Raw genomic sequence first — 57,671 nt, 5'->3', positions numbered from 1 at the left:
CCTAGGAGGGGTAACAGGAGGAAGCCTACTAGCGCAGAATGGCTTTATTACTGGCTTCATTGCTTTTATTGTCGCAATTCTGGCTTCCATCGCTGCCATCATGGAACCGGCTAAACACGCAGAATCAAGCAAGACTGCCTATAAAATGCTGAAGATTTTATCCAGTAAGCTTGATGCATTACGTGACGTTCACCTGATTCAAATTACTGATGATGATAAAGAAGAGTTATTCAGAATCACCGACCAATTTCTTAATATTCGGGAAGCCCGTGATAAAATGCTGGAAGATGCTCCTGTTCCCAGCCCTGACGATCTTGAAAAAGGTCGTGAACGTTATAAATTATTCGAAGCTGATATTTCTGATATTCCAATTCCACTATTTCCTGAAAGTGCCGAGAGCCAGCAATTAACAACAAAGCCAAATAAAGAAGATGTAAAACAAGAAAATAAAAGCATTGATGACAAAAAACAAAAGACAGGCAATTAAACAAAGCCTCAACAGAGGCTTTGTTTTTATATTTAGGAAACACGAGAACAAAATCAAATAAAATATATTTTTATAAAAGTCACTTTATTCTAATTATCCTGTCCTTCCATTAATGAACTTTATCGACTGGTATCAGTAGCAAATTTAAGGTACTTTTACCGATAATATTCCTGATTTTAAATTCATTACAATAAGGCAAGGTGACATGGCAGTATTAGATATACTTACCATTCCAAACCCAAAGCTTAAGGTTCAAACTACTGAAGTTAAAGACATTAGTACAGTGCAATCACTAATTGAAGATATGCTTGATACTATGTATCACACTGACAATGGTATCGGCTTGGCGGCTCCACAAGTTGGTCGCTCTGAAGCCATTATCGTTATTGATATCTCTCCAGAAAGAAATGATCCGCTAATTTTGGTTAATCCGAAAATCATCAGTGGCGAAAATCCGGTTTTAGGTCAGGAAGGCTGCCTGTCTGTGCCCGGCTATTACGCAGACGTCGAACGCTTTGAAAAAGTAAAAGTGTCGGCTTGGGATCGTGAAGGCAACAGCATCGAGATTGAGCGCGACGATTTTCTGGCTATTGCGATGCAACACGAAATCGACCACCTTAAAGGTAAGCTGTTTATTGACTACCTGTCACCATTAAAAAAACAGATGGCACTTAAGAAAGTAAAGAAGCACGTTAAATCAGCAGTATAAATAATTAGAATACTCCCCTGAGAGTCAGTCAGAGATAAAAAAAGCGACCGACAGCAGTTAGCTGAAGGTCGCTTTGTACCAGAGAAATCGATGCCCCTGACAATCCGAAATGTTTGTCACGAACAGCTTCCGTATTGTCTCAAAGCTACGGGTACATCCATCCCTCAAAGAGGTAAAGCATACGAAGGTAACTAGGATCAGCCTTCACTGCTTCAAATTGTTAGTTCAGCTCATCACCTCGACCAGGAAATTTTGGTGTCCCCCGAAACTCACACCGAGGATCACTGCGCCTAGCACATTATTGATGTCGTTCATCAATAACAATAGCGCTTATCTGAACCTTTGCCTGTCTTTTCACCAATAATTAAATTTTCCGAAATTGATGAACCCAGCATGCTCTTAAGAGCCTTCCAGCTCTTTGTCATAACTTTTCGGATAAAAACAGGAAATGATGCCAGATAAACTCCTCCCCTTACATCATGAGGCTTTGAGCTTTTTTTGAGGGGGATTTTTGAGCAAAGCAGCAGTTTTTTAAGATAAGAGAAAGGCGGCCAGAAGGCCGCCCTTAGAATTTTGATCTCACTATAAATAAAGCAATTAGCTTCCCAACGCATCTTCCAGCTTGGCTTTCCAGATAGCCATCGCCAGTGCAGGCGTACGCAAGATCTGCGGCGTCGGGATCCAACCCTGTTTAATTTTGGCGAACACATCAAAGCGCTCAGCATTACCAGACATCGCCTCTGCCACCACCTTACCGGCAATATTCGTCAAGCCGACACCATGACCGGTATAACCATGCGCGGTATAGATATCATTACCCAAATGGTCAATCTGCGGCATGTAGGAACGGGTAACAGCGAACAGACCACCCCAGTGATATTCCATCTTCACATCAGACAGCTGAGGGAACACCTTGATCATACGCTGGCGCAAACGCTCCATTGAATCGCTGTATTCACCGTTGAAAGGATGGTTTACACCACCAAACAGGATCCGACCATCCGGTGTCGGACGGTAATAATCCAGGCAGTTATTCAGATCCGACATCGCCATCATATTGCTGATTGGCTGACGGTCACCCAATTGCTCGGTCACTGCAATATAAGAAGCAACCGGCAGCACTACACTCTGTGCTTTGCGATCCAGTCCATCCAAATAAGCATTACAAGCAAGAAGTACCTGCTTAGCCTTCACGCAGCCTTTTGCTGTATTAATAACATGAGGCTGACCCTTTTGAATTTTTACCGCCGCACTATTTTCATACAATGAAGCCCCCAGCTCCATCGCCGCTTTAGCCAGACCCAGGGTGTAATTAAGCGGGTGCATGTGGGCACTATTAGAATCGTATAAGCCACCCAAGTAACGTTCTGTATGGGCAACCTCATTGATCTTATCTTTGTCCCACCAGCTTGCACTTGGGTAGTTATAACGGGTCTGCTTAAGCTCAAGCCATGACTTTAGCTCTTTTTCCTGGCTATTTTTCAACGCCAGCTCGATGTAACCTTCCTGGAAGCCACAATCGATATTAAATTTCTGAATGCGATCACGAGCAATATCGACAGCTTCACATGACAGGTCCCAAAGCTGCTTGCCCCATTGCGGACCGTAAGTTTCATCGACTTCACGCAAACCAAGGCAATAACCAACCAGGCATTGGCCACCATTTCGGCCGGAACCCGCCCAGGCCAGGCGGTTTGACTCCAGTACGACCACTGAATAACCTTTCTGGCGCAGTTCAATGGCTGCACTCAAACCTGTCATACCCCCGCCGATAATACACACATCAGCTTCAACCTCTTGATCTAATTGAGGCTGTTCAGCTAATGGGTTAATGGTCGCCTGATAATAACTATCGATATATTGACTGTCTTTGGACATTCCGATTGCTCACAAAAAATACATGGACAAAAAAACGCGCGCATGGTGTCACGGGTTCATATATTAGACAAGTAATTTATTAACGTGACAGATATCAAATTTATGAGTTCTCGACTTTGACAGACGTATAGCCCCCCCTATGATTCGCCTTCAATTCTGACTTTACCAGTCGATAGGACGACGCAGTAATGAATAAAATTCTTAAAGGGGTGAGCACACTAACATTCGCACTATCAGCATTTAATGTTTCGGCAGCAAATGATGTGCTTAACGTTTACAACTGGGCTGAATATATGCCTACTGACGTTCTGAAAGCTTTCGAGAAGCAATATGACGTCACCGTTAATTACTCTACATTTGAAAACAACGAAGGCATGTATACCAAGCTAAAACTGCTTGATAACAAGGGCTACGACGTTGTTTTTGCCTCTACCTATTTTATCGAGAAGATGGCCCGCGAAGGGATGCTGGCTAAAATCGATAAAAAGAAAATTCCTAACTTAGCTGACGTTTATTCAGGACTACTGGGACAGGAATTCGACCCTAAAAATGATTACTCTCTTCCTTACGTCTGGGGTGTAACCGGCATTTCCTATAACGCCGATATGGTTAAGCACGGCAAGGTAACCGGCTGGAAAGATTTGTGGAACAAAGACTTTGCCCTTCAGGTAATGCTTCTTGATGATGTTCGCGATGTTTTCGGTATGGCACTAAAAGCACAAGGCCACAGCATCAACACCACAGATGAGTCAGAAATCAAGCAGGCTTATGAATACCTGCTGAAGCTACGTCCAAACATTGTGGTCTATAACTCAGATGCACCACATGTCCCTTATGTAACGGGTGAAGCAAGCGTTGGTATGCAGTGGAACGGTAATGCCTACCTTGCCAAACAAGAAATGAACGAGCTGGAATTTGTCTACCCGACCGAAGGTTCAATCCTGTGGATGGATAACTTTATCATTCCTGCCGGTAGCGAAAACAAAGTGCTGGCACACAAGTTTATCGACTTTATTTACCGTCCTGAAAACCAGGCAAAGATTGTCGAAGAATTCGGCTTCCCTGCACCTAACAAGAAGGCAAAGAACTTCTTGCCAAAAGAGGTACAGGAAAACCCTATGATCTTCCCGAAAGACGAAGATATCAACAAGGGTGAATTCACCAACGATGTGGGCGGCGCTGTACGTATCTACCAGAAATACTGGCAGCTACTGAAGAGCTAAAAGCCACAAAAAACAAAAGAAAGCCCCGATAAATAAAGTTTCCGGGGCTTTTTTAATCAGTCATTCAGAACTTATTTATCATGAGCCAATAAAGATCATACCGCTGTTTTACGATCTTTGGGTGTCAGCATCGCTTCCATCTGCTGGGTCTGTTTGCCTATCAGGCGTTCAGCCAGCGCATTGACTTCATCCAATTTCAGAGTCGATATGATTTGCTCAGGATGAAGCACCGCTTGTGGATCGGCATCAAACAGCAGATAACTGCTCAGCATCCGAGCTTGTTCATGGGCATCCGTAAGCCCTGACTTAAGATCTGCCGCCAACTGAGATTTAGCAATATTTAATTCAGCCTCTGTAAAACCTTTTCTTGCCTTCTCAATAACTTGATTAGTGCTTTTTCTAACAGCTTCCAGCTTATCCGGCGAGGCATTAATATTGAATTCCACAATCGCCTGTCCGCTGCCATCAAACCAGGTCAGGTTAACATAAGGGTCATAACTCAAACCTTCAGCATTACGAAGCACATCAAAGTATCTTTTATTCAGTAAACGATAGACGAGATCGACGGTAAACCTGTCCCGAGTCGTCTTCGGCTCACCCTCTGACATCAGGCTAAACAGGTAATTAACTGTGTTATCGACCGCTTCTGGAACTTCAATTGACGCAACGGAGACTTTAGGGCTGGTTTTGTAATCAGTAACAGGCGTTGCCGGCTCCAGTGAAATACCACCAATGTAACGCTTGATCAAACCGGCAAATTCTTCTGATGAAATGTCTGCACTCACCACTAGCTTAAAATTGCGGTTTTTCTTCATCAATAAATCGACAACCGCCTGAACCTGAACTGGCTCAACCTGCTTATAATCCGCTCCTGTCATCACCTGATACGGGCTTTCCGATGGAAATAATGTACCAACAAGGCGTCTGACAAAGATCCCTTGTGGAGATGCCAGCCAGTTATCCTGTTTAATAGCCAGCTCTTTACGAACAGAGACAAACTGTGATTCGTCCAGCCTTACAGACGTCATCGCCTGATACAATACGGATAAAGCAAATGGCAATTCATCTCTGGATGTATCACTGTAAACACCATGTGAGGTCGGCCATACCACAGGCTCTAGATACGTATTATGACGTTGCAGCAACTTATCAAAATCTGTGGCACTGATGCCTGCTAATCCACTACGTGCAAATACAGCATCAACCATGTCACCAGCATGACGAAGCTCTGGCGGTAATGCAGCCAAACCTCCTGAAGACATCATATAAAGAAATACATTATCTCCGGCTTCCGGCATCTGTCTTAACCAAACTTCAATACCATTCTCCAGCATCCAACGATGCAAGGTCGGCTCAATAGCGGTATAGGAGGCAATCTCACCGCCTTTCTCCGGCGATGGAAACTCATCTGAAGCTGATGCCCCAGAGACTAACATCTTTCCGGAAGCCGCAAGCTGCTCGCTGAACAATGAATATGACTGTTTAGCAGGTTCAGAATTTCCTTCCCTCGTATACACAAATACCGACTTAGCTTCAGACACTAGGTAGTCTTTGATTGCCTTGTCCAGTTGCTTCTTACTAAGCCTTTTCACAAATTGCTGCATCTGATAACGAGCAGCCTCTTTGTCCAACAATGTATAATCATCAATCAGTGAATAAAGACGATCTTCGGCGTAATCAACAGCATTCTTATTTAACCAATTGGTATCCAGATTATTAATATCATTTTGCCAGGTTTGTCTGATCGTGGTCAGCTCAACGTTACTGACCCCATGATCACGTAGAGAAGCCAGCTCTTCAGCAACAAACTTCTGCGCGGGTAAACGATCTGATTCGGTAAACTCAGCAACGATGTAACCAAAATAACGATTAATAACCAGCGATCGATCAACGAAAATATTAAGTAACGGAGCCTGAGTTTCCATCCGACGATCATTCAGGCGTCCCGCAATCGCCTGCATCACGGTTTGCTCCATCAGCATCGTCTGATAGTTTGATTCTGTCGTTACCTGACGATCACTGAGCTCTGTCAACAATGCCAACGCAGGCTGCTGACCCGCAGAACCTGATACAAACAGCGGCTCAGTTTTCAGTGGCGCAATACCTTTTTTGTCAGTACTTGATGCTGCCAGCTCAGACTTACCTGCATTGTTTGTTTTTGAACCAAAATACTTAATTATCATAGGTTCAAGCTGTTTACGATTGATATCACCGCTAACAATAAGCTCTGTTTTTTCAGGCAAGTAATTCGCCCGATAAAACGTCATCAGACTTTCACGATCGAGCTTTTTAATATTTTCCTTCGTACCAAGCACCTCACGCCCTTCGTACTCACTACCTTGCAGAAGAGCTTCGAAAACTTTCAGATCTGCTGATTTGTCATCCAGCTGCGCAAATCGAAACTCACCTAGCACAGCCCCTTTCTCATTTTCAATCAGAGCCGGATCTAACGTTAACTTCCCGGTAGCGATATCACTCAGCCAGGTAATTGCACTTTCAATCTTTTTATTATTTGGAAGGTCGATTTGATAATGAGTTGTTTCATGACTGGTGTAAGCATTTAAATCATTACCGAACGAAACGCCAGCTTCCGCAAACATCTCTTCAACCCGCTCAGCACCAAAACTCTCCCCACCAAGTAGAGCCATGTGCTCTAGAAAGTGCGCATAACCAGCCTGAGCAGCAGTTTCATTCACCGCTCCAGTATGAACCAAAAGACGAAAGGAGACTTTTTCCCCATCAACAGAACGCAGATGATATTGCATTCCATTTTCCAGGAGCCCCTGAATCCATTGGTCATCCGCTTGTAACTGTTGCGGCTCTGATGCTCGCTCACAGGCAACGAGCATTACTGTGGCAAGTATAACGCCCCAAAATCTAACTAACCTTTTTATTTCCATATTAAAAACCTGCAAGCACAACACGTTAAGACAATGAAATTATTGGTAATTTAATCAACAACAATATTCATCGCACAAATAATCCAGATAGTTTTATCAGTTTTGAACGGTGTTTTAAAGCAATTAAAAAACTTTTCTTTAGTACGAGTGAGTTTGCAGGTAAGAGTATCTAAATCAGAGATTTCCCGACCTAAATAGAAAACGCTATAAGTCAGGATGGCTAAAGAAAAGGAGTCGCGAATGGAAGCGGAAGTTCCATACAAAAAAGGCTTAGTCTCTCGACTAAGCCTTCATGTAGTGGCGGAGCGGACGGGACTCGAACCCGCGACCCCCGGCGTGACAGGCCGGTATTCTAACCAACTGAACTACCGCTCCAATTCTGTGTGAAGCCCGATGTTAAACATCCAACTTCTAGAATGTGGCGGAGAGATAGGGATTTGAACCCTAGATACGCTACAAACGTATGCCGGTTTTCAAGACCGGTGCTTTCAACCACTCAGCCATCTCTCCGTAAGTGCTGCGAATAATACGCAGCACTTCGGTCATTGTAAATAGGCAATACATCCAACCGACCAATAAACAAGCACTTTCACTGATTTTTTTATAGTTTTACACGTTTGAGGTAAAAATAAGGCCTAATGGCTCATTAATACTACTCATAAGACTGCCTATTTTAAGTGAAGTATAAAGACAAACAGGCTGACCATTACTGGCCAGCCTGAGTGCTTCCCTAGGTATTGTGAGCAATTAACGATTAATCATTTGCTCACGCTCAGGACCTACCGAGATCATTTTGACCGGTACACCCATGAGTTCTTCAATACGCTGTACGTACTTCTGCGCTGCAACTGGCAGGCTTTCAAAAGTACGGCAGCTAGTAATGTCTTCTTCCCAACCTTCCATCTGCTCGTAAACAGGAGCCAGTTCCGCAGTCTGTGGCCAGATTGGGTTTTCGCTGTGATCACCATCGTAAGCAACACAGATTTTCAGATCCTTCATACCGCTCAGGCAATCCAGTTTAGTCAGCGCCACTTCTGTAGCAGCCTGCAATTCCACGCCATTACGAGTCGCAATCGCATCGAAATAACCCATATCACGAGGACGACCAGTTACCGCACCGTACTCGTTCGCGGCTTCACGGAAATTATCCTGCTCTTCCATCGCCGTAATCAAAGTGCCGGTGCCGACTGATGAGCTAAATGACTTAGCAACTGCTATCACACGTTCTGGGTGCAATGCCGGCAAACCACTACCGATACCTGCGTAGGCTGCTGTTACGTTGGATGAAGTCGTCCATGGATACTCACCATAAACCAGGTCACGGCCAGCACCTAACTGAGCTTCGAATAGTAGGTTTTCATTTTTGGCTTGAAGTGCTTTTAGTGGCTCACTAACGTTACAGATAGCATCGCGCCATGGTTCAGACACTTCCAGCAGCCACTGGGTCATCTCTTCGGCAGTCTGAGTAAACTCAAATGATGGGTACAGAGCCTTAAGCTGCGGCAGTTTCCAGTCCAACATGAACTGAATACGCTCACGCAGTACTTCTGGTTGCTTCAGCCAACCAACCAGAATGCCTTTTTTCATTACGCGGTCGCCATAAGCGGGCGCTATGCCCTGACGTGTCGAACCGTAAGCACCATCACCTAAGCGCTCTTCTTCAAGGGTGTCTTCAATAGCGTGGAGTGGAAGACAAAGTGTCGCGCGGTCTGAAATTCGCAGTTTAACGTTAACGCCAGCCGCTTTTACTTCAGCGATTTCTTCAGATAATGGGGCCGGGCTGATCACCATACCAGGGCCTAGCACCGCAATACAGTCTGGATTAAATACGCCGCTCGGAAGCTGGTGCAACTTAAATGTACCGAAGTCGTTAACTACAGTATGACCCGCATTGTTACCGCCCTGAAAACGGATACTTGCCGATGCGCTATCTGCTAAATAGTCAACAATACGGCCCTTACCTTCATCACCCCAGTTAGCACCAACAACAACGATAGACGACATGATTTAATCTCCTTAAAAGCAATGCCCATATCCTATGCTCAGCTTTGGAATAAGAAAAATTAATAATCGTTATAGCCCTGATAAGAATCTCATATGGGATTATTTTGCCAAAAGCGTAGAATGACGCGAGAACACATTCATCTCGCGACCTGAAATCTGCATTCATAAACAGGAATTCCATGCTCGATATCCACTGGCTCAATACCTTCGTGACCCTTGCCCGACTTGAACATTTTGGTAAAACGGCCAATGAGCTTCATATGACCCAACCTAATGTTAGCCTTCATATCAAGCAGCTAGAGCAGACAACTCGGGTCAAGCTCATCGAACGCAATCCTTTCAGGTTAACTCAGGCTGGTGAACGCTTACTCCAAAGTGCGCAGAATACCTTGATGGAGCTACAGATCTGCCAAGCTGATCTCAATGCCATCAACGACCTGTGCCAAGGAACCCTGACTATAGCAGCCAGCGATATCATCTCCCGGTTACTACTAATAGGCCCATTCCAGTTGTTTAAGCAGGAATTTCCGGGCATTGACCTCTCCCTGCTAAACACCACCTCTTCGCAGGCGGCCGAGCTAGTCAAAAGTGCCAAGGCGGACTTAGGCTTCGTAATGGCGCAGAAGGAAAGTCAGCCTCTACATTTTACTGAGCTTCAGCAAGTCAAATGGTGTGCCCTCGGTGACGGGCTCAAGGAGTGGCAACAAGGAAAATTTGGCGACAACAACGAAGAACCGACGCTGATCCTACTCGGTCACGATACCCGAACACGGGATCTGATCGATTCAGCCTTACCCAAGCTGAATCTACCGAAATATCGAGTAATGGAAGTCGGCAGTGTCGATGCCCAGATAGACTGGGCGGAAGCGGGGTTCGGGGTAGCCATTGTTCCAGAGTTCTCACTACACCCAAAACTTAACCTGCAAACAGCGATTTCGCCCTTGCCAGAATTTCCAACCACCAGCCTAGGTTATATCGTCCGGCAAAATCAGGTCTTATCAAGAGCGATCAAACAGCTACTTCATTGGGTTGATGAAGAAATTATTAGTTCACAACGGGTGAAATGAGTGACAGCGTTAGCAAGCTATCTAACACCTGTTCTCGCAAGCTTTAGACGCTTTACTAACATTGCGTTTAATCAGCCTCTAACCAATGTGATCGTGTAACGGCCAAAGGGGCTACCTAAGTTTAAACTAACTAAATTTATAGTGTGAAAACGCAAAATTCGAGCACTATAAGCAAAATAATGTTAACAAAATAATGGACGCTGCAATTTATATATCGTAATGTTCCCGTAATAAAAATATATAAATCAATAGCTAAGGAATGCTCCATGAGACTGGATGTGCCAGAAAATTACCAACCGCGACTGGGACTGCGCGATACGGAAGTTGCAATCAAAAAGCTTAAAGACTATTTCGAAGACGCCTTAGCTTACGAGCTGTATCTGACGCGGGTTTCTGCCCCTCTGTTCGTCAAACCAGAAACCGGGCTGAATGACAACCTTAGCGGCACCGAGCGTCCGGTGGATTTCGATTTGTTGGACGACAATGGCGCTCGAGTAGAAATCGTTCACTCGTTGGCAAAATGGAAGCGTATGGCGCTGGAACGCTATGGTTTCCAAAAAGACGAAGGCCTATACACGGATATGAATGCTATTCGCCGAGACGAAGAACTCGACAATATTCACTCTATCTATGTCGATCAGTGGGATTGGGAAAAAGTACTCGATAAATCGATGCGTCATGACGCCTACTTGCATACAACCGTAGAAAAAATCTATAACGCATTCCTTAAAACTGAAAACTACATCTATCAGGAATATCCAGTATTAGAAAAACGGCTTCCATCAAAGCTGACATTTGTTACCTCACAAGAATTACTGGAAAAATACCCGTATTTGACGCCAAAAGAGCGGGAAAATGCCATCTGCAAAGAACATGGCGCAGTATTTATTCAAAATATCGGCCATACACTATCGAACGGTGAAAGGCATGATGGTCGGGCTCCGGATTATGATGACTGGAATCTGAACGGTGACCTGTTGTTCTGGAACCCGGTATTGGATAGCGCGCTGGAACTTTCCTCTATGGGGATTCGTGTCTGTGAAGAGAGTCTGGCTGAGCAGTTGGCCATTGCCGGCTGTGAAGATCGCGCATCACTGCCGTTCCACAGCATGGTCTTAGACAAATCACTGCCTTATACCATCGGCGGAGGGATTGGTCAGTCACGCATTTGTATGTTCTTCTTGCAGAAAGTACACATTGGAGAAGTCCAATCTTCTATCTGGCCAGATGAAATGATTGCCGAGTGTGAAGCCAACAAGATCGTCTTGTTATAACAACGCTCACGTTAATAATGCTGCTATGGTCTGGCTAACACCGCTTAATTCGGTAGCCAGACCAGACAGAGGCTCGTAGTAGAGATATTAAAATTTCATCTAGCCTTTTACACACACTAGTTGGTGTAAAGAGTGTACAATTTCAACCAGATCATTTTGCGCGTCTAACACACTCATTATCGGCTTATACGCTTTGGGGTGCTCGTCGACCACCTCTGCGTCTTTGCGGCATTCCACACCTGCCGTATCCCGAATTTGATCTTCTACGGTGAATGTTTTCCTCGCTTGGGTGCGAGACATCACCCGGCCGGCACCATGACTGCAACTATTAAAGCTCTCGGGATTACCAAGCCCACGCACAATAAAAGAACTTGCCCCCATTGAACCGGGGATAATTCCCAATTCGCCTTTCCTTGCACTAATGGCTCCTTTGCGCGTGATCCATACTTGCTTGTTATAATGCAGCTCCTGCTGCACATAGTTATGGTGACAGTTCACCGCCTCCTCAGTCACTTCTATCGGTATCGGCAAAACAGAGCGAATTGCATCAACCACCCTTTGTGCCATGATACGTCGGTTAACTAAGGCGTACTCCTGCGCCCACTGAACAGCAGCCACATAATCATCAAAGTGCTGTGATCCCTCTTTTAGGTAGGCTAGATCCTTGTCTGGCAAATTACTAAGCTGCCTGCCCATATCTTTTCGGGCCAGATTAATAAAATATGTACCGATTTTATTACCTACACCACGAGAGCCACTGTGAAGCATGATCCACACTTGATTATTTTCATCAAGGCACAGCTCAATAAAATGGTTTCCCGTTCCTAGCGTTCCAAGGTGGTTAACATTGTTAGAATCAGCGATCGCTGGGTGCTTCGCAACAATCGCTTTAAATCCGGGCTCCAGCTTTTTCCACTCGGCCGCCACCATAGGGGGAATACTATGCCAAGCACCCTGGTCACGCCGAGCATTACCATGATGGGTTCTACCAACCGGAACAGCCTTTTCAATGGCAGTTCTGATTTCTTTTAAGTTTTCTGGTAACTGGGCTGCTGTTAAATTCAGCCGAGAAGCGATAAGGCCACAACCTAAATCGACACCTACTGCGGCTGGAATTATGGCTTTGACGGTAGGAATAACACTCCCGATGGTAGCACCTTTACCCATGTGTACGTCGGGCATTACTGCAATCCATTTATATATAATGGGAAGAGTTGCGACGTTGAGAACCTGTTGACGGGCTTGCTCTTCGAAGAAAACGCCTTTAACCCATGCTTTGATCGGTGCACCTTTGTCGCAGATCAGTTCAAAATTACTGTTGTGGCTCATTGTACTTTCCGGCTTTCAGCCTGCTATTAGAACTTACTTCTCCCTATTAAGCATACACCGCAACACTTTTCCCGTGGAAAGATATCAGAAAGGATTTGGTCAATTCATACCGGGTAATTATGTCAATCAAATTCAACACATACAAAAAAGCCCCAGTCTTTCGACTGAGGCTTCGTTGTAGTGGCGGAGCGGACGGGACTCGAACCCGCGACCCCCGGCGTGACAGGCCGGTATTCTAACCAACTGAACTACCGCTCCAATTCTGTACGAAGCCCAGCTATTAGCCAACTTCTAGAATGTGGCGGAGAGATAGGGATTTGAACCCTAGATACGCTACAAACGTATGCCGGTTTTCAAGACCGGTGCTTTCAACCACTCAGCCATCTCTCCGTAAGTGCGGCGAATAATACACAGCACTTTAATTACTGTAAAGACCTTAACCATCCAACTGCTCAACATTCAAACAAAGTCATCACTCTTTTTGATGCTTTGAATAAAAATAAAGCAAAATCAACGTCATTTAACTATTTGATCTATCATCTTTCGGCATCAGAACGGCTTCAAAACGCTCACTATGGTTGAGCATTTCCAATAATGTTTTATCAACAATGCTCTTTTCCAATTGTTCATTCAGCTTTTCCTGTGCATAAATCTCAGTCGGAACACCATAACGGGAATAGCTTTGGCTAATAACATCCAGCCAGCCCAAATTAGATTTAATCAAGCGCTGATAGCGGTCTTTACGCTGGTATCTAATATTATCTAGTCCTTGTTCAGAAATACCATCACGCTTAACCTGCGCCAGCACCTTGTCCGTTAACTGGATTAGCTCATCAACCCTTTCAGGCGCACACGTAAAGCTGATCCGGCCTACCGCATGCTCATCATCCGGTTCCTGCCAGAACCAGCTACTCACACCGTACACACCTGATGCCTCTTCACGCAGAACCTGACGCAACTCTTGCTGCACAAGATCGCCAGCCACATCTAACTGATAGTTCTTCTCCAGGCTCCAAGGCGTCTTCCAGCTCAGGTAAATCTCAACTTCCGAGCTTGGCTCTTGGTTTTTGTTCACGACCAAACGTTCTTTCGGTGACACAACGTCAAACTTACGCATTTCACGGTTCTGCGTTTTAACGGGTAATGATGCTAAATAACGTTTTACTTTCGGCAGCAACAGGCTCTCTTTGATATCACCAACAATGTAATAGGTGTAATCAGTCTTCGATAAAACATATTGCTGATAGGCAGCAATTAAGCTTTGACGGTTAACCGATTCAACATCCTGCTTCGTCAGGCTATAAACCGTTGGTTGTTCCGGATAACGCAGTGCAGATACCTTACGGGCAAACACATCTTCAGCATCACGGGATGCTTCCGATAAGCGCCGCACCATATCACGCTTGTATTCCGCGACGATTGCATCCGTAACAACCACTTCCTCATGTTTCAGGCGGAACAGCTTAAACAAAGTATCAATATCGCTACTGCGGCTCCAGCCAGAAAAACCTTGCTGGTGATCATCCAAAATAGTTGTGAACGCGATTGGTCGGCCATCCATGATGGTACGAAGCTCTTTACGGCTTAGCGAGCCCATACCAAACTCATCCACAACTTCAGCAGCGATTTTTACTTTGGAATAATCTTCCGCCGGCACCGACATTAAACCGCCATCAGTGTACATTTTGAAATGCACTTCATTTGGGGTGCTATCGCTATAGTTGTAGATCAGCTTCGAACCGTTGCTCAAACGGTATTCCTTAATCCCCAACGCAGGCCACTCTTTCTCCAGCGTTAGATCGCCGGCTTTGCTTGGCGCTGCAGGCAATTCGGCCGTCACTTTTTCCAACTGGTACTGCGGCTGAGGCTCGGTCATTGCGGTTTGCCATAGCTGTTCAGCTTGCTCAACGCTCAAACCTTGCTTAACCTCTCCATTAGGGTGAGTCAGCATCAACATACGAGCTTTCGGACTAAGCAATTTTGCAAAGGCGGCATTAACCTGTTCCAGCGTAACCTCTTTCAACAGCGCTTTATTTATCTTGAGCTGTACCTCATCACTCAAAATCAACTGGCCCGTAGCAGCACTGTCAACCATATCGCTGACCAGATCGATACTGTACGGCGACTCCATGGCCTTTTCACGACGGGCAAACAATGCATCAATTCGCTCGATTTCACCCTCAAATTCTGACGCTAAAAAGCCATGTTGTTTAATTTGTGCCAACATCGCAAACAGTGCTTTCGCTGACCGCTCAAATTCAGGTTCGGCTAGCTGAATGGAAAACAGATCCTGCGATGTTTCACGGCCCAGGCTGGTTGAGAAATAGGTCGCACTATTTATCAGTTCTGACTCTTTCTCCTGCCACTCCTGAAAACGAATATTTAGCAGCTTAGTCGCAATATTTTTAATAAAGCTCTGCTGATACGCCGTGAACGAATTATCTTCTTCGTAAGGAGTAAAGAAACTAAATTCCAGTGAAGAATCAGCACGGCTTGCTTCAGTTACTGACGCAACTCGCCATTTTTGAGGAACCGGCACAGAGTAATCAATCGGCTCCATTGCCTTTTCCGGCTTTTTCAAATACGAGAATTTTTCACTGATCAGCTGTTTGATCTGATTACCATCAACATCACCAGCCACCACCAGCGACATATTATCTGCCCGGTACCAGCGGTAGTAAAAATCTGCGACACGATCGACCGCAACATTATTGATGGTATAAACATCACCAATCGGATCACGCTGCAAATAGCGCGATCCCACCATTTCCACCGCCGACTTTTTATCAGCAAGGCGCAGTTGCGGGCCAAGGCGACTACGCCACTCTTCCATAACTACCCCGCGCTCGGCATCAAGATCTGCCTGCAGGAAAGTTACCCGGCCAGTCCACTCGGCAACAATATCCATTGCCAAACTGATCATCTCTGGTTCATTACTTGGCAGGTTAAGAATATAAACCGTATTTTCAAAGTCGGTAAATGCATTAATATCAACACCGAACTTCATACCCACCTTTTCCAGCTCGTCGATCAGGCTATTTCCCGGATAATTCTCCGTTCCGTTAAATGCCATATGCTCGACAATATGAGCCACACCACTTTGGTCGTCATCTTCGTTCATTGAACCAGCATTGACGACCAAGCGGATATAAACACGATCATCTGGCTTTGCATTTGGCGCCAGATAATACTTAAAACCATTATCCAACTCGCCTTTTTCGACCAAATTATGATAAGGCAACTGTGCATATTGGGTACTGACGCTGGCACAAGAAAGCAGCGAAAAACACAGTACAGTACACAACAACTTCTTTAACATACGACTTCCTTCACCAACAGATTCTTCTGTTTACATACCGTCAGATGGTGTTTATGCCAGTTCACAGAGCTTGAACGGTGGCTGATTGAGATTACGCGAGTAGAACCAAGCTGCTCTTCTAAAAGGGCATACATGGCTTGCTCACTGTCTTCATCTATGGCTGAAAGTGCCTCGTCAAGGAATAGCCAGTCCGGTTGATGCACCAAGGCACGAGCAATCATCACCCGTTGCAGCTCACCACCAGACAAGCGATGCTGCCATAGCTCCGTTGCGTCGATATCTGCACTTATCTTTGATAGACCAACCGCATTCAGGGCACCGACAAAAACATCATCACTCCATTGTTCTGCCGACTGTGGGTAGCTCAGCACTTCGCGCATAGAAGCATGAGGTAAATAGCCACGCTGAGGAATAAACATGCAGCTGCTATCTTGCGGCATCACAACCTGCCCTTGCTTAAACGGCCAGATCCCCGCCAAAGTTCGGAATAATGTACTTTTACCGCAACCCGAAGGGCCGCTGATCATTGTATTGACTTCAAATGCGCCCGTTCCGGCATCAAACAAGACTTCAGCCTCAGGGTTAATCACCGACAGATTTTCCCATCGTGGTTCCTGGCCTGGTTGAATCGAAACGCTTGAGTCCGGCAATTGTTCTAACTGAACATGGAAATTAATTAATCGGTCGGTAACCGCTTTCCACTCAGCAACTGATTCATAAGAGTCGACAAACCAACTGAACGCTTCTTGTACACGATAGAAACCTGTGGCTGTCTGCATCATGTCACCCAGTTGAAGCGCACCACTCATTAATCGCGGCGCTGCGACCAAGTACGGGAAAATACGTGCGACCTCGTTATAACCGCTATTAAATGCGTTATAGCGAAGCTTCATCATGGTCAGTTGCTGCCAGTTTTGCCATACACGCTCAAATAAACCACCAGCCCTGTTACGTTCGGCATTTTCGCCATTTTGCAAGGTAATCGATTCAGCATGTTCACGAACGCGCATTAAATGAAAACGGAAGTTAGCCTCGTGCCTTTCCTGTTCAAAATTTAATTTAGTTAACGGCTTAGCGACTTTATGGGTCAACCAGGTTCCGACAATGGAATATAAAATTGCCACCCAAACCATATAACCAGAAATAACCCATTCACTGCCAGCAAATTCAAATTCCAACTGACCGGAAAGGTTCCAAAGAATAACCACAAATGAGAATAAGCTTGTAACAGTACGAAGAAGCCCTAGCCCCATACTTAATGTGCTGTCACAAAACTCTTTTATATCATTTGTTATACGTTGATCCGGGTTATCCGTTGCGCCTTTCATTGCCTGATGGCGGAATAAACGATTATCTTTAAGCCACTGACTTAAATATGCATCGGTTAACCAACGACGCCAGCGAATTCGAAGCGTACGACGCAGATAATCCTCACCCAAGTCAACCAAGGTGAAGATACCCATGATCCAGACAAAATTACCCAACAGCGGCCAGAAATTATGCCACTCTTTGTTTTGCATTAAATTAAAAAAGTCCCGGTTCCAGTCACTGTATAAAACAGCAAGCTGAACCGTACCAAAGTTAAGGGCAATAATGGTTACAAGTAAAATACGCGCCAGCCATTTCTCATGGCTTTTCCAATAAGGCGACGCTAAATTCCAAACCTGCAGTAAAAAATGCCGATTCGAGAGCGTAATAAGATTATTCAGCTGCATAATTTAAGCTTCTAGATAAAAACGACAATAAGCTCTGCACTATATTGTGCAGAGCTTAGGTTTATTGATTAATAAAACGAATTAGAAGTTATAACCCACTTCCAGCCATAGCTGACGGCCAGGAGAGTACAGACCGTAATCACCATTACCACTATTTGCCTGAGTGCCAAAACGACGAGTTTCATTCAATACATTCAGCAAATCGGCTTGGAAATAAATATCCTGACTCAGCCAAGTTGATGGCTGCCAGCGCAGTTGGGTATCCCATTGGGTATGAGCATCAAACTTATAGCTCTTATATCTGCGAGGCGTAAATTCACCGACTTCTTCGTAGCCCTGAACAGGCGCCTTGATATAAACCTTATTACTCCAAGTAAGCTCATGCTCTGGAAGTTTCATATCCAGACCAAGACGAATATTCCACTCTTCTTGACTGCTGTTTATTTGCGCTTCCATCTCTCGCAATGTCATGTCTTTACCATCGAGACTCACAGGCTCATTTGGGTCCTGATTTGCCTTCAGGTCATCGCGATCGGTATTTAACCAGTCAAAGCCTAATGTCGTATTCCACAATGTCGAGCCAATAACCCACGGCTGAATGTTGCTGATTTGCAAAGTGTACACATCAACGTGATAGTCTTCACCATTAATGTATTCATCCAGCTTCTTACCATCCAGTGTATTGGTTCTACGCAGAATCAGGCGATCTTTGTTTTCACGCCAAATATAACGAGCAGCAAGAGTAAAGTTACCAATGTTCTGATCAACACCAAAAGTTAGCTCATCTGCATGCGGTGTTTTAAAGTTTTTAATATCTTCAAACCGACGAGTAGTGTCTTTGCTTAATTCAGTTACGCCTTCAGAAAGCTTCATTGCAGCAAAAGAACGCCCATAATAACGGTTAGCTCCTGCAATAAAGCGTGTATTCGACAATGCTTGCCATGTAGTAGAAAAACGTGGTGCAACATTCAAGTTTTCTAAATAATCATCACGCTCAACACGTACACCAGGACGGAAAGACCAATTACCCACCGCCATGCTGTTATCAATGTACGCAGAATAACTTCGGTAATCTGTAGTTACAGTGCCTTTAAAAGCAATGTCATGATGATCAACACTCTCCCCCCAACCAGGGATTGATAAAGTCATTGTCTGATGTACATCACCAAAGCGTTTAAAATTGTATTTTGTCTCTGTTACTGATAAACCACTCGTCACACGATGTTGCAAACCTAGAGCATTAAACGAATTCGATTTGTAGTCAATTTTTACAGTTGCATTCCGCTGCCTTAATTCACTATCACCATAGCCACCATCACGGTATATTTTATCATCAACATAAGCTTCTATGACCTTCGCACTATTTGAATCACGGCTATCATTAAAATCATCATAAGATGCCGTTGTCGTCAACAAACCGGTCACAATCGGTTGCTGCCAACTTACTGTGGCACCATACGCACGATGTTGATCGACAAAATTATTCTGAACGAAATCGTCATAAAACTGCCCCGATTCATATGCAGAATATCGTAGGCTAAGATCCAACTTCTTATCGGCAACTGGTTGCCAACGGAAGTTAACCATCACATTATCAATCAGGCGAGTTTGTTCCTGCTCATCGATTGTACCTTCCTTATCAACAACACGATTTTGAGTAATGTCTGATTCGCGACGGCTTACTCCCACGACCATACCAAGCTCATCAGTCAAACCTTGTTCGATAACAAGATTTACGAAATCCTTTTTATATTTAGGCTGAAGCTCAGCATCATAAGTACCAGACGCTTTTTCATATTCTTTTCTAACCGTGTCATCAATCTGCATTTCAGCTAAATGATGATTTGTAGTACGGTAATTAACACCAACTCGATCGACACCAGAATAGAACAAACTTTCGGCAACAATAGCACCACCGGTAAAGCCACCTAAACTCGCAGGTACATTACTGTCATAAACAGTAACGCTGCCAATCATCGATGAATCATAAAAATACGCCTGCTCAGAGCTCGAACCAGGTAGAACACCTACACCGTCTGAATTCAGTGTTCCTAGTGGGTCAATATCGTTATTAATATTAATACCATCGACCATATACGCCGTCTGGCTGCTTGGTGCACCATTAATTGAAACACCGGCAGGTTTAATTTCACCATTCTGGAAACCATTTTCGGCATCTTTTTCGAAACGCACATTCACGTTCGACTTTAGTAGATCCGTCATATTGCCGTTTCCGTCCGGCGTATTTCGGATTGTTTCACGGTCAATGATCGCTTTTGATGTCAGGCCATCATCCGCCTGATCAACGACAACAACCTCTTGTATCTCTTTTTCGGGATGTTCGTTACTCTCTACATCAGATGCAGCATAAACAGAACTTGCAGCAAATCCTGTCACAGCCATCCCTGCTGTTAACAAAATGTGTTGAATTTTTATTATTTTCATAACTATATCTGGCTCTTATTTGAATTAGGAGCAATAAGGAGTCTTGAGACGAGGGATGCTACCAGCCACAAATAACAATGTAAATGATAATTGCTATCACTACTGTTTGGATGTATATTCCACAACCTAATTTGTTTCACACCTAATAACCACATGAAAAGAAACCTTTGGCTATCTTTGGCGTTGTTTAGCCTATCTGCACTGACACCTATAACTCGGGCCGATTCCCATCTTGAACCAGTTATAGAAACGCAAAAGAAAGCACTGGATTCAGCGTCACTAACGCACAAAAAAATCGAAACCATCGATGACAACACTGATGTGCTTATTCAGGAATTTCACAATGTTCTGCGCGAAACGGCATTAACATCGAAATACAATCAAAATTTGTCGGATCAAATTGCGGAACAAGAAAAGCAGAAACAACGTCTGATAGAACAGCGAGCATCACTGGCTCGCACTCGCCAACAGCTCATTCCGCAAATGGGCAATATGATTGACGTTCTGGATCAATTCATCACCAACGATGTGCCATTTCTTTGGGATGAACGACAGGCAAGAATTCAAGAAATAAAAAAACTGCAAGGTAACCCTACTCTGGATACCAGCGATAAGTTTCGCCGTATTCTAGAAGCCTACCAAATAGAAACAGAATACGGTTCCACAATTGAAAGCTGGCAAGCACCACTTCCATTTAGTGATTCACCAACCTTAATGACGCAGCTTCGAATTGGCCGATTAGCACTTTATTACCTAACGCCAGATCAGCAACAAGGTGGAATGTGGAATAGCCAATCAAAGAGCTGGATAGTACTTTCCGATGAAGGCATCCGCCAGGTAAGCAATGCAATTAAGCTGGCAGAACAACAAATTTCGCCACAACTTCTTTCACTTCCAGTTTATCGAGCTGACTAATGAAAAAAATTATTCTAATTATGATCAGTGCTGTGATCACCAACACAGGTTACAGTAACGAACTCGATAGCCTGCTAAAAAAAGTCCAGCAAGGCTACCAACAAGAAATAGCCCTTGATAAAGCACAGCTTGAAAAATTTAAGGCTCTTAACACGCAACAAATTGAAGCAACGAATGCGGCAAAAAAGCGACTGACAACGCTGAATATCCAAACAGATCAATTCATTAGTAAAATTGATCATAATCGAAATGAAATTGCAGAGCTTACTCGCAAATTAGCCGAGGAAAGTGCTGACCTTCAGCAGGTGTTTAAACAATTAAACTCAGCGGCAAGCGAGCTTGATCATCACCTTAAAAACTCAATGCTTTCAGCCCAGTTTCCTGATGAACAGAATCGTCTAACACCATTACTGAATACCAAGTACCAACCGAATAGCCAGGATATCCAGCACCTTTGGGCTGGTTATCTTCTTCAGATGGTTGAAAGCGGAAAAATTGCTTCTTTTGATTCTTCAGTCGTGCTACCAAATGGTGCGATTGAGCAACGCCTGATCACCCGATTAGGAACATTCACGGCCTTTGACCAAAACGGATATGTCCGTTACCTGGAAAATAATGGCGCGTTTATGTTGCTACCTAAACAACCGCAAGGTAAACCGCTTGATCTGATTACACAGTTTGAGCAACAAACATCAGGCCCTGCAACGGTAACCATCGATCCATCACGCGGCACCCTGATTGCGATCGCCGGCGATCAACCTGACAACTGGCAGCGTATTCAGCAAGCAGGTGTCGTCGGCTATTTAATTTTGCTGGTTGGGTGTGTTGGTCTCATTATTTCGGCGATCCAGGGAATCAGGCTTTTCCGCCAAAATAAACAAATTCAACATCAGCGAATGAACCTTGATCAGCCAGGTGATAATCCGCTAGGTAGGATCCTGAAAGTTGGCCGTCAAACCAATATCAAAGCAGAGCAACTTAGTCGTTTATTGGACGAAGTCGTTCTTGGGGAGATCCCACTACTCAAAAAAGGTTTACCAACCCTCGCCGTTCTTGCTGGAATTGCTCCTTTATTAGGCTTGTTAGGTACAGTATCCGGGATGATTGAAACATTTCAGGCCATTACTGCATTTGGTAATGGTAGCCCGAAAATCCTGTCATCAGGTATTTCTCAGGCATTGTTGACCACGGCTCTTGGACTTGTTGTCTCCATACCTTTGGTACTGATCCACTGCCTTCTTAACAATAAAAGTAACGCTCTGATCCATATCCTTGAACACCAGGGAGCCGGACTGATCGCGCTGCGCGAAGTGGATGAAAGCCATGATCAATGATGCCTTCGAACAATTTATACGAGGCAGTGTAATCTTTTGGCTCATTATGCTGGTGTCATGCCTGATGTGGTATCTGATCGGTACCGCCTTCTTTAAACAGTGGCAATACCGTAAAGAACTAACAGCATCCTATTCATCATTATGGGCAAAACTACAAAAGAATAAACGTGCTAACGAGAGCAGCCGCGGCTGCCTTGTTAACCTTTTTTCCCAATATATGTATTCACATCAAATGATGATTAATACACTGGCAAAAATACTGCCGCTTCTTGGGCTGCTCGGTACAGTTAACGGCATGATAACAACTTTTCAAAGTATGACTGCCGAGGTTGGCAGTTACCTGTCATTTTCTGTCGGTATAGCCAGTGCCCTGCTCACAACACTGGCTGGCTTAGTGACTTCATTATCAGGTGTATTTTTTCATCATCGACTTAAACAGCGTGCCCAAAAATTTACTCTGACATTTTCCCAGCAATTATCCCGAGTATGACCGATGCGTAATTACCACTCGACTGACAACCAGGATTCCGTTGACATCAATATGACGCCACTTATCGATATGGTGTTCATTCTGCTCATCTTCTTCTTGGTAAGTGCCTCTTTTACCAAGCTCAACAGTATTGAAGTAAACCGTCCTGACAGTAGTATCAGCGACACACAGACAGCTAAAAATATCGTTGTTTCTATAGATCAAGAAGGCACAATTTGGCTGGATAAAAACCCGATAGATATCCGTTTCGTCAAAAGTGAAATCAAAAGCCGAGCACAACAAAGTGAGCAAGTCTCTGTGGTGATCAATGCCGATAGCAATGTGGCGACAGGTAAATTAATAGAAACATTAGATCAGGTTCGCCTGGCAGGAGTCAGCAATGTCGCCGTTGCTACCAACAAAAAAAGTTAGTATCTATATTATGGGCGGCATACTGGCGCTGGTCATTAATGCCATCTTGGTTGTCATTATGAACACCTTAGTCTGGGGCACACCACCAAAAACATCATCACAGGAAATGCAGCTTTCATTCAGGCAATTTCGCACGCCTGAAGAGCAGCTACAGCCGGAAGAACCAACTGAACTGGCGCACACGGCTGAACAACCAGCGGTCAGCCAATTACCCATGCCGGAAATTAACCTGTCGGTTTCCAAAATTAGTCCGGTTCAGGCCATCGCCTTACCAGCAATGACCGCAACCGAATTTAGTCTCGAGCTATCTCTGACAAAGGTTGATCTGACGCTTGTAACCTCTAACAGTACGCTTCGATCCAATATTTCCAGCGGCCTGATTTCAGCGACACCTGTTTTCCAACTGCCTCCGCAATATCCGCCAAGAGCAAAACAGATGGGAATTGAAGGAGAAGTCTTACTTCATTTGTTTATTGAAGAAAATGGCAAGGTGTCAAAAGTTAAAGTTATTTCAGAACAACCTGTTGGCGTATTTGCCCAATCCGCAACCCGAGCGGCTTACCGCTGGCGTTTTCAGCCACCAGCTGCAGGCCAGTCACCTTGGCAACAATTAAAAATCAGTTATGTACTTAACAAATAAATTCTGCGCGCTCTTTTTCATGCTGGCCGCATTTAGCGTTAATGCCATCGAAGTCTCACCAGAGATCTATCAATCTTACCAACGCATCCAAAAGGCCATGGAACGTTCACCGGAAGAAGCTTCTGCAGCAGTTGAGCAGTTTTATACATTTTCCAAGACTCAGCCGGAGACGGTAAAACTGTTGGCGGCCAATTTGTACCTGCAAAACTGCATGGTCTTAACAAACTATTCATGCGCACTTCAACGAATCCAGGAAATGGTGGAGTATAAACTAACGCCGGAGCAAGCCCTTAACTTCAACTTACTTGGTGCCCAATTAAGCTATCAACAGCAGTTATACCCTCTTACCACCTCATTTTTATCCCGGTGGTTCCCAGTGGCAAACAGTCAGTTGAATAAGATCAAACAAACTAATCCAGCACAGTATAAAGACAAAAAAACAGAACTAGCCAATAACTATCTTTTTTCAGCTCACGCTTACCTACAACAGGATAAAACAGAACTTGCTATTCGCGATGTATTACAAGCTCTGGAAATTGAACAGCGAAAAGAAAACGATTACCGTCTGTTACTCTCTTTGTATGAAAAAACACAACAAAAGGCGAAAGCCAGAGGGTTACTTATTACAATGACCAAGCTGTTCCCTGCTAACGGAGACTACTGGGAACGACTAGGTTATAACTACCTTGAAAATCAGGAACCGAAGAAAGCGCTCAATATCCTGGCAGCAGCGTTTAACTCAGATATATTACCAGATCGCTCATGGCCTTTACTGGCTCAGCTCTATATCAGTCAATCTGTGCCACATAAGGCTGTCACCGTATTAGAGCGAGCAAAAGAAGAGAATCGGATAAAAGATACAAAAGCGTATTATCAGATACTAACAAACGCGAACCTTGTCGGTCGCGATCACAGCGCGGTACTTAAAACCTTAAATACCATTGAGCAGATCCAGCAACTGACTCCGGCACAGCTTGCACAAAAAGCTCAAATCGCTTTCAGGTTAGGCAAGTGGCAAGTAGCACAAAAGGCATTAACCTCTTTGGTCACCAGCGAACCAACAAATGCCCAATGGCGTTTTATGCTGGCTATCTGTTGCTATGAACTAAAAGAGTACACGCTGTCGAATGAACACCTTCGCCAGGTTAAAGCTCCTGAATATGATGCGATAGTTCAACAATGGCTTAAACAAATCGAATATTTGAATAGTTAAAAAAAACCGCTGCCCATAAGCAGCGGTTTTTTATTATCTTTTAATAGTCAATTGGTTAAGAAACACGGAACCGGCTCATCATTGCCTGCAAATTAGCTGCCAGCTGGCTAAGTTCGACACTCGCCTGAGCAGTTTGACCAGCTCCTGCTGCCACTTCTTTCGATGACAGGTTAATACTCTCGACGTTACGTCCCAGCTCTTCTGCCACGGAATCCTGCTCACTGCAAGCACTCGCAATTTGCTGTCCCATATCCGCTATCTGAACGATGCTCTGTTCGATACTCTCCATCGTTTTACCGGTATTCTGGCTCTGAGTAACACAGCCTCGGATCATGCTACAGCTTTCTGTTGTCGCCTCTTTAGCTTCTGTGGCACTTTTTTGCAATTTATCAATGATTGCAACAATCTCACCCGTCGAGTCCTGGGTACGACCAGCCAGAGTACGAACCTCATCTGCTACGACAGCAAATCCACGACCTTGTTCACCGGCTCGAGCAGCCTCAATCGCAGCATTAAGCGCCAACAAGTTAGTCTGATCAGCGATATCACGGATAACATCCACGACCATGCTGATATTGTTAGACTCGCTTTCAAGCTGCTCAACCAGCTGACCGGCATTTTCAATCTCTTGTGATACCCGCAAGATTGATTCAATACTCTGCTGAATATCCTGGCAACCCAGCTTAGCTTCATCATTTGCCGAGGAAGCGGATACCGAAGCCATTTCAGTATTACTAGCAACCTCAGCGACAGTTGCTTTCATCTGATCCATGGCCGTTGCAACCATAGTGATCTCATTTTGCTGTTGCTGCATCCCTTGAGATGACTGCTCAGATATTGCGCTGACTTCTTCAACGGCGGCACTAAGCTGAGTAACAGCAGCCACAATCTCTTCAACAAGCACACGCAGGTTATCCTGCATTTTCATACTGGAATCAGCCAACTGACCCAGTTCATCATTACCTATTTCATCACGATTTAAGTGATGAGTAAGATTACCTGACGCAATTTCACTCGATAAATTCATCACCTGATTTAACGGACGACAGATCTGACGGGTCAGAAATAAGTTCATCAGCACCATAAAGAATGCAAGTGCAGAAACAACGGCAAAAGAAATGCTGCTAACCCGATCCGTACTCGCCAGCATATCGTTACGATTACGCTGAATAAAATCTAAATTAATCTCTTTCAACTTATCTAATGCAGAGGTCAAGGCTTGAAATTCATCAAAGGTACCAGCAAGAATCGGCTGCGCCGTAGCCAAATCTCCCTTTGCAGCCGCTTTAGCAAAGCCATTTAGCGACTCCTGATAACCTCTCCAAGCCTTGTTAATATCTCTAAGCACCTGCAACTCGTACTCACCAGCATAAGATTCAACTGCAGTGCGATATGCATCCATCATCTTCTCAATTTGCCTATTTTGCTGATCAGCTTTATCAATTCTTTGACGGATCTTTTTAGAGTCGCTGTAGGTTAAAATTGCATACTGAGTACGGCGAACATAAGACAACTCAAATATTATGTCTTCAACAGACATAAGGCTTGGTATCGTAGAGTCAGCAAAATTTAACACCCCTGAACGAATTACTTTCAACTCGCCCATCAAAAATATGCCAAATGCAATAATTATTGCTGTTATCAACGTAAAAACGACAGCAATTTTCTTACCTATTGATAAATTTTTATATACCATTATTAACAACCAGATTATTTCACTTGATTTAATTTATCACAATCGCCTAAATAAGATTATGATTAAGAAAGCAGACTCATACTCTCTGGGTATAAAACACCCTGAAATTAAAAAACAACAACCTTTAAATAAGACCACAAAATAAGCGGTAAATTATATTATTATAGCTATCAGGTTATATTCACGAAAAGCAAATACGCTTATTGAATGAAGATAGCAACAAACATACCCAATGCCAATTGAATGATGATTTTCATCCCAGTAAAATTGTAACCATATTATCTTTAGGTCGTTATTGACACATATATTGCTAATAAATACGTTTATGTGCTTGCAAGAATTTCACTTTTAATGGGCAATTCATTCCAAAAACTCGGGTATCGTAAATATGGCGAAAGAGCACAATAAGCATGCCGGAAAAGTGAATAGGTCTGTCACATACCCTTACACCGAGCTACCAATAAACAACGAGATAAAAGCCATGAATACATTCACAGCCGTTATTATTGCGTTTACGTGGACGAAATAAATATCCCTAATTGCTGTTTGATCTTGTTTGTTACGCTGGTAATTGAACGTCGAAGGGGGAATCTACTTTAGATTTAAGATATAAAAAAACCGCTGATAGTTCAGCGGTTTCTCTAGAAGTGGCGGAGAGATAGGGATTTGAACCCTAGATACGCTACAAACGTATGCCGGTTTTCAAGACCGGTGCTTTCAACCACTCAGCCATCTCTCCGTAAGTGCTGCAAATAATATATAGCATTAAGTTCGTTGTAAAGCCTATTAACAGGAGTTAAAAACCAAGCGATCAAATCAACACCAAAGCGAACAATTAGCTATCACCAAGTTTTATTTTACCTTCTTTCTCTTTGGATAATCATAATAAATCGTAACCGCTGGCTCACTGGTAATGGCTTGCCAGCAATCAACCTCAAACCCAAAAACAACAACGCCGCAAGTCGGTAAATTCTCAAGCGCAAAACCCAAGCGATTAATCAGCTCATTGAGTGCCGGGTTATGACATATCACCATTAATCGATCGACTTGTTTCGGGCTTCCTTCAATCACCTCAAGTAACTCATCGGCAGATTCTGTATACAGTTCGGGACAAATTTCCAATCTCGGCTGGCCTGTAAGCCCCTGAACAAAGAAAGAAGCGGTCTGTGCCGCTCTCAGCGCAGTACTCGATATGATTAACTGTGGACCGGTTTTCCAAGCATCAAGACGGAAAACCATGTCTGGTACATTCTTCATGCCCCGTTCACTCAACGGCCGATCGAAATCATCTAAAGTAAGATCATCCCAAGAAGACTTTGCATGACGAACAAGAAAAAGTAGCTTCATTCCCAACTTCCCTCTTGCTGCATATAACAATTATATAAAATGCTTTAGGAATAGGTATGAAAGTAAAAAACAGATGAGACAATAATGAGAATGCTGGGCCCAGCGAATACCTGAGCCAGCAATTAATACCAAAACTAAATAGCAGACTTAACAGCCCGCGCCAGCTTACTGGCCGCCTGCTCTGGGTCCGGAGACTTAGCATTGAAGAAATTGGTCACAACATCAAAAATGGCAGCCTGCACATAGCTTGTCGTTGCCAGCCCCTGTGAGACACTTGGCACTAACTCGCCATTGGTAGATGTCGCTTTAAACGTTGCCATAGAATCCAGCGCACACTGATCAAACTTACTCATATCCATATCAAGGCGAACCGGAATCGACCCTTTATTCAGGTTGAAAATTTCCTGGAAATTCTTATCCAGGATTGTCCTGGCCAGCTCTTTCTGAGCCTTCCGATTTGCTTCATCACTCAATTTAAAAAAGGCGAAACTATCAATATTGTAAGTAAACTTCCCTTGCGTACCTGGTGCCGCCACACATAGGTAATCTTTCCCCGGTACCTTACCAGCCGCTGCAAACTCCCCTTTAGCCCAATCGCCCATAATTTGCATTGCGGCCTCCCCATTGATCACCATTGAGGTTGCCGCATTCCAGCTACGTCCGCGATAATGAGGATCGATGTAATCTCGCATCTTGCTAAACTGTATAAAAACATCAGTCATTTTATCGCCAGACAGCACATCCATATCCAAACTAACGAATGCTTTCTGGTAATCTTCAGCCCCCAGCACGGCAAGCGCCACAGCCTCAAATAAAGTAATATCCTGCCATGGCTGGCCGCCGTGAGCTAACGGGACAAATCCAGCCGCTTTAATTTTATCCGCAGCAACAAAGAACTCAGCCAAGGACGTCGGTACATTTGCCCCGGACTTTTTAAGAACCTCCGGGTTCACCCACAGCCAATTAACCCGGTGAACGTTTACAGGAACAGCCACATAGTTGCCGTCATATTTCATCACTCGAGTAACAACTTCCGGCAATACCTTGTCCCAACTCTCCGCATCAGCAACGTCACTCAAATCAGTTAAAAAGCCAAGTCTTCCCCACTCCTGAATATCATGCCCTTTAATTTGTGCAGCCGATGGCGGATTCCCTGATACTGCGCGGGTTTTTAAAACGGTCATGGCACTTTCACCACCACCGCCGGCAATAGCAAAATCTTTCCAACTGTTGCCCTGCTCTTCCATTATTTTTTTTAGAACTGATACAGCCTTTGCTTCACCGCCAGAAGTCCACCAGTGCAGCACTTCGACTTCACCCGCAGAAGCAACAGCGCTTGAAAGCACCAGCGTCAATGCCGATAATGTCCGTTTTAACATCTTCATTCTGATTTTACCCCGAACACTCCGGCCCTACTCTTTAAGCAGACGCGGAATATAAACCTTTACTTCCAAGCCGCCCTCTTTGGCGTTATGAATTGTCATATCACCACCGTGGGCATGAATAATATTACGCGAAATTCCCATTCCCAATCCGTGGCCTTCATCGTCCTTGGCTATACGAAAATATGGTTCAAAAACAGCTTCTAGTAGCTCTTCCGGTATACCTTCGCCTTTATCTTTGATTATCAACACCAAGGCATCAGGTTCATCCGAGACGATAATATTAACCTCATGCCCGTACTTCACTCCATTGTCTATCAGGTTACTCAAACAACGCTTCAGCGCCAACGGCTTAGCCATCATAGGTGCGATTTTAGTATCAGGCAGGTGAACCTTAATACGCGGACTATTGTGCCGCTCGGCAATACTGCGCAACATTTCCGACAGATTTACCTGAGTCAGGTTTTCATGAAGATCAGTGTCTTTTACCGTCTGCAACGCTCCCTTCACCATCATTTCCAACTCATCCAAATCCCGATTGAATTTTTCGACTTTAGCGTCATCGTCAATCAATTCAGCTCGAAGACGCAAACGGGTGATCGGTGTTTTCAGATCATGTGAGATTGCCGAGAACAGATGCTCACGATCATCAATATAACGGCGCAAGCGCAACTGCATCCGATTAAATGCCTGAGTTGCCGTAACCAACTCACTCGCGCCTTCTTCTACCAACGGTGGCTGGTAAATATCAAAACTCAAAGCATTAGCTGCATTGGCAAGCCGTTTGAGCGGCTTAGTCTGACGACGGATCATGAAGTAAGTAAACACCAACAGCAGCGTAGTAATAAAAATAAGGAACAGCACTTGCTGCTTGGTAATGATTTCATCATCCAGAGTAGCGTAAGGGGAAGGTAGTAAAGCGGCAATATAAAGCCACTCATTCGCTGCCAGCTCAAGCTGAACAACCAGTATAGGCGGATTAAAAGGCTCCAGACTGAGGGTATAATGTGCCCATGAACGCGGCAGATCACTGAGTAAAATATCGTTTTTCAGAACATGAAGGGTTTCAGGACGGGAAAACTCTACCCGAATAACATCAAGGCGCGGTAGTTTTTCTTTAAGAACTTCCTCAAACACCCGCACAGCCGTATTTTTCATTTGCGAGGAAGGGATAGGTTCAATCTTAATTTCTTCTTCGTTGAACGAAACAAAAAAACGGGTTCCCCCCATATTCCGCAACTGATCCAGCACAATGTGCCGGTACTCCAACGGGAGTGATTGAAAGAAAGTCACGGTAGAGGCAAACATGGAGGCCATACTGGCAGATGCCGATTCAAGCCCCTCTAAATCCCGTTGCTTTGACTGACCATACCAAATAACTGTGGCAATCATCTGTGCCAGAAATACAGCCAGCAAAGTAAGCCATAAGGTGCGAGCCAACAACGACTTTGGCCACCATTTTTTCCAATTCATGTTGCGATGCCTTTTATATCACATCAGGAGGGGATCACTCTTCGTAGGTAACCTCGGCATTAAAGGCATATCCATTACCACGAATCGTTTTAATTAACCGTTGCTGTGTGCCTTTATCGCCCAAACGCTGGCGCAACCGGCTAAGCTGAACATCAATGCCACGTTCAGAAGGATGAGCTTCGCGACCACGCGTAGCAAAAGAAATAGTATCCCGATCCAGCACTTCATTCGGACGGGTAAGAAATAGCATCAGAAGTGCAAAATCACTGCCAGACAGTTCGTAATCTTTGCCCTTTTCCAGATCGAATAAACGCTGGGAACCCGTCTCCAGACGCCAGTTTGCAAAGCGGATTGCTTTCGGTGTTGCCGGAGCCTGCTGAGTTTCCGTTGGTTTCACCCGACGCAATAACGCCTTGATACGCGCCATCAGCTGACGAGGACTGAATGGCTTGGCGATATAATCATCGGCACCGAGCTCAAGACCAATAATCTGATCCATTTCATCCGATACCGCCGTCAGCATAATAATTGGTACATCAGAAGTTTTGCGAATGTACTGACACAAGGTGAAACCATCATCGCCCGGCATCATGACATCCAATAAAATGAGATCGGGATAACCCATTGCCAACCGACGCTTCATTTCTTCGCCTTCGGCCGCTGTTGTTACGGTAAAACCTGCTTTTGTCAGGTATTCATCCAGTAGCTCGCGAATCTCCTGATCGTCATCAACAACAAGGACCTTCTTGCTCGCACTCATTTCGCCTTCCTTTTATACCGGCTTTTTTAACTGACCAACTATCGCTTTCAGGAAGTCATGTTCGTGTCAACGGTAACCGGCTAACTACCAATTATTCAACCTGAAATCGAGAAGCCAAAATCCAGACTTCCCACTTTCTTTTCCGGCTATATCTTTATTTAAGATACCAGACCACAAAGAAAAAGGCGCGCATTATGCCTCAGAATAATGAGCTTCACATCAAAGACTGATGATTTAATCAATATCTGACGACCAGGATCAAAAAAAGCTGCCAATGGCAGCTTTTTCAAAAACAATTCTTCTAACTTACGGGTTATGCAACACCCATCTGTGTCTTATATTTTGTCACAGCATTATCGAAAAACTCACGGGCGTCATCATCATCGATGTTATTGCTCAGCTCAGCAATCACCTCATAGCCTCGTTTAGCATTTTTTATCTGCCAGACGGCATAGGCAGCCTGCTTGTCTAGTTCAATACGATTTTTTTCAACTTGAGATAACAACGTTAAATTATGCATAACCCAGCACCACGGTAAAACATAACGCTGATCTTATCTGATTTTTTAGCGCAGACCAACGTAAAACCTTTGCATCATCCCGTGTTCGAATGAAACTAACCGATCAGCATTTTATAAACATGCCAGCAATGATGACTGCAAAGTGATTGAGGTCTGCTCCCCTAAAATCCCAAAATTACTTTCAGAAGAATAAAGAAACCAGCAACAATCCCCATCATCAGCGCCACACTCAGAATCGGACTCAGAGTTGACGAACACGGATTATGCAAAGCATCCGTTAATGTTGGTTCTGATTCAACAGGATCCCTTTGCTTTTTCGCCAGTTCAGAAATGTAATATGTAATCGTATCAATGCACTCATCGGCAGAATCGATCACCTGTGCCCCAAACCACTTATCATTATCAACCAGATGATCAGCATTAACATTTTGCGGTTTACTGAATAAACCTGTCCGGCGATCAATGACTGACACTGCTAATTGGTTATTTTCCTTATACCAGACCCAGCAAGGTAAATAAGTACCTTCTATTTTAACTTTACTCGGAAATGGATAATGTGAATCTGTCATCACATGCAATAACTGCTCTTTTGAACCAATTAAATAATGCAATTGCTGGACACACTGTTCGAACCAATGTGGAAAATTATTGCGGTAAGATTGTTGGCGAAGCGGGGCTAGCCGAGCAGCACCACGAACAACATATTCACTAACCAATGAACAAACCGACTCCTGATCACCCCAGAATGCCTTTACAGAAGACTTGGGCAATGAAAGCCGCTGACAAACCAGGCCACTTGGAGAAACCATAAGCAGCTCTTGCTCATCACTATCTTCATTCGAAGCCTGGTCAGGTATCTGATACTCAACCTGCCACGGTAACTTGACCTTACGGAGGATGGCTGTATTGACCTTATCTACGGTAGCCCTGTAATGGTCAAAGTTTGTCATCAATACCCCTCCGATTATGCATACAATATTTATTGTTTACATAGTAAAGGAATTTATTTTAAGCAACTATGATCCGTTTCGTTTTTTAGGAAATTGGCTTACTTTCAGGGCTATAAAATAAAACCAGGCTAAATACATGAAATGTTATTAATTTAGCTTGCCTATCCCTTCAATAACTTAAATAACATAAGAAAATAAACCTATTTAGTTACGTCTCTAAAAGCATTCAAAACACGGGATAATGCGGTATTAATAGCCGTAATGCCACATGCACGTACACACCTATTGATTAGAGGTAGTTTCACCACTTCAATGCATAACCGCTAACACGATGGTTAAAAATACAAGGCTGCGACATAACCTGATTAAACAGATTACAACCAATTTTGGATTAAAATCACATAATTGTTGATAATTGCAAAAAAGCGCATTACCATTCACAACCTTCTGAGACTGATTATCATTTGCTTTATCATTGAGGGTGTATGAAAAAACATTTATTGGTCACTGCTACAGCTGCGCTTACATTAGTTGGCTGTAATAATGGCGGTACCGCTACAACAGAAGCACCAACAGCTTCCGCGACAACGGCGACATCTGCTGCTACGACTTCAACTGAACCTACAAACTCTGGCACATCAGTATTAACTTCTATCGAAGTAGAGACTGTTATTCTTGATGATAAAAACTACTTACAGCCAATTGTAACATGTGAATCGTGTATCGAAGAGAAAACAGAATTCACATGGATTTTAGATACAAATGATAATGGCGTTTTCGGTGACACTTATAACGATGTGAAAGACGTTGAGTTTAAAGGGAAACAACTTCCACTGGATGTCAATCATTACGCAACAAAACAACTGCTGAAAGTTATGCTCTTTGACGAAAACAACGACCCAAGCATTTCAGAAAGTATTTTCCAGCGAATTCAGGCAAAAACGGTAGCCGGCACAAGCAGCGCATTTGCTGCACTGAAAACTGATGGTACTGTTGTGGTTTGGGGTGCCCAAAACAAAGGCGGCGAACTTACTGAAGAACTGACCGATGTAAAATCAATTACATCAAACGATAGTGCATTCGCGGCCCTAAAAAATGATGGTACTGTTGTTGCCTGGGGTGACCAAGACAAAGGCGGTGTACTTAACGAATCATTAACTAATGTTGAATCCATCGTGTCAAACGATAGCGCTTTTGCGGCCCTAAAAAATGACGGCTCTGTGTTTGTCTGGGGTGACGCCGATAAAGGCGGGTATAATAACAGCGGCAATGAGCTTTCAAATATCAAAGCCATTTATTCAAATGGTAATGCATTTGCCGCAATTAAAAATGACAACACTGTTGTCACCTGGGGTGATCAAGATAACGGTGGTAACAGCAACCTAGTATCATCATCATTAAGTAACGTCACTAAAATAGCATCGACCGGTTGGGCCTTTTCTGCCCTACGAGCTGATGGCGAAGTTATTTCCTGGGGTGATAGCGATTGGGGTGGCGAACTGCCAGAACCTGTCAAAGGCGTGAAAGACATTTTCTCCAACCGGAGTGCCTTCGCCGCCCTGAAGAACGACGGAACTGTCATCACTTGGGGATTCGGCTTCTATGGTGGAGATTCTGATTCAGTCTCTCACAAACTAATCGATGTAAAAGCCGTTTACAGCACACTATCAGCTTTCGCAGCTCTTCACCATGATGGCAAAGCGACAGAATGGGGTAACTCTGATGCGGGTGGAGATAAGAGACTTACTTCGTTAGAAAACATTAAAGAAATCTTCTCGACAGACGAAGCATTTGCTGCAATCACCAACGATAACAATGTTATTACCTGGGGTGACAGAAGCGCAGGCGGTCGAAACAGAAACGTTAAAGACAAGCTAACAGATATCAAAACCGTTTATTCGAATTCTGGCGCTTTTGTGGCAGTAAAAGAAAATGGCGACATCATCTCATGGGGTAATAGCAATACGGGTGGTGGCTTTGAAGATAGCAACATCGCTAAAGTATTCTCAAATCCTCATGCCTTTGCGGCAATAAAAGCAGACGGCAATATTGTAGCTTGGGGTGGAAGTGGCTATGGCAGCGATAACTCTCTGGTTGCAGCTGACTTAATACCATCTTACGTGCAGATTAAATAATCTCACGGCCAGAAAAACAATAAAGGGATCATCATTACGTATGCTCCCTTTTTACTTTCTATGTCCACGCAGATTTGCAGTGCAAACCAAATGATTATTTGTTTTATATACCAAGCTGAACGCCAAGCACAATTGCATTACTCTCAACGTCTCCCATATTGCGATACTCATAACCTAAGCTGAAATCGAGTAATGGCAACAAGGTCAACACAACACCAGCCCCACCAGTAAATCCCCACCCATCATCATTTTCCTTTACACCGGGACTTTCAATATCCACATCGTAATAATTCGCACCAGCCTTGGCATAAAGGTTTCCGATAAGTAACGGGATATCTCCTCGTAGCGTCACAGGAAAAGCCGTATAGTCAATTTCATTATCGGCAGACTGAAGATTTGCCTCAACGTCAGCACTTCCTTGTATTACCCCAGCGTTGATACTGAACATGTCACTAAACTGATATTTGGCATTGATACCATATTCAAAGCCATATTCACTATTACCATCAAACTCAACATTCGAGCCACCAGCGGTTGCCCCAACAGAAAGTCCAAGGATATCCGCACTCGCAGGTAAAGATGCCAATGCCAATACCGTCGCCAACAAACACTTCTTCATAGTTACATTCCCTCGCCAAAATCGTTCAAACAGTATTCATCGTATCTAGGATGTGTCCCTAGTGTTCTACCTTTTAGGCTTAGACGAGAAGCTTAATTTATACCAGTTAGTTAAAGCAGTTACGTGCATAGGCTCACTTCACGATGGTAAATAGTAACAATACAGGCAGACTCTATACTTACCTCACATAACAACAACCAAAGCAGATCTAATTTTCACCCTGAACATTTTCCCCCTTATTGACCCATTCCCGCTCTGAATTACAATGAAATCCATTACAAGATCACATGTTCACCTCTGCTGTTGCATTATTTTTTCTCAGCCTTAAATATTCGACCAAAACAGCATAGATTATTGATATAGAGAATAAAAATACAAAAAAAACGGATTAATCTCACTAATTCACAAGCCTCTCAAGCAAACGTTTTCCCTCCCACTTTCAACAGCATTGGTAATCAAGAGCGATTTTTTGGATAATAGCGAGGTAATTTGTGATCGCGATCGCGAGATTGTTTGTGCTCGTTGCTTACACTGGCTCCATCAAACGGCAACAACAATAAGGCGCCAGTTAGAGCAGCCTCACAAGCCGTCACAACATATGCAACACGAAGAGGGTAAACACATGAACGAGATTTTACTTGCAGTCCTTGCAGGTTTAATTGTTGGCTTATTTTTCTCAGCCATAAAACTTCCACTGCCTGCACCACCTGTATTGCCAGGCATTATGGGTATCGTCGGTGTTTACCTGGGCGGTATTGCATACCAAACTATTGTTGAACGTTTTTTCTCTTAATTCCCCGTATTCATTTATTAACAAATTCCTAGGAGTGAGCTATGGCTACCCCACATATCAATGCAGAACTTGGTGATTTCGCTGAAACAGTCCTAATGCCAGGTGATCCGCTACGTGCCAAATTTATCGCAGAGAACTTCCTGGAAGATGTAAAGCTTGTGTGTGACGTTCGTAATATGTTCGGTTACACAGGCACTTACAAAGGTAAGCCTGTTTCTGTAATGGGTCACGGTATGGGTATCCCATCATGCTCAATCTATGTTCACGAGCTGATCAAAGATTTCGGCGTGAAGAATGTAATCCGTATCGGTAGCTGTGGTGCCGTACATGACGACGTTAAACTAATGGACGTTATCATCGGTATGGGTGCATCAACAGACTCTAAAGTTAACCGCATCCGCTTTAACGACCACGACTTTGCAGCAATTGCTGATTTCCACCTGCTAGAAACATCTGTAAACCAGGCTCGCATGCAAAACGTACCAGTTCGTGTAGGTAACGTATTCTCTGCTGACCTGTTCTACAGCCCTGAAGCTGACCTGTTCGAAAAAATGGAAAAACTGGGCATGCTGGGCGTAGATATGGAAGCGGCAGGTATCTACGGTGTTGCCGCTGAGCTAGGTGCGCGTGCACTGACTATCCTGACGGTTTCTGACCACATCAAACGTGGCGAGAAACTAAGCTCTGAAGACCGCCAGAAGTCTTTCAACCAGATGATGAACGTTGCGCTAGAAACCGCAATCAACATCTAACTGATTTCAGTGGCTGGTGCTACCCCGATTGCACTGGCCACTTATTTCCACTAGCGAGCGCAAATACGAATGTGATTATTCCATTGATTACATTGGTATTAGTGAAAACTAGGGACAATTAGTGTTAGCAAGAACGCAGACATTGAACATGGTCGCAGCTCAAAATTTTGTAAAATGTGGCGTCTTACACAATTTAATCTGAAAGCTAGCCAAAAGGCATTCGCTCTCAGGCAGCCAAGTGCTCTTTCTGTTAATTGCTAACATCTAATTATGTACTGAATAAAAGGCTAATTCCTTTTATTCAGTACCCTTCCCTACCCCCTTTGGGATGTGGCCCCAGCGGCTCACTACATTCTGCTCAGGCACAAGGATAAGGTTAGGCTGATATGATGAAAACACTTCACTCCGATTGCAATGATTCCTTATTGCCTCCGGCTAGCGGCAAACTTCAGCTTAACCACTGTAAATCTATCGGCTGCAGCAATTTTGGCTCTGAAGACAAGCATCATTATGTGCTGCAACGGACTAACCCCAACCGCCCGACCTTAGTTTGCCGCGAATGCGGAGCGTTTCCACCTGTTCTCAACAACCATGATGTGGTTGCCGAAGTTGCACGCCTAAAGCTGATGCAAAGTAGCGGCTTACCAGCCTGCAGTAACCCTGATTGTGAAAATCTCGGGTTACCGGTCCTAACACATCGCCACCTGTACCATGCCTTTGGCTACAGTGGCGACCGCCAACGCTATCGTTGCAAATGCTGTCAGGCCACTTTTGTTGATCGCTGGTCTGGCTTTAATGGTAAAAACCAGATCCAACAAAAACTGCTGGCATTGTTATTTACCGGATGTTCAGTTCGTGACATCTGCCGTCGCCTGAGCATGAACCCTAAGTCTTTCTACGATCAGCTATCTCAGATAGCCAGCCGCTGTCGTCGGCAACTCTCGATGTTCGATGCGCGTTTGTTCAAGCATGCCCAAACACTGTCACTAGCGTCCGATCTGACCCCGTTGCAGCCTAATAGCGATAACGGGGTCAGCTGGATTGCAAGCTGCGAAGCCAGCTCTGGCTACGTTGTCGGTCAGCACGTCAATTTCCAGCAAAGTGACGTTGATAATCCAAGCGAAGAACATGACCCGTATTCTGATGACACCCGTTTCATGGCCCCACCAAAAGCCAAGCTGGTTGAAGTTCCCCCACCAGCCCCGCAAGGGATTTTAGCGCGTGTCGATACCAAATACCGCGAGGTATTGTCACGCCCGAACCTTGAAGATCCACTCAGCAACCTGCCACGAGTTAATTACCCGGCCAAAGGCTGCCTGATTCGCCCTCAATACACTGTTTATGCCCATTATCTGCATCTTGCCGAGATGCTTGAATACAACGAATCGCTAGCGATCTTCATGCCGCAAGAACCCCTGTTACGATCTGCTTGTATTTCTGTATTCATGGAGCGTATCAAAGCAAAAACGATCCATCCTCTCTATGTTGAGGAAGATCTAGGCTGGCAGCACGGACAATCTTCCGGGAGAATTGATATTGTTCTTATGGGATGGTGGCGAGATCGCTGGGCCTTTACCCGTCATGAAGACATAAGCAAAGGGATCTGCCATCTAGGCGGCGAAAAAGGCAGTGAAGATAAATGGCTGGAAACCGCCTCACATAATGCTATCAGCGACTATCAGAACCGCTTCCATGATCAGTTCGCTCAGCTTGTCGACGAGCCGCGCCGTAAATTACGACCAGCCGGTCTGCTGCCTCTGCTCGATATCTATCGCGCATGGCATAATTTGTGCCGCCAAGATCGCTCCGGCCAGACTCCTGCGCAACAGATGGGCCTGACCTCTGCGCCACTGACGCTTGAACAACTTCTGAACTAATTTATACCACTTGATTTTAATTGATAGCATACACCTAAAATCAAGTGGCTTATTTCTAAACTTTCCATTCTGGCTGGCTAAAATCAGCTATTACGGCGTCAGATTTTTGCAATTATCCCAACTAGTTACGGCAAATTTTTCCTTGTTATAGACAATTTTCCCTGCGCAATTATCTGAACACTTACTTATCCCGATTTATATTATTTGCAATTTCTTTGTCGGCGAGATCAACTTTCCTTCTCTCTATCATGCGTAGCGATTGATAATTATCTAAGATTTATTTACAAACAATTAATAAGTCTAAAATGTCGGGGTACGGTAGTTTGTTCAGGGTTATTCCATATCGAATCAAGCCAATGTTATTGGCGAGTATGCTGTTCGTAGGTATTGTTCCGGCATTCATTTATAGCTGGATCACCAGCGACAAACTCTCGACTATCGCGCTGACACAAATTTCAAAAAACTTAAGCAACCGAACGGATCTTGCTGCGCAAAATATTGACGATATCATTACCAAGCGACTCCTGAGTATCAAGAGTCTGGCTAACTCACCGGTTTTTGCTCTCAATCCTGACTCAAGGCAAGTTGACCACCAATTCGTTAGCCGCTACCTGTCAGAAATCACAACAATCGATACAGCTTTTTCAGCCATTTATCTGCTAGAAAAACAAAATGGACGCTACATTATTGCCGAATCATCCCAGACAACCTCAATTCATACCCTTACCGACAAACTTAACCAAGCTGGCATTAATCAGCTTGACGACATCACAAAGCAACTAGTCGAATCAGAGAACAATGTCTACATATCTACCCCGCAGCAATTAGACAGGTTTCCTTTTCTCTACCTAATAACTCCGGTTATCCCCCCATCACAGGCAACGAGCAACTTCAGTGATTCACGACTTCTGGTGGTAAAATACGAACTGAGCGAGCTAAATAAACAGTTAGTGTTCTTAGCCGAACGGATTAACAAACAGGACTACCTTATCCTCATCAACCAGGAAGGTGATGTGCTCCTATCAGGCCTTCACCAAGGACAATTACTGCAGGCTTTTGAATACTTCCGGCAGATATATCGCCACGAAAATAGCAACAACGAGACCACCAGCCAAGTGCTTCACTATACTGATCGCTATGACGATGACCTGATTGCAACCGTCTCCCGACTTTCAACCCGGGGCAACAGCAATCAACCGATCTGGTCTCTGGTCTCCATTACCCCGAAAGATACCGTTACCCATGTCCTGGACTATATGCACCGTTTTTTTCTGGCAGCACTACTACTAACTGCCGGAATTGTAATCATCCTTTCCGTCGCCCTGACCAAACGCATTACCCTGCCGCTAGCCAAGCTATCACGCTTTGCTGCACAGTTCAGGCTTGGTAATTACGACCGTAACGACGACTTTGAAGGCCCTCATGAATTTCAAGTTCTCCACGATGCCTTAAATCAGGGCGCAGATAAGATCTCTTACGATACCCAACGCTTAAACCGGGCACTTCATAAAGCAGAAGCCGCAGACAGAGCAAAATCAGCTTTCCTTGCTAATCTGTCTCATGAGATCCGTACACCAATGAACGGCATGCTAGGGCTGTCTCAACTACTTCTCAAGACCAAGCTGACCGAGAAACAAGAACACCACCTACGAACACTACTTGATTCCGGCAAACACATGATGTCGCTGCTCAATGACATTCTTGACTTCTCAAAAATCGAGCAAGGTCAGCTTAAACTGGATCCAACCAACTTCTGTTTTACTGACCTTGTTGGCACTATTGAAAGTACCTACTGTTCGCTGGCAAAAGAAAAAGGCATTGGCTTCAACATCAACTGCGAATTTAACCAATATGACTGGTTCTATGCTGACAAAGCCCGTATCCGCCAGATTTTATTCAACCTTATCAATAACGCCATTAAGTTCACCGAACAAGGCAAAGTTGAGGTCACCCTTAAACTGGAAAAAGGCTCCAGCCCAACCGAGCTGCTGCTAACCATTATCACTTCAGATACAGGTATAGGTATTGAGCCTGATCGGCTCCAGTATATCTTTGACCCGTTTGTCCAGGCCGAAGCCTCGACCAGTCGCCGCTTTGGCGGAACGGGATTAGGACTGAGTATCATCAAGCAACTTGCCGAACTCATGAGCGGCAATATCAGCCTTAACAGCATACCTGGTACCGGCTCAACCTTTACGGTCACCCTGTCCATCCACCAGGGACAATACATGCAGCCGGAGCAAGAGAGCACTGAATTTGACCAAAGTGCTTTTGCCAACCTCAAAGTACTGATCGTTGAAGACAATCACCTAAATGTACTGATCATTGATGCTTTTCTCAAACAACGTGGTTTTGTCACCCACACAGCCGAGAATGGTGCAGAGGCCCTGTCTATTCTTGAACAGGAATACTTTGACCTCATCCTGATGGACAATCATATGCCCGTAATGGATGGTATTGAAGCGACCCTTAGGATCCGTGGAATGAACCAACCGATCAGCCAGGTACCTATCTTTGCCTGCACAGCAGATGTATTTGAAGATACACAAAAAAGTATGCTCAATGCCGGTGTTGACTGCGTGATCACGAAACCACTGGATGAACGAAAGCTGCTTGATGCCCTGCAACGCTTTAAGCACAAAATTACCCATATAGCGATGCTGCGCGCCGAATTCGAACAGGTACAGAAAAAAAGTATTTCGCAGCAATCCGCTTATATTGAAGAAGTATTCACCGATGATGACCAAATTGAACAAAGCACACCAGAGATAATCATCGATGATAAAACAGCCAGTGACGCTACGTTTACCCTAGCGACTAATGCAAACACAGGCGAGACACTCGATCCGGCTAATTTCCACCAAATAGAATTAAATTCACTGCTTGAAATGATGGACAATGACACTGACATTATCTTGCAATTTTTAGCCATTTTTGCCGATGAACACAATCAGGATGTCGAGAAACTCAGAGAAGCTATCGCTCAGGATGATTTCGATAAGGCAATTTTGATCAGCCACTCGCTCAAAGGAGCATCAAGCAGTATCAGTGCCCTTCATGTCCACCAAGCAGCAAAAGACATTGAACAAAAGTTCAAATCCGGAGCGCTGCCATCAGAACCTGAGCTGATAAAACTAAAAGAAGCCCTCGAGAAACTCACAGATGAAATCCACCAACAGCTGGATTCCGTCTGCTGAGCCCCTAAAACAGAAAAGCGACAGTTACCATTGGGATAACTGTCGCTTTTTTTCATAAAGCCAGATTATATAATTTATTTTGATATATTTATCTCTGGCACTCTTCTACTTACCTTTTAATTTTTATTTCTATATGTCGTTTATAAACGATTGTGCACTAGTCTGTTCTTATTTGATTTATCTTACGGTCAAAATCCCGATATGTTCTGTGTTTACCCTCTCAGCCTAATTGTTAAATCAATATCTACACATAAAAGTTTTACTTAAAAATCTATACACAAAGGCGAAGCTCTACTTCGCTACTTTTCTCTGGGCAATCCATCTCTTTAAGCTCTTGCAGAACTTCTTCAGCCCAGTAGATCCATGCCTGGCGATTATGAATCGCACGACGCAGGGTCAGACGCTCAAGGCGAGACTGGCGAGTCATATTTCGGTAGTGGGAAAAATACACTTTTTCCAAAGCATCATAATGGTTCAACAATGAATAAGACTCGTCAATTAACCCTTCAAGCTGATGTTGCATAGGCTCTGAATTGTGAAGGCTGCAAACCAATAGCTTGGCTGATAGCTCATCACGAATTGTCGGGTTATTAGCCGGCTTCTGAAACCATTCTAACAACGTCTGGCGGCCCAGATCTGTAATGGAATAGACCTTACGATCCGGTTTACTGGTTTGTTCTTCTACTCTGGAAATCACCAGATCATTACGTGCCATTTTATTTAGCTCGCGATATACCTGCTGATGGCTGGCTTTCCAAAAATAGCCGATGCTGTGAGAGAACTCTTTAGTGATATCGTAACCCGTAGCTTCACGGTCACTCAGTATGGTCAGAATTACATATGGTAGAGACATATCTTTTATCCATTAAAATACAACAAAGGGACAAGTTGAATCAGAAATTCCTTTCAGCTTATGCAACACCCTAATCAATCAATTGATATGCAAATAATGAATATTTTTTGGGAACAAGTAATAAATAATTATGTAAACTTATGAACAGATGCTGATTCATAAACCACTAAGGCCTGTAATCAGGCCTTAGTTTTATCAAATAGAACAGAAAAAAAACGCTTAAAAACCTGAAGGCTCGGTATCAACCTTTGTTTTTTTTAATTTAAATTCATCTTTCAGCCTGTCAATCGACGTTGGATAAATTGATAGCAAAGCTTTTGTTAAGAATATGATTTCCTGTTTATCATTACCTTGCTTACACGCTATTTCAAGCTCCTCGCAAGCCTTGCATAGACCAATTAAACCAATCGCCCCAGACGAACTTTTTAAACTATGAGCCAGCTTCATAATCACTTCTGGTGAAGTTTGAATCGCGATTTCTTCGGCAAGTGAAGCAGAATGAATAAAGAAAGTCTCAAGCATCTCACTAACTAAATCATCGCCGAGGATCTGTCGATCGCCCTCTAATACCGAAGGCTCAAATAACACCGCTGATACCGAATATTCATCATCGGCAGATTCATATTTAATAGCCTGCCCATGATAGACATTAGCGAGAATTGCCTGCATCTGTTCAAACTGTACCGGCTTACCCAAAAAGCCATCGAGACCAGCTTCCAGATATGACTCAATCTCTTGACGAAACACATGAGCGGAAAAAGCAATTGTCGGGATGTAGCGATTAGCTTGCTCTCGCAAGAGATGTGTTAGCGTAACACCATCGGTATCCGGCAGGTTTATGTCCATCAGGATAATATCGACATCATGAGCCTCAATTGCTCGTTGTGCCATTTTTCCGGACATTGCCACCACGACCTCATGGCCGAGCTTATTCAGGAAACCTTGTGCCACCAAGACATTCGTTTCATTATCCTCAACCAGCAATACCTTCAATGGTGGAACCGGCAGTGGCACCGTTTCATTGGTCGAAATCACTTTACCTTCTTCGGCTGCGCTCAGAGGTAATGATAAGACAAATTGACTACCGGCATTAATCTCACTTCGAACCGTTAGCTTGCCCCCCAGCATCTCAGCAAACCGTTTGCTGATCGGTAAGCCCAGGCCGGTCCCCCGTTCGGATCTCGTCGCTTGTTCAAAAGGTTCAAAAATAACCGCTTGTTTATCTTCAGCGATACCTTTACCCGTATCGCGCACTTCAAACTGAAGCAAAAACTGCTCTTCAGTCGATTGCTCTTTAAGCTGAACATAAATGGTGACACTGCCCTGTTCTGTAAATTTAATGGCATTTCCCACCAAATTGATCAAGATCTGCATGAGCTTATTAGCATCACCATGCAGATAATCAGGAATGCCATCGGCAACTTCATAACTGAGCCTGATATTTTTTTCCTTGGCCCTGGCATTTAGCATGTTCACTACATTACTTACGACCGAATCAGTATGAAAATTGGTTTCATTAATATCCTGGTGCCCGGCTTCGATTTTAGAGTAATCAAGGACATTGTTGAGCACTCCCATCAGCACTTCACCTGAAGCAATGATAGTTTTGGTATAGTTCTTTTGAGTCCGATCCAAAACCGTATTATCAAGCAGTTGTAGTGTCCCCATAATCCCGTTCATCGGAGTACGGATCTCGTGGCTCATGTGAGCTAGGAATGTCGATTTGGCTATATTGGCCTGTTCAGCCTGCTCGCGTGCTCTCTCATGCTTAGTGACTTCGGAATTAAGCGCGTCATTGGCCTTAATGAGCTGTGCCGTTCGCTCATCAACCAGTTTTTGCAGCTCGTTTTTATGCTCCTGCAGGGCTAGCGCATTCTTTTTAAAGACCGAAATAGCATCGGCCAGCTGGCTTTTTTCATCCGTCTCTCCTCTCGGAATATCGACCGACAAATCACCCGCTGCCAGTTTCTTGATAGCCGCTGTCATACTGCCTGATGCCTCGAGGATCTCATCAGTAGCACGATTTTGATTTCCCGAATCAACAAACAAATTAGTTTTGTGATCAATTCCGTCAGTAATGTGATCAGATGCCTGCGAGATTTCCTGGATCATCGATTGCAAGTAACTAATAAAGTTATTAACCGAGTGGCCAATGTCCCCCAGTTCATCGTGCGAAGTGATCTCAATCCGAGACGTTAAATCCGCTTCGCCCGTTGATAGCGTATCAATGCGCTCTTTTAAGATCACCAGCCCTTTTACGATCCGATTTATGGATATGGTTGCAACAAGTAATGCCAACACCAGTAAAGCCGCAGACGTTGCAATACTCATATACACTTTGGCATTAAAGATATCTTCCGTCGTGCTGGTCAAACCATCCTGTATACTGGTGAGGTCACTATCATACGTCCCGGTAGCAATCGTCCAGCCCCATTCGGGAAATACCTTCCTGGCATAAACAAATTTGTTTTCGGCTTTCTGTGTTGTCGGGTTTTTATGAAAGGTTTTAACGAAAGCTTCAGACTTTCCTCTGATTTTATCTGCTATCTTTTTTGTCGTTGTCGGAATTACCGTACCCACAATTGACGAGTCAGGATGGGCTAAAATCCGGCCTTCTTCGTCCTGAACCCAAAAATAACCATTCTTGCCATACTTTGATGAACTGATAGTCAGAATTGCCGCTTCGAGCTCATCTCTCCTAAGCGTACTGGTGTACTCACCGGTTGCGACGACCAAATTTAAAGGTTCAAAATAAACCGAAGCCGTTAATTTTTCTTCGACTTTATTCGTCATGGGGTTGAGATAATGGTAAGCGGTAAACCCTATCTCGTTTGCTTTAGCGGCATCGACAATATTGCGTGCATAATAGTTTCCACTATCGTCTTTTTTATTAAATGCACTGGTACCAACAATCTCGGCATTCACCCCATTCGCCATATTAACGATTGTCGTGGCATCGTAAGCAAAAATATAACGGCCATTATGCCAGCGATACTGGTTTATAAATGCTCTTATACTGATTTCTGCATCTATATCAGAATCACTATTCAGATAGATGCTCTCGATCGTGCCACTGAAAGCCGAAATATCCTTCGCCAACTCGACTTTAATATTCTCCAGCTTTGAATTCTCATAGTAATAGGATAAAGAGCGAGTAACCGTATCAACCTGACCTTTTAAATTATCATTTAACAATTTAGCCACCTTGACACTGACATTGTTTTGTTCAGCTTCAAGTACTGATTTCTCGGTATTGATCAAACTACTAATGAAAAACCCACTCATTGTCAGCAATGATGCACACATAATGAGCGAAAGCTTGGCTTTAATTGTTAAATTCATGCCATTAAACAACCTCAGGAGCAAATAGATATCCTTCACCATGAACGGTTACAAAGATCTTCGGATGTTTCATGCTTTCTTCCATTTTATTTCTCAACCGGCGGATCAAAACATCAATCGTACGATCACTTGGGGTATCAACGCGATGAGAAATCAGGTTCAACAGCCGATCGCGGCTAAGCACTCGGTTTGGATGGGTGATAAAAGCAACTAACAACTCGTATTCAGCCTTAGTTAACTTTATCGTCTCACTACTTTTCGACAACTGACGCTGGGTAACATCAAATTGAAAATCCAGAAAGCTAAATGTACTTTCATCTTTTTCCAGCTGTGCCCAGGCTGCCTCAGCCTGCACCAGAGCATCACAAGTAAGTTGGATACGCCATAGCAAATTTTTAGCACGAACCAGTAATTCTCGTGGTTCAACAGGTTTGGTGACATAATCATCCGCGCCCATTTCCAGCCCTAGGATCCGATCAATGGGATCCGTTCGACCCGTCACTAAAATAATCGCGATATCTGAAATATTCCTCACTTCACGTGTAAGTTGTATTCCATCTTCACCCGGCAAGTTAATATCCAGCAGGATCAAATCAATTTTTTCCCGCTCCAGAATCATTCTCATTCCCCCACCATTATCAGCCTCGAAAACGGTGTAACCAGCCTGGGAAAAATGCCCTTTTACCTTCATCCTAAGAATAGGATCATCTTCTACAATCAAAATTTTATAAGTCATAACATCTCAAGCTTTAGCCATACATTGTGGCTAGATTATCATCGTCAGAATCAATCAAATCTCGCATACCATACCGCATCACCATTATGCCACTATTGAATAACGCTTTCACAATTCATTCCCCTCGCAACTGTTGACAATACTCACAAAAAGCCAAAACAAAACAAGAGATGCTGCTATTTTCGCCACTGTAAGCCATTAAGAGAGATATGTATTAAACTGGTGCGTTACTTCCCAGATTCTCTAAGAAACACGTAATAGCATTATTAAAAAAAATCGAGACTTGAGAGATGCGAAAAATAAATGACTTTGACTTAAAGCTACTGCAGTTATTTGTAACGATTGTCGATTCAGGAGGCTTTTCTGCCGCACAATTTAAATTAAACATGCACCAGTCGACCATCAGTACCAGAATGAACGATCTGGAAACACGACTTGGTATGACATTATGTCACAGGGGCAGACGCGGCTTTCGCCTGACCCAGGACGGAGAAAAAGTCTACCAGCTATGCCAGATGTTATTTAACGACATTGCCTATTTCGAAGAACAACTCGACAGCATCCGTAGTGTTTCCCACGGTCATATAAAACTGGCACTCACTGACAACTTAGCTACCAATCCGCAATGTAAAATCCAGCAAGCTATCAGGCAATTTTGTAACGAACACCCGAAAGTAACGATTGATACTGATATATGGGATTCTTACCAAATTGAAATGATGCTCCTTGAAGGCAAAATTGAATTAGGTATAACTTCATCTGAAATGCCCAAAGATGGTCTGAAATACACCTACCTTTTTGCAGAAAAGCAGTGCCTTTACTGCGCGCCGGATCACCCGATAATGGAATTAACTGAAGAAGTTACCATTGATGCTTTGATTAATTTTCCAGTTGTTGAGCGAGGACTGTCCCATAGCATTACTCCATTAAGCAAAGTAAAGGGCTTTAAACACCAGGCCAGCAGCACCAATATGGAAGCCACTGCGCACCTTTTATTATCAGGAAACTTTGTCGGCTACCTACCCGATCATTATGCAGATATTTGGCTGAAACGTGGGGATATGGTGAAAGTTAATGCACCTTCACTCGAATATTCCGCCAAGTTTCATTTAACAACACTGGATTCAAAAGAGCTGTCATTTGCTGCAAGTGAATTAGTACAGGCGATAACCACAGCTCACGCCAAAACGCTGCTGGCAACGCCGTTATAAAAGAATCTATATATATTGCACGAGGAATAAAACCACTTATTCCTCGCATATTATTTCAATTTTACATTACATCGGTTTGACACAAAGTAATCATCAAAAAGCTCTTATTTATCTTTCAACCCTAAAAGCGCTCAATGTAAACAAATAAAGATATTACCCAGAGGTAATTACATGAGCACTTACCCTTGCATTAATATTCACCTGAACAGGATCACCGAAAACACCAAAAATATGGTTGCGTCCTGCAATGCACATAACGTTATTCCAACCGGTGTAACCAAACTGGCCTGTGCCTACCCGGAAGTCGGGCAAGCGATTCTCAACGGCGGTATTAAGATCCTTTCCGACTCACGGATTGCCAACCTGAAAAAAATCCGCCACCTCGATGCCGTAACCATGCTTCTGCGCTTACCTGCCGTAAGCGAAATCAGTGATGTTATTGAATATGCCGATATCTCCCTCAACTCAGAAGCCAAAACGTTAGAAGCCCTATCACAAGAGGCGGTCAAGCAAGGCAAAGAACACAAAGTGATTCTGATGCACGACCTCGGTGATTTGCGCGAAGGCTCATTTTACGATGAAGAAACACTCGCCCTCAGCCGCAAAACCATCGAACTACCCGGTATTCAGTTAGTCGGCCTTGGCACTAATCTCGCCTGCTACGGTGGCGTAGAACCGACATCAGAAAACCAAACGCGGCTTGTAAATCTGGCCAAACAGATCGAGGCGGATTATGGCATCACATTACAATATATCTCCGGGGCAAGTTCAGCGGGCCTTAACCTCATGCTCGATAACGAACTACCTAATGGGATCAACCAGCTCCGCCTCGGCGCTTCTCTGCTGATGGGCATCGGCCTCAACGACGAGCCTGTCCCCTATACGCGTCAGGATACATTCACCCTGACCAGCGAAATTATCGAAATCAAAGTCAAACCCTCCGTCCCAGTCAACTCCACCGCACTTGATGCATTCGGCAACAAACCTGAATTCATTGACCGTGGCCTTCGTAAGCGCGCTATCTGTGCCATTGGCAAGCAAGATGTCGACATCAGTGAAATCACACCAATTAACAAAGATGTCCTCATCATTGGCGGTAGTAGTGACCACCTAATACTCGATATCGACTACTGCAAGAAGGATTACCAGGTCGGCAGCCTGATTGAATTCGAACTGTCTTATGGTGCTGTGCTACAGTGCATGACCTCCGAATACATCACCAAACGCTTTTTATGAATCCAAGCCAATAACTATAAGTGCGGGCATTTACCAACCGCCTGCTAAGGATTACCCATGCTAAAGATTAAGAAGTTTCCCAATACGTTTACTATATTATTCCTCTTGATATCTTTCTTTGCCATGCTGACTTACGTGTTGCCAGCGGGTAAATACGTTCGTGAAATGAATGAACAATTAGGCCGGGAAGTACCTGTGCCGGGCTCTTTCCATGTCATCGAATCTTCTCCGCAAGGTTTTTTCGACACATTAATGGCTCCGATTTCCGGCTTTTATAACCCAGCTACCGGCGTTATCGGTGCGATAGACGTCAGCCTGTTTGTCCTGATGGTCGGTGGTTTTCTGGGAATCGTGACCCAAACCGGCGCGATTGATACCGGTATTGCCCGGATCATGGTGCGGCTGAAAGGTAAAGAGATCTATATGATCCCTATTCTGATGACATTATTTGCACTAGGTGGTACATCTTACGGCATGGCCGAAGAGTCCCTGGCTTTCTACGGCCTGCTGATCCCCATTTTCATGACCGCCCGTTTTGATCCGCTGGTTGCCGTTGCTGTCATCTTCGTAGGTACTGGCGTAGGAACGCTAGGTTCGACCATTAACCCATTTGGTACTGTGATCGCATCCAATGCCGCCAGTGTTGATTTCTTAAGTGGTGTAGAACTTCGCTTTGCGATTCTGGCTATTGCACTGGTCGTCGGTTGCGCCTACGTCATGCGCTATGCGAAAAAAATCCAAAATAACCCAGAGTTATCTTTGCTCTCTCATCTAAGAAAAGAGAACGAAGCACATTTCCTTGGTAATAAGGATACAAGCGACAACCTAGCTGAACTGACAATGTCACAAAAAGGGGTTCTTGTACTATTTATCCTGACTTTTGCCATCATGATCTACGGCGTTTCCTGCCTGGGGTGGTGGATGGCTGAGATGGCAACCCTGTTTATTTTCATGGGTATTGTATGCGGTATCGTTGGCCGCCTGAGTGAAGATGATCTCATCAATTCGTTCGTAGCCGGTGCTGCCGACCTGATTGGTGTCGCGCTAATCGTCGGGGTTGCCCGAGGAATCGTTGTCGTCATGGAAGCAGGTAACATCACAGATACCATCCTTAGCTACGCAGAAGGCATTGTTGCTGGCAAGAGCTCAGTGCTCTTTATCAACACGGTTTACTGGATTGAGATGCTGCTTTCTTTCATTGTACCGTCCACCTCTGGCCTGGCGGTGATGAGTATGCCGATCCTGGCACCGCTAAGTGACTTTGCCAATACAGGCCGTGACCTCGTAGTGACTGCATTTATGAGCGGTATCGGCACGATTCTGTTTATCACTCCAACCTACGGTGTATTAATGGGTGGCCTTGCCATTGCTCGTATTCCTTACGTCACCTGGCTGAAGTTCATCGCCCCATTGGTAGCCTTCTTTATCGCCCTGAACTGCGTAGTGCTGTCAATTGGAGCTGGAATGCTGTAAGCACCCAAGCCAAAACATAAACTGAAAGCGCCTCACATACAAGCAATCATCTGGCGCTAACAATTAAACTGGTTACCTGATTTTTATAACAATTCCTCGAACACCCTAGCTTTTTCTCTTGGTTTGCTAGGGTGTTTTTTTATCCTTTTTTCATCATCTTCCCAACATTTACCAGCGTATCGAACGAGGCGAAACATGCATATTTCAATCCACGCTCCCGTGGAGGGAGCGACTGAAAGCGATATCACACTGAGTGCATTCTTTCGTAGTTTCAATCCACGCTCCCGTGGAGGGAGCGACCACACAACTGACAACAGTTTTGCCTAAACTGAGGTTTCAATCCACGCTCCCGTGGAGGGAGCGACCCGTAAACTAAAGCGCCAGCTGCCGCAAAAACCTGTTTCAATCCACGCTCCCGTGGAGGGAGCGACCTGCGCTAACAGCTTAATCCCGCCCGACCCGAGCCAAGTTTCAATCCACGCTCCCGTGGAGGGAGCGACAATGGTATCCGTTGCCCCTGTTGTGGATATGGGCGTTTCAATCCACGCTCCCGTGGAGGGAGCGACCCGCCAGCGTCCTGCTTAAATTTCGCGGTGAGATGTTTCAATCCACGCTCCCGTGGAGGGAGCGACCTGAGTCAATGATCTCATATGCTAGATGCTCAAGTTTCAATCCACGCTCCCGTGGAGGGAGCGACCTTGCGCTTCAGACTCTGCTTGACGCTTCAGATTGTTTCAATCCACGCTCCCGTGGAGGGAGCGACGTGCTTTTACGTCAGTGCTAAGTGCGTGATATAATGTTTCAATCCACGCTCCCGTGGAGGGAGCGACAGTTTTTATCCACACCTTACGCTTATTTCGTTTTGTTTCAATCCACGCTCCCGTGGAGGGAGCGACAAGAGGTTAGATGTAAAGTGTGATGGTAGGGATGTTTCAATCCACGCTCCCGTGGAGGGAGCGACAGTGACGACTGCTTTATTAACCCGCGACAAGCGAAGTTTCAATCCACGCTCCCGTGGAGGGAGCGACCTTTGCTATAGTTATCTTAACGAAACAAACCATTTGTTTCAATCCACGCTCCCGTGGAGGGAGCGACTAAAGAAATCTAACCCGCTTACCCACCTTAAGGGAGTTTCAATCCACGCTCCCGTGGAGGGAGCGACCAGATTGTGTCTAACCACGGCAATTGAGGTGATGGTTTCAATCCACGCTCCCGTGGAGGGAGCGACTGGGTTAACTTGGAGATAGTGATGAAAGGTTGTGAGTTTCAATCCACGCTCCCGTGGAGGGAGCGACCCGCGCCAAAGTTTTGCAAGCAACTTAACGGCGTGTTTCAATCCACGCTCCCGTGGAGGGAGCGACCTTGGGCGTCCAAGGTATTGAGCGGGATGATATGTTTCAATCCACGCTCCCGTGGAGGGAGCGACTGGAAGGTATCGCACGTAAGACCATCAAGATGTCTGTTTCAATCCACGCTCCCGTGGAGGGAGCGACCAAGTTAAGCAGCTCACTGAAGCAAACTCAAGCATGTTTCAATCCACGCTCCCGTGGAGGGAGCGACGGCGCACAGACAGCGATACGTCTAACCAACGGAGTTTCAATCCACGCTCCCGTGGAGGGAGCGACATTTTTGTCTATTTAAAATAACCACCTTCTGGGGTTTCAATCCACGCTCCCGTGGAGGGAGCGACGTTAATAAGTTAGCAATGATTGTTTTAGCTGAAGTTTCAATCCACGCTCCCGTGGAGGGAGCGACCTAGCTGAGTGTCGATAGGCAGGTCGTGAACCTGTTTCAATCCACGCTCCCGTGGAGGGAGCGACATAGGTTTATTTCTGATTATTAAATTACTGGAGTGGTTTCAATCCACGCTCCCGTGGAGGGAGCGACCTGTTTTGTAGGCGTTTTTAATGATTGTGTTATCGTTTCAATCCACGCTCCCGTGGAGGGAGCGACTTGCGCCACCATCAACACCAAAATCAACAGATTGGTTTCAATCCACGCTCCCGTGGAGGGAGCGACTAAAGAAATGCGCGTGATGTGAGTCACGCGCAATAGTTTCAATCCACGCTCCCGTGGAGGGAGCGACATTGTTTTGTGTGTTGGGAACCTGCCATTCATAGAGTTTCAATCCACGCTCCCGTGGAGGGAGCGACAAGGCGGTTAACGCTGCTTTCGGCGTGCTGAATGAGTTTCAATCCACGCTCCCGTGGAGGGAGCGACAAGGCCAATGAGATATTCAAATTCGACGACAAAGTTTCAATCCACGCTCCCGTGGAGGGAGCGACACATACACGCGAGACGAAGTGGTGAAGTTTTACGAGGTTTCAATCCACGCTCCCGTGGAGGGAGCGACCAAAGGGGAGAGCCGCGGTAAGCCGTACTCTTGGTTTCAATCCACGCTCCCGTGGAGGGAGCGACATCATGAGTCATTGCCATAATCACACCTATTTCTGTTTCAATCCACGCTCCCGTGGAGGGAGCGACCCATTATTTGGTGGGGATATATGGCATCAGCAGGGTTTCAATCCACGCTCCCGTGGAGGGAGCGACTGCACTACGTTATTTGATGTTTGCTGACCGATCTGTTTCAATCCACGCTCCCGTGGAGGGAGCGACCGATTCAATAGGCCATTTAATTTCAATGACATACGTTTCAATCCACGCTCCCGTGGAGGGAGCGACCTGTTAACTAACATTATTTATTGGTGGTAAAAATGTTTCAATCCACGCTCCCGTGGAGGGAGCGACTGTGATAGAACGCTATTTCTCCATGTTCCTCATGAGTTTCAATCCACGCTCCCGTGGAGGGAGCGACCTACAGCGGGCCGCGGCCATGGACAGCCATGAACTGTTTCAATCCACGCTCCCGTGGAGGGAGCGACACCTTTAGCGCCCAAAATCCGAGTCTTGCCTACCGGTTTCAATCCACGCTCCCGTGGAGGGAGCGACACCAGTTAAATAGACGACCATTAACAGCGCTCAGGTTTCAATCCACGCTCCCGTGGAGGGAGCGACCTTTCGGGGCTTTCGCTTGGGCGTTTGCACTTCGTTTCAATCCACGCTCCCGTGGAGGGAGCGACCCATAAAACCGATTTACACTGATCTTTAGCCTGTTTCAATCCACGCTCCCGTGGAGGGAGCGACCTAAGTACAACATCAGCCTCATCATCATCAACAGGTTTCAATCCACGCTCCCGTGGAGGGAGCGACGTGATGCGCTGGATGGTTCGGCCCGATGTGTTTTGTTTCAATCCACGCTCCCGTGGAGGGAGCGACCTTGATCAGCTTATCTGCTGCAACTTCGTTATCCGTTTCAATCCACGCTCCCGTGGAGGGAGCGACCTGTAAAAATCAACCACAACACTATGCAACTGGCTGGTTTCAATCCACGCTCCCGTGGAGGGAGCGACTAAACTTACACACCCAGAGGATTGGGTTTTAATTGTTTCAATCCACGCTCCCGTGGAGGGAGCGACGGCTGGGTTTCTTTGAAGATCATGGCTGTTGCGAGTTTCAATCCACGCTCCCGTGGAGGGAGCGACATGGCATGACAACTTGTAACTTTAGTGTTAACCAGGTTTCAATCCACGCTCCCGTGGAGGGAGCGACGAGCTAAATAAGATTCATCTGCTAGCTGAGCAACGGTTTCAATCCACGCTCCCGTGGAGGGAGCGACTGTCGCCTGGCAATGTTTCGCCCATCAACTGCCAGGTTTCAATCCACGCTCCCGTGGAGGGAGCGACCATCTTCTGGCGTTCGTGCTCAAGCTCAATAGGGTTTCAATCCACGCTCCCGTGGAGGGAGCGACCTGTCAGGCTTCGATATCACTGTTGTTTATGACGTTTCAATCCACGCTCCCGTGGAGGGAGCGACATAATCTTGCGGCCTGAATGATGATCGCATACAGGTTTCAATCCACGCTCCCGTGGAGGGAGCGACTATAATACTTCCGCCACAAGGGAATAAACTATGGTTTCAATCCACGCTCCCGTGGAGGGAGCGACGTACTAATGATAAACGCAGTGAGGATTGAGCGATGTTTCAATCCACGCTCCCGTGGAGGGAGCGACTGCCTCCGATAGAAGGCTTAAATAATATACACATAATGAGTAAAAATCGCTAACCTCAGCAATCTACTTAACGTGAAATTCCTTTTATATTCGGCAATTTATTAAAGAGCTTACATTTCAATACATTAAACATGCGCTAACCTCCCGGTATTTTGATGAGAACAAGGGGTTAGCGCACTAAAGAATAAGCGCATCCTGAAAAATATCGACGGCAACTTTCGCACCGTGATGCTCAACCCGATTACGCCAGTTCTTGCCCAGTTTATAAAAGCGCAAACTGTCCACATCCGGATCATAAATCGACAATAACTGAGCTTTAAATTTCACCCATTGGTCTGGCGCAATATCACATTCAAACACGGAGTATTGCACCCTGACTCCGTAATCTAAACAAACCTTCGCCAACTTACGAAGACGCCTTCTGCCATCAGTATCATCAAAAGAAACATCATAGGTGACCAATACCATCATAATAGACGCTCACTTATCGGGAGTAATAAGGCGGATAATTATCGAGATCACCCCGTGTATACCGCGCCAATAACATAGACTGGACATGCGGCAATAGACCAATAGCAATCTTTTCATTTAAAAACGGATGAAGGATCTCTTCCTGTTTCTTCAACTGGTAAGCTTGCAATATCGCTTTCCTCGCCTCCTCTTTTATCGATACTCCACCAAGGACATCAACCTCAAAATCCTTACTTCCAACCTGATTACGGTTGATCAACGTTAATACCAACCTGTCTACAATCAAAGCTCGGAACTCTTCCAACAAGTCTTGAGCCAAACTATCCCGCCCCGGTCGCTCAGCATGGAGAAAACCAACCTGGGGATCTAATCCTACCCCTTGCAACGCACTGCTGATTTCATTCCCCAATACGGCGTAAAGGAAAGAAAGCATCGCATTAACGGGATCTTTAGGCGGCCTGCGATTACGATTTTCAAAACTGAACGCTTTATCTGAATTTGTGATAAGAGAACTAAATACTGAAAAGTAATGGCTTGCTGCCTCACCTTCCAGCCCCCGTATTTTCTCTAAGTCCTGCTGGGCAGAAAGTGCTTCAATAATTTGTCGATGGCGTTGTATTGCCTTCTCCATTTCCGGCGTGGACTGATGGTTTCTGGTATGGCGCTGCAAAACCTGTCGGGATGAACGCACTTTGGCTGCTACGATATTTCTTGCCAAGACCACGGCCTGATCATCAGCGATACGATACTGCTGACGCCGAAGTAACACGTTACCGCTTTGTTTTCCGACAACCCGCGCCTGAAAACGCCCATATTGATTGAAAAACGCCAACCCTGTTGCATTTTCACCACAAAAACCCATTACCTGCGGCGATACCATCACGTTACCGAAACAAAATATATGCCCGACTGAGTGAATAGGAAGTTGCATGAGTTTTTGTTTTTTACCGTCTATACGCTGCTCAATCAGCAATGTTTCCCGCTCTTTATGAAGATAAGCCCCATCACGGTTGATATAGAGGCAGTTTTGCAATTTTTTCATTCGCCATCCCCCGTTTCAAACAACGCTGACAGGTAACGTTTCGTTTTATCTCTGCTAAGTAGTTTGGGGTAACACGATTCCACGAGAGAACACGCCTTGCAGGCACTACTCCATTTTGCTTTCGGTGTTTTCCCTTCAAGCAATAACTGTTTAACGTCTGAAATAGTCTTCAACGTTTTGTGTCTTAATTGATCATCAATAATCACTTCACATCGTTTGCGGGTTTGCCAGTACCACAAAGCACCAGCTGTAACCGGTACAGATGTCATTTCTTCAATGCAAAGCGCCTGGGCACATAACTGAATAGTATCGCTATCATCTATTTTCGGCCGGCCACGCTTGTATTCAACCGGAATATAACAGTGACGCTTCTTGTTATATTC

Annotated in this window: 42 protein-coding genes, 5 tRNA genes and 1 CRISPR repeat array (2 of these 48 cut by a window edge); of the genes, 20 read left to right on the top strand and 27 right to left on the bottom strand. The window is 44.7% G+C overall.

Annotation, left to right across the window (positions count from 1 at the left end; all coding sequences use genetic code 11):
* Together Q0852_RS12550 and def are read left to right on the top strand one after the other, a co-directional pair.
* Positions 1 to 487: the 3' portion of an SLATT domain-containing protein gene (locus Q0852_RS12550; protein ID WP_299018400.1), read on the top strand. 134 nt of this gene lie to the left of the window's left edge; the window shows 487 of its 621 coding nt (coding positions 135-621); its start codon lies beyond the left edge, outside the window; the stop codon is at positions 485 to 487.
* A 205-nt stretch (positions 488 to 692) separates the two neighbouring features.
* A complete protein-coding gene (gene def, locus Q0852_RS12545) occupies positions 693 to 1,196 on the top strand; it encodes a peptide deformylase (protein ID WP_299018398.1) in 504 nt (167 codons plus the stop codon).
* Positions 1,197 to 1,510: 314 nt separating this feature from the next.
* On the opposite strand, the gene Q0852_RS12540 is transcribed toward def, so the two are convergent.
* Together Q0852_RS12540 and Q0852_RS12535 are read right to left on the bottom strand one after the other, a co-directional pair.
* On the bottom strand, positions 1,511 to 1,810 hold the full coding sequence (locus Q0852_RS12540) for a hypothetical protein (protein ID WP_299018396.1): 300 nt from the start codon (positions 1,808 to 1,810) through the stop codon (positions 1,511 to 1,513).
* The gene (locus tag Q0852_RS12535) at positions 1,794 to 3,074 is read right to left on the bottom strand and encodes an FAD-binding oxidoreductase (RefSeq protein WP_299018394.1); all 1,281 of its coding nucleotides are present in this window, start codon (positions 3,072 to 3,074) and stop codon (positions 1,794 to 1,796) included. The genes Q0852_RS12540 and Q0852_RS12535 overlap by 17 nt, the downstream gene beginning before the upstream one ends.
* Positions 3,075 to 3,262: 188 nt before the next feature.
* Between Q0852_RS12535 and Q0852_RS12530 the strand changes: the two genes are divergently transcribed.
* Positions 3,263 to 4,297: a PotD/PotF family extracellular solute-binding protein gene (locus Q0852_RS12530; protein WP_299018392.1), complete on the top strand. Its 1,035-nt coding sequence runs from the start codon at positions 3,263 to 3,265 to the stop codon at positions 4,295 to 4,297.
* A gap of 95 nt (positions 4,298 to 4,392) precedes the next feature.
* Here the strand turns inward: Q0852_RS12530 and Q0852_RS12525 are convergent, their stop codons facing one another.
* From Q0852_RS12525 to Q0852_RS12510, 4 genes are all read right to left on the bottom strand, one after another.
* Complete coding sequence (locus Q0852_RS12525; RefSeq protein ID WP_299018390.1) at positions 4,393 to 7,062, bottom strand: pitrilysin family protein; 2,670 nt, start codon at positions 7,060 to 7,062, stop codon at positions 4,393 to 4,395.
* A 433-nt stretch (positions 7,063 to 7,495) separates the two neighbouring features.
* A tRNA-Asp gene (locus tag Q0852_RS12520) sits at positions 7,496 to 7,572 on the bottom strand.
* Between the two features lie 44 nt (positions 7,573 to 7,616).
* Positions 7,617 to 7,707, bottom strand: a tRNA-Ser gene (locus Q0852_RS12515).
* 237 nt (positions 7,708 to 7,944) lie between these two features.
* Complete coding sequence (locus Q0852_RS12510; RefSeq protein WP_299018388.1) at positions 7,945 to 9,201, bottom strand: adenylosuccinate synthase; 1,257 nt, start codon at positions 9,199 to 9,201, stop codon at positions 7,945 to 7,947.
* A 179-nt stretch (positions 9,202 to 9,380) separates the two neighbouring features.
* Here Q0852_RS12510 and Q0852_RS12505 point away from each other — a divergent pair, with 179 nt between their 5' ends.
* On the top strand, positions 9,381 to 10,268 hold the full coding sequence (locus tag Q0852_RS12505; RefSeq protein ID WP_299018386.1) for a LysR family transcriptional regulator: 888 nt from the start codon (positions 9,381 to 9,383) through the stop codon (positions 10,266 to 10,268).
* A 266-nt stretch (positions 10,269 to 10,534) separates the two neighbouring features.
* On the top strand, positions 10,535 to 11,542 hold the full coding sequence (asnA, locus tag Q0852_RS12500; RefSeq protein WP_299018381.1) for an aspartate--ammonia ligase: 1,008 nt from the start codon (positions 10,535 to 10,537) through the stop codon (positions 11,540 to 11,542).
* A 99-nt stretch (positions 11,543 to 11,641) separates the two neighbouring features.
* Here asnA and Q0852_RS12495 read toward each other — a convergent pair whose 3' ends face one another.
* The 6 genes from Q0852_RS12495 to Q0852_RS12470 form a co-directional block, all read right to left on the bottom strand.
* Entirely contained in the window at positions 11,642 to 12,871 is a 1,230-nt protein-coding gene (locus tag Q0852_RS12495; RefSeq protein ID WP_299018379.1) for an RtcB family protein, read from the bottom strand.
* 181 nt (positions 12,872 to 13,052) lie between these two features.
* Positions 13,053 to 13,129, bottom strand: a tRNA-Asp gene (locus Q0852_RS12490).
* 41 nt (positions 13,130 to 13,170) lie between these two features.
* Positions 13,171 to 13,261: transfer RNA gene (locus Q0852_RS12485), tRNA-Ser, on the bottom strand.
* A gap of 130 nt (positions 13,262 to 13,391) precedes the next feature.
* Positions 13,392 to 16,190: a pitrilysin family protein gene (locus Q0852_RS12480; RefSeq protein ID WP_299018377.1), complete on the bottom strand. Its 2,799-nt coding sequence runs from the start codon at positions 16,188 to 16,190 to the stop codon at positions 13,392 to 13,394.
* A complete protein-coding gene (locus Q0852_RS12475; protein ID WP_299018375.1) occupies positions 16,184 to 17,905 on the bottom strand; it encodes an ABC transporter ATP-binding protein/permease in 1,722 nt (573 codons plus the stop codon). The genes Q0852_RS12480 and Q0852_RS12475 overlap by 7 nt, the downstream gene beginning before the upstream one ends.
* 81 nt (positions 17,906 to 17,986) lie before the next feature.
* The gene (locus Q0852_RS12470; protein ID WP_299018373.1) at positions 17,987 to 20,350 is read right to left on the bottom strand and encodes a TonB-dependent siderophore receptor; all 2,364 of its coding nucleotides are present in this window, start codon (positions 20,348 to 20,350) and stop codon (positions 17,987 to 17,989) included.
* A 153-nt stretch (positions 20,351 to 20,503) separates the two neighbouring features.
* Here Q0852_RS12470 and Q0852_RS12465 point away from each other — a divergent pair, with 153 nt between their 5' ends.
* From Q0852_RS12465 to Q0852_RS12440, 6 genes are read left to right on the top strand one after another with little or no spacing between them, the layout of a single operon-like run.
* Complete coding sequence (locus tag Q0852_RS12465) at positions 20,504 to 21,265, top strand: DUF3450 domain-containing protein (RefSeq protein ID WP_299018371.1); 762 nt, start codon at positions 20,504 to 20,506, stop codon at positions 21,263 to 21,265.
* Complete coding sequence (locus tag Q0852_RS12460) at positions 21,265 to 22,599, top strand: MotA/TolQ/ExbB proton channel family protein (protein ID WP_299018369.1); 1,335 nt, start codon at positions 21,265 to 21,267, stop codon at positions 22,597 to 22,599. Before Q0852_RS12465 ends, Q0852_RS12460 begins: the two co-directional genes overlap by 1 nt.
* Complete coding sequence (locus tag Q0852_RS12455) at positions 22,589 to 23,089, top strand: MotA/TolQ/ExbB proton channel family protein (RefSeq protein WP_299018367.1); 501 nt, start codon at positions 22,589 to 22,591, stop codon at positions 23,087 to 23,089. Before Q0852_RS12460 ends, Q0852_RS12455 begins: the two co-directional genes overlap by 11 nt.
* A gap of 3 nt (positions 23,090 to 23,092) precedes the next feature.
* Positions 23,093 to 23,500, top strand: a complete 408-nt coding sequence (locus Q0852_RS12450; protein ID WP_299018365.1) for a biopolymer transporter ExbD — start codon at positions 23,093 to 23,095, stop codon at positions 23,498 to 23,500.
* Complete coding sequence (locus Q0852_RS12445) at positions 23,469 to 24,140, top strand: energy transducer TonB (RefSeq protein WP_299018364.1); 672 nt, start codon at positions 23,469 to 23,471, stop codon at positions 24,138 to 24,140. Before Q0852_RS12450 ends, Q0852_RS12445 begins: the two co-directional genes overlap by 32 nt.
* Positions 24,124 to 25,353, top strand: a complete 1,230-nt coding sequence (locus Q0852_RS12440; protein WP_299018362.1) for a tetratricopeptide repeat protein — start codon at positions 24,124 to 24,126, stop codon at positions 25,351 to 25,353. Before Q0852_RS12445 ends, Q0852_RS12440 begins: the two co-directional genes overlap by 17 nt.
* A gap of 55 nt (positions 25,354 to 25,408) precedes the next feature.
* Here the strand turns inward: Q0852_RS12440 and Q0852_RS12435 are convergent, their stop codons facing one another.
* A complete protein-coding gene (locus tag Q0852_RS12435) occupies positions 25,409 to 26,995 on the bottom strand; it encodes a methyl-accepting chemotaxis protein (RefSeq protein ID WP_299018495.1) in 1,587 nt (528 codons plus the stop codon).
* Here Q0852_RS12435 and Q0852_RS12430 point away from each other — a divergent pair.
* Entirely contained in the window at positions 26,877 to 27,194 is a 318-nt protein-coding gene (locus tag Q0852_RS12430) for a hypothetical protein (RefSeq protein ID WP_299018503.1), read from the top strand. The genes Q0852_RS12435 and Q0852_RS12430 overlap by 119 nt on opposite strands.
* Positions 27,195 to 27,697: 503 nt before the next feature.
* Here the strand turns inward: Q0852_RS12430 and Q0852_RS12425 are convergent.
* From Q0852_RS12425 to Q0852_RS12395, 7 genes are all read right to left on the bottom strand, one after another.
* A tRNA-Ser gene (locus tag Q0852_RS12425) sits at positions 27,698 to 27,788 on the bottom strand.
* A gap of 113 nt (positions 27,789 to 27,901) precedes the next feature.
* Positions 27,902 to 28,396 (bottom strand): histidine phosphatase family protein, encoded by a 495-nt coding sequence (locus Q0852_RS12420; RefSeq protein WP_299018360.1) that lies wholly within the window; start codon positions 28,394 to 28,396, stop codon positions 27,902 to 27,904.
* 134 nt (positions 28,397 to 28,530) lie between these two features.
* Positions 28,531 to 29,781 carry an ABC transporter substrate-binding protein gene (locus Q0852_RS12415; RefSeq protein ID WP_299018359.1) on the bottom strand — a complete coding sequence of 417 codons (1,251 nt, stop codon included), beginning with the start codon at positions 29,779 to 29,781 and terminating at the stop codon, positions 28,531 to 28,533.
* Between the two features lie 27 nt (positions 29,782 to 29,808).
* The gene (locus Q0852_RS12410) at positions 29,809 to 31,251 is read right to left on the bottom strand and encodes an ATP-binding protein (protein WP_299018357.1); all 1,443 of its coding nucleotides are present in this window, start codon (positions 31,249 to 31,251) and stop codon (positions 29,809 to 29,811) included.
* A gap of 34 nt (positions 31,252 to 31,285) precedes the next feature.
* Entirely contained in the window at positions 31,286 to 32,011 is a 726-nt protein-coding gene (locus tag Q0852_RS12405; protein WP_299018355.1) for a response regulator transcription factor, read from the bottom strand.
* 313 nt (positions 32,012 to 32,324) lie between these two features.
* Entirely contained in the window at positions 32,325 to 32,531 is a 207-nt protein-coding gene (locus Q0852_RS12400; RefSeq protein ID WP_299018353.1) for a DUF3283 family protein, read from the bottom strand.
* A gap of 161 nt (positions 32,532 to 32,692) precedes the next feature.
* Complete coding sequence (locus tag Q0852_RS12395; protein ID WP_299018352.1) at positions 32,693 to 33,481, bottom strand: hypothetical protein; 789 nt, start codon at positions 33,479 to 33,481, stop codon at positions 32,693 to 32,695.
* A gap of 485 nt (positions 33,482 to 33,966) precedes the next feature.
* Between Q0852_RS12395 and Q0852_RS12390 the strand changes: the two genes are divergently transcribed.
* Positions 33,967 to 35,616 (top strand): hypothetical protein, encoded by a 1,650-nt coding sequence (locus tag Q0852_RS12390; RefSeq protein WP_299018350.1) that lies wholly within the window; start codon positions 33,967 to 33,969, stop codon positions 35,614 to 35,616.
* A gap of 103 nt (positions 35,617 to 35,719) precedes the next feature.
* Here the strand turns inward: Q0852_RS12390 and Q0852_RS12385 are convergent, their stop codons facing one another.
* A complete protein-coding gene (locus tag Q0852_RS12385) occupies positions 35,720 to 36,235 on the bottom strand; it encodes a porin family protein (RefSeq protein WP_299018348.1) in 516 nt (171 codons plus the stop codon).
* A 622-nt stretch (positions 36,236 to 36,857) separates the two neighbouring features.
* On the opposite strand from Q0852_RS12385, the gene Q0852_RS12380 reads away from it, so the two are divergent.
* The 4 genes from Q0852_RS12380 (at position 36,858) to Q0852_RS12365 (ending at position 42,854) form a co-directional block, all read left to right on the top strand.
* Complete coding sequence (locus tag Q0852_RS12380; protein ID WP_299018346.1) at positions 36,858 to 37,028, top strand: XapX domain-containing protein; 171 nt, start codon at positions 36,858 to 36,860, stop codon at positions 37,026 to 37,028.
* 41 nt (positions 37,029 to 37,069) lie between these two features.
* Positions 37,070 to 37,780, top strand: a complete 711-nt coding sequence (deoD, locus tag Q0852_RS12375; RefSeq protein ID WP_299018345.1) for a purine-nucleoside phosphorylase — start codon at positions 37,070 to 37,072, stop codon at positions 37,778 to 37,780.
* Positions 37,781 to 38,166: 386 nt separating this feature from the next.
* Entirely contained in the window at positions 38,167 to 39,657 is a 1,491-nt protein-coding gene (locus Q0852_RS12370; protein WP_299018344.1) for a lactate dehydrogenase, read from the top strand.
* A gap of 323 nt (positions 39,658 to 39,980) precedes the next feature.
* Positions 39,981 to 42,854: an ATP-binding protein gene (locus Q0852_RS12365; protein WP_299018343.1), complete on the top strand. Its 2,874-nt coding sequence runs from the start codon at positions 39,981 to 39,983 to the stop codon at positions 42,852 to 42,854.
* A 271-nt stretch (positions 42,855 to 43,125) separates the two neighbouring features.
* Here the strand turns inward: Q0852_RS12365 and Q0852_RS12360 are convergent, their stop codons facing one another.
* The 3 genes from Q0852_RS12360 to torR form a co-directional block, all read right to left on the bottom strand.
* Entirely contained in the window at positions 43,126 to 43,707 is a 582-nt protein-coding gene (locus tag Q0852_RS12360) for a PadR family transcriptional regulator (RefSeq protein ID WP_299018341.1), read from the bottom strand.
* Between the two features lie 219 nt (positions 43,708 to 43,926).
* On the bottom strand, positions 43,927 to 47,049 hold the full coding sequence (locus Q0852_RS12355; protein WP_299018340.1) for a cache domain-containing protein: 3,123 nt from the start codon (positions 47,047 to 47,049) through the stop codon (positions 43,927 to 43,929).
* 4 nt (positions 47,050 to 47,053) lie between these two features.
* Positions 47,054 to 47,785, bottom strand: coding sequence for a two-component system response regulator TorR (gene torR / locus Q0852_RS12350; protein WP_299018339.1), 732 nt, complete (start codon positions 47,783 to 47,785; stop codon positions 47,054 to 47,056).
* Between the two features lie 290 nt (positions 47,786 to 48,075).
* On the opposite strand from torR, the gene Q0852_RS12345 reads away from it, so the two are divergent.
* The 3 genes from Q0852_RS12345 to Q0852_RS12335 all read left to right on the top strand — a co-directional run bounded on the left by Q0852_RS12345 (position 48,076) and on the right by Q0852_RS12335 (position 51,705).
* Positions 48,076 to 48,996 carry a LysR family transcriptional regulator gene (locus Q0852_RS12345; protein ID WP_299018337.1) on the top strand — a complete coding sequence of 307 codons (921 nt, stop codon included), beginning with the start codon at positions 48,076 to 48,078 and terminating at the stop codon, positions 48,994 to 48,996.
* A 171-nt stretch (positions 48,997 to 49,167) separates the two neighbouring features.
* A complete protein-coding gene (locus Q0852_RS12340) occupies positions 49,168 to 50,232 on the top strand; it encodes an alanine/ornithine racemase family PLP-dependent enzyme (RefSeq protein ID WP_299018336.1) in 1,065 nt (354 codons plus the stop codon).
* A gap of 57 nt (positions 50,233 to 50,289) precedes the next feature.
* Positions 50,290 to 51,705, top strand: coding sequence for a YfcC family protein (locus tag Q0852_RS12335; RefSeq protein WP_299018335.1), 1,416 nt, complete (start codon positions 50,290 to 50,292; stop codon positions 51,703 to 51,705).
* Positions 51,706 to 51,906: 201 nt separating this feature from the next.
* A CRISPR array of direct repeats spans positions 51,907 to 55,775; the repeat unit is 32 nt; unit sequence GTTTCAATCCACGCTCCCGTGGAGGGAGCGAC.
* Positions 55,776 to 55,952: 177 nt separating this feature from the next.
* Here the strand turns inward: Q0852_RS12335 and cas2 are convergent.
* The 3 genes in view from cas2 to cas4 are tightly spaced (at most 13 nt apart) and all read right to left on the bottom strand, a layout consistent with a single transcriptional unit that may run on beyond the window.
* Positions 55,953 to 56,246 carry a CRISPR-associated endonuclease Cas2 gene (cas2, locus tag Q0852_RS12330; RefSeq protein ID WP_299018334.1) on the bottom strand — a complete coding sequence of 98 codons (294 nt, stop codon included), beginning with the start codon at positions 56,244 to 56,246 and terminating at the stop codon, positions 55,953 to 55,955.
* Between the two features lie 13 nt (positions 56,247 to 56,259).
* Positions 56,260 to 57,288 (bottom strand): type I-C CRISPR-associated endonuclease Cas1c, encoded by a 1,029-nt coding sequence (gene cas1c, locus Q0852_RS12325; protein WP_299018332.1) that lies wholly within the window; start codon positions 57,286 to 57,288, stop codon positions 56,260 to 56,262.
* Positions 57,285 to 57,671, bottom strand: the 3' portion of a protein-coding gene (cas4, locus tag Q0852_RS12320) for a CRISPR-associated protein Cas4 (RefSeq protein ID WP_299018331.1). It continues 237 nt past the right edge of the window; 387 of the gene's 624 nt are visible here — the last part of the coding sequence; its start codon lies beyond the right edge, outside the window; it ends in the stop codon at positions 57,285 to 57,287. Before cas4 ends, cas1c begins: the two co-directional genes overlap by 4 nt.

The organism is uncultured Photobacterium sp., assembly GCF_947502415.1.
Classification (GTDB): Bacteria; Pseudomonadota; Gammaproteobacteria; order Enterobacterales; family Vibrionaceae; genus Photobacterium.
Note: the sequence above shows the minus strand (reverse complement) of the source record. Positions and strands in the feature narration are given on the sequence as shown.

Excerpts from the sequence above, each read along its gene's own strand:
- def (WP_299018398.1), top strand. The coding sequence starts at position 693 with ATGGCAGTATTAGATATACTTACCATTCCAAACCCAAAGCTTAAGGTT.
- Q0852_RS12540 (WP_299018396.1), bottom strand. The coding sequence starts at position 1,810 with ATGCGTTGGGAAGCTAATTGCTTTATTTATAGTGAGATCAAAATTCTA.
- Q0852_RS12535 (WP_299018394.1), bottom strand. The coding sequence starts at position 3,074 with ATGTCCAAAGACAGTCAATATATCGATAGTTATTATCAGGCGACCATT.
- Q0852_RS12530 (WP_299018392.1), top strand. The coding sequence starts at position 3,263 with ATGAATAAAATTCTTAAAGGGGTGAGCACACTAACATTCGCACTATCA.
- Q0852_RS12525 (WP_299018390.1), bottom strand. The coding sequence starts at position 7,062 with ATGCAATATCATCTGCGTTCTGTTGATGGGGAAAAAGTCTCCTTTCGT.
- Q0852_RS12510 (WP_299018388.1), bottom strand. The coding sequence starts at position 9,201 with ATGTCGTCTATCGTTGTTGTTGGTGCTAACTGGGGTGATGAAGGTAAG.
- Q0852_RS12505 (WP_299018386.1), top strand. The coding sequence starts at position 9,381 with ATGCTCGATATCCACTGGCTCAATACCTTCGTGACCCTTGCCCGACTT.
- asnA (WP_299018381.1), top strand. The coding sequence starts at position 10,535 with ATGAGACTGGATGTGCCAGAAAATTACCAACCGCGACTGGGACTGCGC.
- Q0852_RS12495 (WP_299018379.1), bottom strand. The coding sequence starts at position 12,871 with ATGAGCCACAACAGTAATTTTGAACTGATCTGCGACAAAGGTGCACCG.
- Q0852_RS12480 (WP_299018377.1), bottom strand. The coding sequence starts at position 16,190 with ATGTTAAAGAAGTTGTTGTGTACTGTACTGTGTTTTTCGCTGCTTTCT.
- Q0852_RS12475 (WP_299018375.1), bottom strand. The coding sequence starts at position 17,905 with ATGCAGCTGAATAATCTTATTACGCTCTCGAATCGGCATTTTTTACTG.
- Q0852_RS12470 (WP_299018373.1), bottom strand. The coding sequence starts at position 20,350 with ATGAAAATAATAAAAATTCAACACATTTTGTTAACAGCAGGGATGGCT.
- Q0852_RS12465 (WP_299018371.1), top strand. The coding sequence starts at position 20,504 with ATGAAAAGAAACCTTTGGCTATCTTTGGCGTTGTTTAGCCTATCTGCA.
- Q0852_RS12460 (WP_299018369.1), top strand. The coding sequence starts at position 21,265 with ATGAAAAAAATTATTCTAATTATGATCAGTGCTGTGATCACCAACACA.
- Q0852_RS12455 (WP_299018367.1), top strand. The coding sequence starts at position 22,589 with ATGATCAATGATGCCTTCGAACAATTTATACGAGGCAGTGTAATCTTT.
- Q0852_RS12450 (WP_299018365.1), top strand. The coding sequence starts at position 23,093 with ATGCGTAATTACCACTCGACTGACAACCAGGATTCCGTTGACATCAAT.
- Q0852_RS12445 (WP_299018364.1), top strand. The coding sequence starts at position 23,469 with ATGTCGCCGTTGCTACCAACAAAAAAAGTTAGTATCTATATTATGGGC.
- Q0852_RS12440 (WP_299018362.1), top strand. The coding sequence starts at position 24,124 with ATGTACTTAACAAATAAATTCTGCGCGCTCTTTTTCATGCTGGCCGCA.
- Q0852_RS12430 (WP_299018503.1), top strand. The coding sequence starts at position 26,877 with ATGTCTTCAACAGACATAAGGCTTGGTATCGTAGAGTCAGCAAAATTT.
- Q0852_RS12420 (WP_299018360.1), bottom strand. The coding sequence starts at position 28,396 with ATGAAGCTACTTTTTCTTGTTCGTCATGCAAAGTCTTCTTGGGATGAT.
- Q0852_RS12415 (WP_299018359.1), bottom strand. The coding sequence starts at position 29,781 with ATGAAGATGTTAAAACGGACATTATCGGCATTGACGCTGGTGCTTTCA.
- Q0852_RS12410 (WP_299018357.1), bottom strand. The coding sequence starts at position 31,251 with ATGAATTGGAAAAAATGGTGGCCAAAGTCGTTGTTGGCTCGCACCTTA.
- Q0852_RS12405 (WP_299018355.1), bottom strand. The coding sequence starts at position 32,011 with ATGAGTGCGAGCAAGAAGGTCCTTGTTGTTGATGACGATCAGGAGATT.
- Q0852_RS12400 (WP_299018353.1), bottom strand. The coding sequence starts at position 32,531 with ATGCATAATTTAACGTTGTTATCTCAAGTTGAAAAAAATCGTATTGAA.
- Q0852_RS12395 (WP_299018352.1), bottom strand. The coding sequence starts at position 33,481 with ATGACAAACTTTGACCATTACAGGGCTACCGTAGATAAGGTCAATACA.
- Q0852_RS12390 (WP_299018350.1), top strand. The coding sequence starts at position 33,967 with ATGAAAAAACATTTATTGGTCACTGCTACAGCTGCGCTTACATTAGTT.
- Q0852_RS12385 (WP_299018348.1), bottom strand. The coding sequence starts at position 36,235 with ATGAAGAAGTGTTTGTTGGCGACGGTATTGGCATTGGCATCTTTACCT.
- Q0852_RS12380 (WP_299018346.1), top strand. The coding sequence starts at position 36,858 with ATGAACGAGATTTTACTTGCAGTCCTTGCAGGTTTAATTGTTGGCTTA.
- deoD (WP_299018345.1), top strand. The coding sequence starts at position 37,070 with ATGGCTACCCCACATATCAATGCAGAACTTGGTGATTTCGCTGAAACA.
- Q0852_RS12370 (WP_299018344.1), top strand. The coding sequence starts at position 38,167 with ATGATGAAAACACTTCACTCCGATTGCAATGATTCCTTATTGCCTCCG.
- Q0852_RS12360 (WP_299018341.1), bottom strand. The coding sequence starts at position 43,707 with ATGTCTCTACCATATGTAATTCTGACCATACTGAGTGACCGTGAAGCT.
- Q0852_RS12355 (WP_299018340.1), bottom strand. The coding sequence starts at position 47,049 with ATGAATTTAACAATTAAAGCCAAGCTTTCGCTCATTATGTGTGCATCA.
- torR (WP_299018339.1), bottom strand. The coding sequence starts at position 47,785 with ATGACTTATAAAATTTTGATTGTAGAAGATGATCCTATTCTTAGGATG.
- Q0852_RS12345 (WP_299018337.1), top strand. The coding sequence starts at position 48,076 with ATGCGAAAAATAAATGACTTTGACTTAAAGCTACTGCAGTTATTTGTA.
- Q0852_RS12340 (WP_299018336.1), top strand. The coding sequence starts at position 49,168 with ATGAGCACTTACCCTTGCATTAATATTCACCTGAACAGGATCACCGAA.
- Q0852_RS12335 (WP_299018335.1), top strand. The coding sequence starts at position 50,290 with ATGCTAAAGATTAAGAAGTTTCCCAATACGTTTACTATATTATTCCTC.
- cas2 (WP_299018334.1), bottom strand. The coding sequence starts at position 56,246 with ATGATGGTATTGGTCACCTATGATGTTTCTTTTGATGATACTGATGGC.
- cas1c (WP_299018332.1), bottom strand. The coding sequence starts at position 57,288 with ATGAAAAAATTGCAAAACTGCCTCTATATCAACCGTGATGGGGCTTAT.